This is a genomic window from Pseudomonas sp. 3A(2025) (assembly GCF_054589175.1).
Genome location: NZ_BAAILM010000017.1, coordinates 129,229 through 176,881 on the forward strand (window position 1 = coordinate 129,229; position 47,653 = coordinate 176,881).

At 59.8% G+C, this 47,653-nt stretch carries 44 protein-coding genes and 1 pseudogene (1 of these 45 cut by a window edge); 20 read left to right on the top strand and 25 right to left on the bottom strand.

Annotated elements, in window-relative coordinates:
* Both ACYP2A_RS06460 and ACYP2A_RS06465 read right to left on the bottom strand, forming a co-directional pair.
* Nucleotides 1–260: the 5' portion of an MOSC domain-containing protein gene (locus ACYP2A_RS06460; RefSeq protein ID WP_459743775.1), read on the bottom strand. It extends 241 nt beyond the left edge of the window; only the first 260 of its 501 coding nucleotides appear in the window; the start codon lies at nucleotides 258–260; its stop codon lies beyond the left edge, outside the window.
* Nucleotides 260–889 carry a DUF1780 domain-containing protein gene (locus ACYP2A_RS06465; RefSeq protein WP_459743777.1) on the bottom strand — a complete coding sequence of 210 codons (630 nt, stop codon included), beginning with the start codon at nucleotides 887–889 and terminating at the stop codon, nucleotides 260–262. Before ACYP2A_RS06465 ends, ACYP2A_RS06460 begins: the two co-directional genes overlap by 1 nt.
* 137 nt (nucleotides 890–1,026) lie before the next feature.
* Here ACYP2A_RS06465 and ACYP2A_RS06470 point away from each other — a divergent pair, with 137 nt between their 5' ends.
* Entirely contained in the window at nucleotides 1,027–1,491 is a 465-nt protein-coding gene (locus ACYP2A_RS06470; RefSeq protein WP_459743779.1) for a hypothetical protein, read from the top strand.
* 352 nt (nucleotides 1,492–1,843) lie between these two features.
* Here ACYP2A_RS06470 and yacG read toward each other — a convergent pair whose 3' ends face one another.
* Genes yacG through pilB form a run of 5 tightly spaced genes read right to left on the bottom strand, consistent with a single transcriptional unit; the run spans nucleotide 1,844 to nucleotide 6,461 of the window.
* On the bottom strand, nucleotides 1,844–2,053 hold the full coding sequence (yacG, locus tag ACYP2A_RS06475; protein WP_459743780.1) for a DNA gyrase inhibitor YacG: 210 nt from the start codon (nucleotides 2,051–2,053) through the stop codon (nucleotides 1,844–1,846).
* Complete coding sequence (gene coaE / locus ACYP2A_RS06480) at nucleotides 2,050–2,673, bottom strand: dephospho-CoA kinase (RefSeq protein ID WP_459743781.1); 624 nt, start codon at nucleotides 2,671–2,673, stop codon at nucleotides 2,050–2,052. The genes yacG and coaE overlap by 4 nt, the downstream gene beginning before the upstream one ends.
* Nucleotides 2,670–3,542: a prepilin peptidase gene (locus tag ACYP2A_RS06485; protein ID WP_459743783.1), complete on the bottom strand. Its 873-nt coding sequence runs from the start codon at nucleotides 3,540–3,542 to the stop codon at nucleotides 2,670–2,672. The genes coaE and ACYP2A_RS06485 overlap by 4 nt, the downstream gene beginning before the upstream one ends.
* A gap of 1 nt (nucleotide 3,543) precedes the next feature.
* Entirely contained in the window at nucleotides 3,544–4,761 is a 1,218-nt protein-coding gene (locus tag ACYP2A_RS06490) for a type II secretion system F family protein (protein WP_459743784.1), read from the bottom strand.
* Between the two features lie 2 nt (nucleotides 4,762–4,763).
* Nucleotides 4,764–6,461: a type IV-A pilus assembly ATPase PilB gene (gene pilB / locus ACYP2A_RS06495; RefSeq protein WP_459743849.1), complete on the bottom strand. Its 1,698-nt coding sequence runs from the start codon at nucleotides 6,459–6,461 to the stop codon at nucleotides 4,764–4,766.
* Between the two features lie 225 nt (nucleotides 6,462–6,686).
* Between pilB and ACYP2A_RS06500 the strand changes: the two genes are divergently transcribed.
* The 4 genes from ACYP2A_RS06500 (at nucleotide 6,687) to ACYP2A_RS06515 (ending at nucleotide 11,380) form a co-directional block, all read left to right on the top strand.
* Nucleotides 6,687–7,082 (top strand): pilin, encoded by a 396-nt coding sequence (locus ACYP2A_RS06500; protein WP_459743785.1) that lies wholly within the window; start codon nucleotides 6,687–6,689, stop codon nucleotides 7,080–7,082.
* Nucleotides 7,083–7,140: 58 nt separating this feature from the next.
* On the top strand, nucleotides 7,141–8,580 hold the full coding sequence (locus ACYP2A_RS06505) for an O-antigen ligase family protein (protein WP_459743786.1): 1,440 nt from the start codon (nucleotides 7,141–7,143) through the stop codon (nucleotides 8,578–8,580).
* Nucleotides 8,581–8,669: 89 nt separating this feature from the next.
* Entirely contained in the window at nucleotides 8,670–9,017 is a 348-nt protein-coding gene (locus tag ACYP2A_RS06510) for a cupin domain-containing protein (RefSeq protein WP_459743787.1), read from the top strand.
* A 962-nt stretch (nucleotides 9,018–9,979) separates the two neighbouring features.
* Nucleotides 9,980–11,380 carry an amino acid permease gene (locus tag ACYP2A_RS06515; RefSeq protein WP_459743789.1) on the top strand — a complete coding sequence of 467 codons (1,401 nt, stop codon included), beginning with the start codon at nucleotides 9,980–9,982 and terminating at the stop codon, nucleotides 11,378–11,380.
* A gap of 309 nt (nucleotides 11,381–11,689) precedes the next feature.
* Here the strand turns inward: ACYP2A_RS06515 and ACYP2A_RS06520 are convergent, their stop codons facing one another.
* From ACYP2A_RS06520 to dksA, 14 genes are all read right to left on the bottom strand, one after another.
* Nucleotides 11,690–12,289: a LysE family translocator gene (locus tag ACYP2A_RS06520; protein WP_459743790.1), complete on the bottom strand. Its 600-nt coding sequence runs from the start codon at nucleotides 12,287–12,289 to the stop codon at nucleotides 11,690–11,692.
* Between the two features lie 45 nt (nucleotides 12,290–12,334).
* Nucleotides 12,335–13,174 (bottom strand): AraC family transcriptional regulator, encoded by an 840-nt coding sequence (locus ACYP2A_RS06525; RefSeq protein WP_459743792.1) that lies wholly within the window; start codon nucleotides 13,172–13,174, stop codon nucleotides 12,335–12,337.
* Between the two features lie 169 nt (nucleotides 13,175–13,343).
* The gene (locus ACYP2A_RS06530) at nucleotides 13,344–14,213 is read right to left on the bottom strand and encodes an oxygenase MpaB family protein (protein ID WP_459743794.1); all 870 of its coding nucleotides are present in this window, start codon (nucleotides 14,211–14,213) and stop codon (nucleotides 13,344–13,346) included.
* Between the two features lie 201 nt (nucleotides 14,214–14,414).
* On the bottom strand, nucleotides 14,415–16,352 hold the full coding sequence (acs, locus tag ACYP2A_RS06535) for an acetate--CoA ligase (protein ID WP_459743796.1): 1,938 nt from the start codon (nucleotides 16,350–16,352) through the stop codon (nucleotides 14,415–14,417).
* Between the two features lie 110 nt (nucleotides 16,353–16,462).
* Complete coding sequence (gene pgi, locus ACYP2A_RS06540) at nucleotides 16,463–18,127, bottom strand: glucose-6-phosphate isomerase (protein WP_459743797.1); 1,665 nt, start codon at nucleotides 18,125–18,127, stop codon at nucleotides 16,463–16,465.
* Nucleotides 18,128–18,337: 210 nt separating this feature from the next.
* The gene (panC, locus tag ACYP2A_RS06545; protein WP_459743798.1) at nucleotides 18,338–19,189 is read right to left on the bottom strand and encodes a pantoate--beta-alanine ligase; all 852 of its coding nucleotides are present in this window, start codon (nucleotides 19,187–19,189) and stop codon (nucleotides 18,338–18,340) included.
* Complete coding sequence (gene panB, locus ACYP2A_RS06550) at nucleotides 19,186–19,986, bottom strand: 3-methyl-2-oxobutanoate hydroxymethyltransferase (protein WP_459743799.1); 801 nt, start codon at nucleotides 19,984–19,986, stop codon at nucleotides 19,186–19,188. Before panB ends, panC begins: the two co-directional genes overlap by 4 nt.
* 205 nt (nucleotides 19,987–20,191) lie before the next feature.
* Nucleotides 20,192–20,680, bottom strand: coding sequence for a 2-amino-4-hydroxy-6-hydroxymethyldihydropteridine diphosphokinase (folK, locus tag ACYP2A_RS06555; protein WP_459743801.1), 489 nt, complete (start codon nucleotides 20,678–20,680; stop codon nucleotides 20,192–20,194).
* A complete protein-coding gene (locus ACYP2A_RS06560) occupies nucleotides 20,673–22,073 on the bottom strand; it encodes a polynucleotide adenylyltransferase PcnB (RefSeq protein WP_459743802.1) in 1,401 nt (466 codons plus the stop codon). The genes folK and ACYP2A_RS06560 overlap by 8 nt, the downstream gene beginning before the upstream one ends.
* A 726-nt stretch (nucleotides 22,074–22,799) precedes the next feature.
* Nucleotides 22,800–24,242, bottom strand: coding sequence for a sigma-54-dependent transcriptional regulator (locus ACYP2A_RS06565; protein ID WP_459743804.1), 1,443 nt, complete (start codon nucleotides 24,240–24,242; stop codon nucleotides 22,800–22,802).
* Between the two features lie 4 nt (nucleotides 24,243–24,246).
* Nucleotides 24,247–27,219, bottom strand: a complete 2,973-nt coding sequence (locus tag ACYP2A_RS06570; protein WP_459743806.1) for a sensor histidine kinase — start codon at nucleotides 27,217–27,219, stop codon at nucleotides 24,247–24,249.
* On the bottom strand, nucleotides 27,203–27,379 hold the full coding sequence (locus tag ACYP2A_RS06575) for a hypothetical protein (RefSeq protein ID WP_002552060.1): 177 nt from the start codon (nucleotides 27,377–27,379) through the stop codon (nucleotides 27,203–27,205). The genes ACYP2A_RS06570 and ACYP2A_RS06575 overlap by 17 nt, the downstream gene beginning before the upstream one ends.
* 128 nt (nucleotides 27,380–27,507) lie before the next feature.
* On the bottom strand, nucleotides 27,508–28,404 hold the full coding sequence (gluQRS, locus tag ACYP2A_RS06580) for a tRNA glutamyl-Q(34) synthetase GluQRS (RefSeq protein WP_459743809.1): 897 nt from the start codon (nucleotides 28,402–28,404) through the stop codon (nucleotides 27,508–27,510).
* Nucleotides 28,405–28,476: 72 nt separating this feature from the next.
* Nucleotides 28,477–28,914: an RNA polymerase-binding protein DksA gene (dksA, locus tag ACYP2A_RS06585; RefSeq protein WP_459743811.1), complete on the bottom strand. Its 438-nt coding sequence runs from the start codon at nucleotides 28,912–28,914 to the stop codon at nucleotides 28,477–28,479.
* A 264-nt stretch (nucleotides 28,915–29,178) separates the two neighbouring features.
* On the opposite strand from dksA, the gene ACYP2A_RS06590 reads away from it, so the two are divergent.
* The 6 genes from ACYP2A_RS06590 (at nucleotide 29,179) to deoC (ending at nucleotide 34,732) form a co-directional block, all read left to right on the top strand.
* Nucleotides 29,179–30,351: a pyridoxal phosphate-dependent aminotransferase gene (locus ACYP2A_RS06590; RefSeq protein ID WP_459743813.1), complete on the top strand. Its 1,173-nt coding sequence runs from the start codon at nucleotides 29,179–29,181 to the stop codon at nucleotides 30,349–30,351.
* Nucleotides 30,351–31,076, top strand: coding sequence for a DNA/RNA nuclease SfsA (gene sfsA, locus ACYP2A_RS06595; RefSeq protein ID WP_459743814.1), 726 nt, complete (start codon nucleotides 30,351–30,353; stop codon nucleotides 31,074–31,076). The genes ACYP2A_RS06590 and sfsA overlap by 1 nt, the downstream gene beginning before the upstream one ends.
* Before the next feature lie 103 nt (nucleotides 31,077–31,179).
* Nucleotides 31,180–32,055: a heme/hemin ABC transporter substrate-binding protein gene (locus ACYP2A_RS06600; RefSeq protein WP_459743816.1), complete on the top strand. Its 876-nt coding sequence runs from the start codon at nucleotides 31,180–31,182 to the stop codon at nucleotides 32,053–32,055.
* Nucleotides 32,056–32,105: 50 nt separating this feature from the next.
* Complete coding sequence (locus ACYP2A_RS06605; protein WP_459743850.1) at nucleotides 32,106–33,077, top strand: FecCD family ABC transporter permease; 972 nt, start codon at nucleotides 32,106–32,108, stop codon at nucleotides 33,075–33,077.
* Nucleotides 33,077–33,844: a heme ABC transporter ATP-binding protein gene (locus ACYP2A_RS06610; RefSeq protein ID WP_459743818.1), complete on the top strand. Its 768-nt coding sequence runs from the start codon at nucleotides 33,077–33,079 to the stop codon at nucleotides 33,842–33,844. The genes ACYP2A_RS06605 and ACYP2A_RS06610 overlap by 1 nt, the downstream gene beginning before the upstream one ends.
* Nucleotides 33,845–33,967: 123 nt before the next feature.
* The gene (gene deoC, locus ACYP2A_RS06615) at nucleotides 33,968–34,732 is read left to right on the top strand and encodes a deoxyribose-phosphate aldolase (RefSeq protein WP_459743819.1); all 765 of its coding nucleotides are present in this window, start codon (nucleotides 33,968–33,970) and stop codon (nucleotides 34,730–34,732) included.
* Nucleotides 34,733–34,916: 184 nt separating this feature from the next.
* On the opposite strand, the gene ACYP2A_RS06620 is transcribed toward deoC, so the two are convergent.
* Both ACYP2A_RS06620 and ACYP2A_RS06625 read right to left on the bottom strand, forming a co-directional pair.
* On the bottom strand, nucleotides 34,917–35,261 hold the full coding sequence (locus ACYP2A_RS06620; RefSeq protein ID WP_459743821.1) for a pentapeptide repeat-containing protein: 345 nt from the start codon (nucleotides 35,259–35,261) through the stop codon (nucleotides 34,917–34,919).
* A gap of 92 nt (nucleotides 35,262–35,353) precedes the next feature.
* The gene (locus tag ACYP2A_RS06625) at nucleotides 35,354–36,895 is read right to left on the bottom strand and encodes a bifunctional aminoglycoside phosphotransferase/ATP-binding protein (protein WP_459743822.1); all 1,542 of its coding nucleotides are present in this window, start codon (nucleotides 36,893–36,895) and stop codon (nucleotides 35,354–35,356) included.
* A 129-nt stretch (nucleotides 36,896–37,024) separates the two neighbouring features.
* On the opposite strand from ACYP2A_RS06625, the gene mrcB reads away from it, so the two are divergent.
* The 3 genes from mrcB to ACYP2A_RS06640 are packed head-to-tail and all read left to right on the top strand — an operon-like array spanning nucleotide 37,025 to nucleotide 40,441.
* Nucleotides 37,025–39,343: a penicillin-binding protein 1B gene (mrcB, locus tag ACYP2A_RS06630; RefSeq protein ID WP_459743823.1), complete on the top strand. Its 2,319-nt coding sequence runs from the start codon at nucleotides 37,025–37,027 to the stop codon at nucleotides 39,341–39,343.
* A 16-nt stretch (nucleotides 39,344–39,359) separates the two neighbouring features.
* On the top strand, nucleotides 39,360–40,106 hold the full coding sequence (locus ACYP2A_RS06635) for a hypothetical protein (protein WP_459743825.1): 747 nt from the start codon (nucleotides 39,360–39,362) through the stop codon (nucleotides 40,104–40,106).
* Complete coding sequence (locus ACYP2A_RS06640) at nucleotides 40,106–40,441, top strand: YqcC family protein (protein ID WP_459743826.1); 336 nt, start codon at nucleotides 40,106–40,108, stop codon at nucleotides 40,439–40,441. The genes ACYP2A_RS06635 and ACYP2A_RS06640 overlap by 1 nt, the downstream gene beginning before the upstream one ends.
* On the opposite strand, the gene ACYP2A_RS06645 is transcribed toward ACYP2A_RS06640, so the two are convergent.
* Nucleotides 40,429–40,854: a DUF4124 domain-containing protein gene (locus ACYP2A_RS06645; protein WP_459743828.1), complete on the bottom strand. Its 426-nt coding sequence runs from the start codon at nucleotides 40,852–40,854 to the stop codon at nucleotides 40,429–40,431. The two genes, ACYP2A_RS06640 and ACYP2A_RS06645, sit on opposite strands and share 13 nt — an antisense overlap.
* A 399-nt stretch (nucleotides 40,855–41,253) precedes the next feature.
* On the opposite strand from ACYP2A_RS06645, the gene ACYP2A_RS06650 reads away from it, so the two are divergent.
* The 6 genes from ACYP2A_RS06650 to msrQ all read left to right on the top strand — a co-directional run bounded on the left by ACYP2A_RS06650 (nucleotide 41,254) and on the right by msrQ (nucleotide 47,263).
* Nucleotides 41,254–42,978 (top strand): acetolactate synthase 3 large subunit, encoded by a 1,725-nt coding sequence (locus ACYP2A_RS06650; RefSeq protein ID WP_459743830.1) that lies wholly within the window; start codon nucleotides 41,254–41,256, stop codon nucleotides 42,976–42,978.
* Between the two features lie 2 nt (nucleotides 42,979–42,980).
* The gene (gene ilvN, locus ACYP2A_RS06655; RefSeq protein WP_025258538.1) at nucleotides 42,981–43,472 is read left to right on the top strand and encodes an acetolactate synthase small subunit; all 492 of its coding nucleotides are present in this window, start codon (nucleotides 42,981–42,983) and stop codon (nucleotides 43,470–43,472) included.
* A 46-nt stretch (nucleotides 43,473–43,518) separates the two neighbouring features.
* A complete protein-coding gene (gene ilvC / locus ACYP2A_RS06660; RefSeq protein ID WP_459743832.1) occupies nucleotides 43,519–44,535 on the top strand; it encodes a ketol-acid reductoisomerase in 1,017 nt (338 codons plus the stop codon).
* A 200-nt stretch (nucleotides 44,536–44,735) separates the two neighbouring features.
* Nucleotides 44,736–45,584, top strand: a complete 849-nt coding sequence (gene pssA, locus ACYP2A_RS06665; RefSeq protein WP_459743833.1) for a CDP-diacylglycerol--serine O-phosphatidyltransferase — start codon at nucleotides 44,736–44,738, stop codon at nucleotides 45,582–45,584.
* Between the two features lie 63 nt (nucleotides 45,585–45,647).
* Nucleotides 45,648–46,661, top strand: coding sequence for a protein-methionine-sulfoxide reductase catalytic subunit MsrP (msrP, locus tag ACYP2A_RS06670; RefSeq protein WP_459743835.1), 1,014 nt, complete (start codon nucleotides 45,648–45,650; stop codon nucleotides 46,659–46,661).
* A complete protein-coding gene (msrQ, locus tag ACYP2A_RS06675) occupies nucleotides 46,661–47,263 on the top strand; it encodes a protein-methionine-sulfoxide reductase heme-binding subunit MsrQ (RefSeq protein ID WP_459743836.1) in 603 nt (200 codons plus the stop codon). The genes msrP and msrQ overlap by 1 nt, the downstream gene beginning before the upstream one ends.
* A gap of 104 nt (nucleotides 47,264–47,367) precedes the next feature.
* Here msrQ and ACYP2A_RS06680 read toward each other — a convergent pair.
* Nucleotides 47,368–47,653: pseudogene (locus tag ACYP2A_RS06680) on the bottom strand (hypothetical protein); the annotation flags it as partial.

Below are 47,653 nucleotides of genomic sequence, written 5' to 3' on the forward strand. Positions count from 1 at the left end.
AGATCCTGCGCCAGCACCGGGTTATCCACAGGGCGGCCCAGCAACGAACTGATCACCGCCAGATGCTCCCACTGAATCAGCGTCACCTGCCGGGCATTACGCGGGCCGGGGCGGGCATGATCACCCGTCAGACCGGCTTCGCGGCGTGCTTCCACCGCTTCCAGCTCGAGCATCGCCGCCCGTGATTGCGGACGCACACCGATCCAGCGCACTTGGCCCTGCTGCGGTACATCGGCAATCAACTGTTGCAGCGGACTCATCACAGGCTGATCCCCACATCGAACACCACGGTGCGGCCCAGGTTGGTCCGCAAGAAATCCGGTGCGCCGGGATGGGCAAACAACACCCGGGCAAAATTTGACCCCACCAGCGACAGCGAACGCCAGCCCTGACGCAAATATTCGGTAGGCGGCGGAAAGTGACTGTTGAGGTCCAGCGACTCACGCTTGAGGCTGGCAAAGGCGATGATGTCCAGCTCGCCCAGGTCCAGCCCGCGTTCGCGGTAATTACTGGCCTTTTTGCTCAGGGTCGGTGCCAGGCGCCGCAACAGCGCCGGTGCCGGCACCCGCTTGGGCTTGGCCTCGCGGCGGACCAACTGGCTGAGGTTATAGGCACTGCGGCGACGGGCGAGTTCTTCGCGCCATTCATCGTTCAGTCGGCGGCCTTCGTCGATGACGAAAAACACCTCGAAACGTGCGTCAAGAAACAGCACGTCTGGCGGCTCCTGACTGGCCGGCAGGAAATCCTCGTTGCTGTGCGGGATATTCAAGCCCTGCAACAGGCGCTGACACACCCAGCGCTCGCGTTCCCACTTTCGCGCATTGGAAAGAAAGGCATTGGCTTGTTCGGCCTGGTTGGTCAGCAGGCGCAGGTAGTCTGGATCATCCATTGGGCCGTCGCATCGCTGTAACTGAATATGTAAGTGCCTGTTCAGGCGGCGTGTGATGCCTGTAGCCTGCCACGCGGCAGACAGGCGCACAATCGCCGCTTGATTGCCCCCCTATAACGATACGCGAGGACAACGCATTGAAATTGCTGCCTATCCTGTTGCTGGCGCTACTGCCCCTGAGCGCCCAGGCCCTGCAAACCGGCGAACACCTGGCGCCCTGGACGTTGCTCGACCAGTACGACCAGCCGTATACCTTGAACGACAAGGCGCAAACCCTGCTGGTGGCCCGCAGCATGGACGCCGCCAAACTGCTCAAGACCGCCCTTGAAGGCAAGCCCAAAGGCTATCTGGACACGCGCAACACCGTGTTCGTCGCCGACATCCAGAAAATGCCCTCGATCATCGCCACGATGTTCGCCATCCCGAAAATGCGCGACTACAACTACCGCGTCATGCTCGACCGCGAATCACGCGTGGTACCGCAGTACCCGGGGGACGAGGATAAGATCTTGTGGCTGCAATTGCGTGACGGCAAGGTGGTCGAGCAACAGCAGTTCGGTGATACCCAGGCGCTGCGCACAGCACTGGAAAAGCCGCTCTAACGCAGACCGGTAGAAGATCACCCGCCGCCAGGGCGCCGCGCTGTCGCGCAGCAAACATCATCCTGTAGGAGGGAGCTCTGCTCGCGATCGGCTGCGCAGCAGTCGTAAATGTTCAGCGTTTCATAGATTTCTGTGAGCGCTTCGTGCTCAATCGCCAGCAGAGCTGCCTCCTACAAGTGGTGTTTTTAATTCAATAAAATCAATAAGTTATTTTATGTTTGATGAGGGCGTGCTGCCCGCGATTGGGCGCAAAGCGGCCATAAAAATTGATGAAACTCCACAAATTTACGACTGCTGCGCAGCCGGTCGCGGGCAAGCGCGCTCCTACACGGTGGTGCGGCCCATACCACTATCAATGCTCGCGATACGGCCTTTCCAGCTCTTCCGAAAACAGATCATCCTCAGCATCCGGGCTCACCGGAATCTTGTGCTCTTCCGACGCCCACGCGCCCAGATCAATCAATTTACAGCGGTCCGAACAAAACGGCCGGGTTGGCGTGGCAGCGCTCCATTCCACGGGTGCGCCGCAGGTTGGGCATTGGACGATAGTGGCTTGGCTCATGAAGGGCCTCCAGACAAAGACAGATAAAAATGGTGCAGCCGCTCGACTTCCTGTTTCAACCAGGCCGGGTCGCGATCATTCACCAACACATCGTCGGCATGACGCAAACGCTCTTCACGCGGCGCCTGCACCTTGAGAATGGCCTCGACCTGCGCCTGACTCACCCCATCACGCTGCACGGTGCGCGCCAGTTGCAGCTCGGGCGGAACATCGATCACCAGCACGCGTCGAGTCGTCTTGTATTGCCCCGACTCGATCAACAGCGGCGACACCAGAATCGCGTAAGGCGACGTCGCCTTGGCCAGATGATCGGCAATTTCCTGACGGATCAGCGGATGCAGCAACGCTTCCAGCCAGCGACGCTGCTCGGGATTGGCAAAGATCAGCGCGCGTAACGCCGCACGATCCAGCTCGCCATTGGCCTGCAACACACCAGGCCCGAAATGCCCGGCGATCTGCGCCAGCGCCGGCCGCCCAGGCTCCACCACCCAGCGCGCCGCATGATCGGCATCCACGGTGTGCACGCCCAGGTCGATAAAGCACTGCGCAGCGGCACTTTTGCCGCTGCCAATGCCGCCGGTCAGGCCAAGAATCCAGGGTTTTTCAACAGGGTGAGTCATTTAAAACCGGCAAACTGCAGATAAGAGTCGGTTATTTGACCACCCCACAGCAAAGCGATCCACCCCGCAATTGCCAGATAAGGACCAAAGGGCATCGGCGCACCGCCTTCAAGCCGGCGTACACGCAACAAAATCACGCCCAACACCGCACCGACCACCGACGACAACAGAATCGTCAACGGCAACACCTGCCAGCCGCCCCAGGCGCCGAGCATCGCCAACAGCTTGAAATCGCCATAGCCCATACCCTCCTTGCCGGTCACCAGCTTGAACAGCCAGAACACCGACCACAACGACAGATAACCCGCCACCGCACCCCACAACGCATCGGTAAGCGAAGTGAAGATGCCGAAACTGTTGACGATCAGGCCGAGCCATAACAGTGGCAAGACCAGCGAGTCGGGGAGAAGTTGGTGATCGACATCGATCATGCTCATCACCAGCAGGCCCCAGGTCAGGACCAGCATCGTTGCGGTTTGCCAGCCGAAGCCGAAATGCCAGGCGATGAAGGCTGAGAGCAGGCCGCAGGTGAGTTCGACCAGCGGGTAGCGTTTGCTGATCGGAGTCTTGCAAGCGGAGCAGCGGCCTTTTAGTAGTAGCCAGCTGAGGACCGGGAGGTTTTCCCAGGTGCGGATCTTGTGGTTGCAGCGTGGGCAGTGGGAGTGGGGGAGGATCAGGTTGTAGGGTTTTGATTTGGGTTCTGGTGGGAGTTCCAGGATTTCGCGGGACTGGGTTCGCCAGTCCGCGAGCATCATTTTGGGGAGGCGGTGGATGACTACGTTCAGGAAGCTGCCGATGAGGAGGCCGAGGATCAGGGTGGTGGTGATCAGGGCTGTTGGTGACGCTGCGAGGAAATCCAGGAACTGCATATCAGACGACGCTACCGAGTTTGAAGATGGGCATATACATGGCCAGAACAAGACCGCCAACAACAACGCCAAGCACGGCCATGATCATGGGTTCCATGAGGCTAGTCAGGCTGTCGACCATATTGTCGACCTCGTCCTCGTAGAAGGTTGCAACCTTATCGAGCATGCCGTCCAGCGCTCCGGACTCTTCGCCGATGGCGGTCATTTGTATGGCCAGGCTTGGGAAAACATCGGTGGTTCGCATAGAGAAGTTGAGCTGCATGCCCGTGGAAACGTCCTGCTTGACCTTATTCACGGCATTTCTGAAGATCACGTTGCCCGTGGCGCCAGCGACCGAGTCCAGCGCTTCGACTAAAGGCACGCCAGCAGCAAAGGTCGTGGCCAATGTTCGTGCATAGCGGGCCACCGAGGATTTGTAGATCAGGGCACCGATAAGTGGCAGTTTGAGCAGGAATCGATCAACGTTATCTCGAATTTTCTGTGATTGTTTGTAGGCACGCTTGAATAGAAAACCGCCGCCAACCATGAGCCCGAGAATTATGAGCCACCATTGCTGGACGATTTCAGACAGCCCGATCACAAATAGGGTAAAGGCAGGCAATTCCGCACCAAATCCGGCAAAAACGGACTGAAACTGCGGCACCACTTTGATCAGCAAAATACCTGTAACGATAAATGCCACGACCATGACCGCGATCGGGTAAGTCATCGCTTTCTTGATCTTGGCCTTGAGCGCTTCGGTCTTTTCCTTGTAGGTGGCTACCCGGTCCAGCAGCGTTTCAAGCGCGCCCGCTTGCTCACCGGCATCGACCAGGCTGCAGTACAAATCATCAAAGTATTCGGGCTTCTGACGCAGCGCTGTAGCAAGGCTGTTGCCAGCAGCCACTTCTTGTTTCAGGAAGTTGACCAGTACCTGCATGCTAGGTTTTTCTGCACCCTCAATGATGATATCGAAGGCCTGCAGCAGCGGCACCCCGGCTTTCAACATGGTCGCCATTTGCCGAGAGAAGAAGGCGATATCCAGCGGCTTGATCTTCTTGCCCATGCTGAAGATCGACACCGGTTTCTTGCGTACCTTGGTCGGGTTGATGCCTTGCTTGCGCAGTTGCGCCTTGACCAAGGCTATGTTATGACCGTCCAGTTCACCACGAGTTTTGGTGCCTTTGCGATCAATGCCTTCCCAGGTAAAGGTGACAAGTTTGACTGTTTTATTGGCCATCTTCAGTCCTTGGTCACCCGGTTGATTTCTTCCAGGCTGGTAATGCCCTGCATGACCTTATGCAAGCCCGAGGTTCGCAGGTCATTAAAACCGTCTTTGCGCATCTGTACGGAGATGTCCAGGGAATTGCCTTCTTCCATGATGATGCGCTCCAGTTCAGCGGTCTTCTTTACGACCTCGTAAATACCGACTCGCCCTTTGTACCCGCCGTTGCAATGGTCGCAGCCTACGGGTGCATAAAGTTTGAATGTGCCAAGGCGCGCTTCTGGAATGCCCTCCTTGAGCAGAGTTTCATTAGGAACATCGACTTCTTTCTTGCAGTGAGGGCAGAGTTTTCGCGCCAGACGCTGGGCGATGATCAGGTTGATGGCTGTCGCGATATTAAAAGCCGCCACGCCCATATGGTGCAGACGGGTCAGCGTCTCTGCCGCGCTATTGGTGTGTAGGGTCGACAGCACCAAGTGACCGGTTTGCGAAGCCTTGATGGCAATCTCGGCAGTTTCCAAGTCACGAATCTCGCCGACCATGATTACGTCAGGGTCTTGGCGCAGGAAGGCGCGCAGCGCCTGGGTAAAGTCCATGCCTTGGCGCGGATTGACGTTGACCTGGTTGATGCCTTCCAGGTTGATCTCTACCGGGTCTTCAGCGGTAGAAATATTGATATTCACCGTGTTGAGGATATTTAGGCCGGTATACAGCGAAACGGTCTTACCCGAGCCTGTGGGACCAGTAACAAGAATCATGCCTTGTGGCTGTCTCAGAGCTTCCAGATACAAGTCTTTTTGCTCTGGCTCATAGCCTAGAGCGTCGATACCCATTTGCGCACTGGTCGGGTCGAGAATCCGCATTACGATCTTCTCGCCCCAGAGCGTGGGCAAGGTGTTCATCCGGAAGTCGATGGCCTTGTTCTGGGAAATTCGGAGTTTGACCCGACCATCCTGAGGTTTGCGACGTTCGGAAATATCCAGGCTGGCCATGACCTTCAGGCGTGCGGCAATTCGGCCAGCCAAGTGAATTGGGGGTTTGGCGGCCTCATGCAAGATCCCATCGGTACGAAAACGCACCCGGAAAACTTTCTCGTAGGGCTCGAAGTGCAAGTCCGATGAGCCCATGCGGATGGCATCCAGCAGCATCTTGTTTACAAAACGCACCACCGGGGCGTCATCAGCATCGTTCTGGGTGCTTAGAGAGGTTTCCTTGGCGCTCTCAACTGGTTCTATATCAAGACCCAGATCAACATCGGCCATTTCGCCCAAGCCGTTGCCGGTATCGAACATTTTGTCGATGGCATCGGAAAGCTTGTCATCTTCAACCAAAATGGCCTCGGTGTTGAGGCCCGTGCTGAACTGAATATCCGTTACAGCTTGGTGATTGGTCGGGTCAGAGACCCCAATAAAAAGCTTGTTGCCGCGCCGCCAAAGTGGGAGTGCGTGATGCTGGCGTACCAGTTTTTCGCTGACCAGGCCTTTTGGCTGACTTTCCTTGTCAAGACTGCTGAGGTCGAAAAAAGGCACCCCAAACTGGTCGGAAGCGACCTCAGCTAGCGTCAGGCTTTTGACCAAGCGGTTCTGAACCAGATAGGTGACCAGCGAGATTTTGTCGCGTCGCGCTTGTTGGTGAGCCTGTTGGGCGGATTTCTCGGTTAACAGCTCGGCGACGACCAATTGCTTGGCCAGGCCGGTAAGGACGACATCGGACATAAAACCACCACATACAGACAGTGGGACGGTTATAGCGTAGTCGGGCTGTGCTGCCAAATGAGGATGATGTATGTGACAGAAAATGTCACTTTCTGCAAAAATAGGTTTTGTGTAAAGTGGTTTGATTGATTTGGGGCAGCTAAAAGGACTGCCGTCGGAATGTGGCATGACCTGTGCTTCGGCTACAATCAAGGAACTCAACCTTGACGTTTTGGAGAAGTACGCATGAGTGCACAAAAAGGTTTCACATTGATCGAGCTGATGATCGTTGTCGCAATTATCGGTATTCTAGCGGCGGTTGCTATTCCGTCTTACCAAAATTATACCTTGCGCGCGCAGGCCTCTGCTCTGCTCGTAAGCATGGAGTCTGCCAAGCTGGCGGTAGCAGAGAACTATAACAATGGATTGACCGGCGCTTCACTGTGCAATACTACAGGCACAACTACTACTCTTGCTGGATGCAGCTCAGGTACCCTTACAACCTCAAATACAGCTGCTGGTGTGACTGCGGTTATCCTTACGCCATCTTTTAGTAACGCAGATAAAGTAGGCGGTACTATTACTTGGGGCTGTACTGTTTCGCCAGCGAAGGCCGCGCCAAGTTCTTGCACTGGCTCATAAGGTTAGATATTTATAAAAAAGGCGCTTTTAGCGCCTTTTTCTTTGGAATTAAAGCTAAATGCTATATGCAGTAGGGAAAAAGTTTTTTTTCTTGTTTTTCGCTGTTGTGATGGTTGTGACTGTTTGCTCTATGGATTTTTCTGGTCATGATCAACAACGCTTAGCACAACTAATCATTGGTTGCTCATCCTTGGCGATTCTAGTGTTTTTTGCTATAAAAAAGCCATTGATTAGTGTTTTTGAAGTTCGTACTAAATTCCTGATTTTTCTGATTATATTAGGCGGTGTCATATCTAGCCTCAATGCACATCAGCCTGCTTGGGCCCTGGTCGAATTATCTGTGTTTTTGCTTTGTGGCGGTATTGCCCTATCCTTGACCCAGCAACGCCTGCATTACGGCGCCAAACTTGATGGGCTGCTTATCTGTTTCGTCGTGTTTATATGCGGCCTGAAAGCCTTTCAATTTTTTTCTTCAACTGTCGCTGCCTTCATGACGTCCGCTTCAGTAATCGATACGGACCTGCTGTTGGACGGTTTCTCCAACAAGCGTTTTTATGGGCAATTCCAGACTTTCACCTTGCCGCTTCTGGTATTACCGCTTTTATATCCGAATCGCTGGTCAAGCAAAGCTTTGCTGTTTGGTTTACTCAGCAGTTGGTGGCTGATTGCAGTGACCGGAGGTACGCGAGGTACATGGCTGGGTATGGGGGCAAGTCTCCTCATTGCGCTTAGTCTAGGGAGGGCCGGGCGTTACTGGGCGGCTTGGCAACTGGCCGCTGCAGCAGTAGGTGTGCTCCTATTCGTCGGTCTTTTTAGTGCTATGCCAGTCTGGTTAGGAATGAGCGTAGACAACTTTGCCGGCGACCGGCTCAGCACCTCGCTGTCAGCACGTGAAATTCTCTGGCAACAGGCTTGGAACATGATCAAGGAGCATCCGCTGCTGGGTTTTGGTCCAATGCACTTTGCTGATACTTGGAACGCTGTAGGGGCGCATCCACACCAAGCCATCCTACAATGGGCCAGCGAATGGGGCGTCCCCTCAACCTTGATAGTGATGGGGTTAGCCTTACATGGGCTAGTTGCCACATGGCGGCTACTGCGCAAACGAGCATTGTCCAACGAGCCTGTCGATTTACTGCGATTATGCTTGGCTACCAGCTTAGTCGGAGCGATGACCCAAGCGATGGTCGACGGGGTGATCGTCATGCCATATTCGCAATTGTGGTTGGCGCTGGTTGTTGGTTGGCTGCTAGCTTTGCACGAATGGCGAGAGCCGCTGTGCTCAACCAACTCACTTAGCAATGGGCTGTGGCTTGCATGTCTCACGCTGGCTTCCGGAATGTTGTTTTACACTGTTATTCGCGATTTTCCGCAGACTGAAAGGCGGGAGCAGCAGTTTGCCCAAGAGTTCGGTGGCCGCTATCTACCGCGCTTCTGGATGCAAGGCATAATTGCTCTGCCTGACAGAGCAGCCGGGCAAGTTTCACCCGTGCGCTAACAAGCAACCCAACGTCGACCCCAGACATCCCCACCACCCTCGAACCCCATACCCTGCGGTGACAATTCCCCACTACCCAGGCCCTTCCCATGAGCACCCCCCCAATCACCGTCCTGCGCGATACCACCCCACTACCCGTCGTCGACGCCTGCAAATGGGAACGCATCGAAGGCGAGCCGCACACCGTGAACCTCAACGCCTACACCTCCGAGGATGGCTCAAAAATCATGGGCACCTGGATCTGTACGCCGGGTAAATGGCGCGTCGAGTATGTGAAGTGGGAATACTGCGATTTCCAGGAAGGCTATTGCATCATCACCCCCGATGGTCAGGAGCCGATTCACTTGAAGGCGGGTGACAAGTTCATCGTCGAAGTGGGCATGAAAGGCACGTGGGAAGTGGTCGAGACCGTGCGCAAATATTTCGTATTTGCCTGACAGACTCTAGATTTTTCCATTCGGTTCTCCTCAACTTTAATGGCTGCGGCGTAAGCCCCGGCCATTTTTTCTCTGCTATAGAAGCTTGTGTGTTTAAAAAAACGCTCAAGTAACAAGAGGTTTTCTGGAGCGCCATTCACTATAGCTTTATGAGGTTTTGATGTTCAGGCGGTTTGTCATAATCGTTTGAGCTACGTGTGCAAATGGCGTTAAAGCATTAAACTATTGCCCATGGTTTTTTGCTAAATAGGCTAGGCCCAGCAAAAGAGTAATCATTATGGCTAAGCAGCCATATTTGAGTAAGCGAAAAGCAATGCTTACTGGCTCCCCGAGAAATTTTTTTCGATCCTCGTGTATTCGAACACATACAGCTATGCCAAAAAGAAAAGCTAAAAGAAGATCAAGCATGCTGAGTGTTCCTAGGTTGTGAATAAAAAATAACGCAGCCTTCATTGGCTTGATTTTCAGCCGTGGTAGTATCAGTCTGTTTTTTGAGATTTGCAATAATCGTTATCGCTTGATGAGTTAAGGGCTTTAATTAAGGGTGTGCCCATCATTCAATAGGATGGTGTTAAATTTTTTTGGGTCAGTCCTCATGTCTTCTGTTTGTCTTATGAGCAAAGATAACTGGCATTAAGGAAAGCGTTCATGCGAGCGGCATTGGATCGGGGCAAAGTATCCGACACACCCGCCTGCTTATGAGCCCAGTGGCTGCTATGCGAAAGCGTCGTATCAGGAAAAAACTCAGCCTTCACCGCAAGGCACACTTAAGCCCATGTCGCAATCGGCTCCAATGCGCGGCGTCCTCGTGTAATTAACCCTCTACGCCCCAACGGTAAGGTGGCGATGCGTTTTCATTGGCGTGCGCTGGCGTGGTGTGAGTTTGCAACAGCGTGTAAGGTGCGCCGCCTCCAGAGTGTGCAATCAGCACTCGTCGTCAGAACAAGAGAAGAACAAGCACCATGATCAGCCCCGATTCCAATGGTCAATTGGCGCAAGGCTTCAAGCCGCGTCATGTCACGATGCTTTCGATTGCCGGCATTATCGGCGCCGGTCTGTTTGTCGGCTCCGGGCATGCTATCGCCGCAGCAGGTCCCGCTACCATTCTTTCCTACGCCTGCTCCGGTTTGTTGGTGGTGCTGGTGATGCGCATGCTCGGGGAGATGGCGGTGGCCAATCCGGACATCGGGTCGTTTTCGACTTATGCCGATCAGGCGATCGGGCCGTGGGCGGGGTTTACCATTGGCTGGTTGTACTGGTGGTTCTGGGTGTTGGTGATTCCTATCGAGGCGCTGGCGGCGGGGCATGTGCTTAATCAATGGTTTCCGCAGGTTGATGCCTGGTTGTTTGCGTTGCTGTCGATCATTTTGCTGGCGGCGACCAATTTGTTCAGTGTCGCCAAGTACGGTGAGTTCGAGTTCTGGTTTGCGCTGTTCAAGGTCGCGGCGATCATTGGATTTATCAGTCTGGGCTTTGCGGTGTTGTTGGGCTGGTTGCCGGGGCGTGAAGTCAGTGGCTTGAGCAAGTTGATGGAGAACCATGGCGGCTTTGCACCGAATGGTTATTCGGCGGTGGTCGGTGCGTTTATCACGGTGATGTTCAGTTTTATCGGCACGGAAGCGGTGACTATTGCAGCGGCTGAGTCCAGTCATCCAGCGAAGAACATCGCCCGCGCCACCCGTTCTGTGATCTGGCGGATCGGTGTGTTTTATATCCTATCGGTGTTTGTGATTATCTCCGTGGTGCCGTGGAACGACCCGCAACTGGCGGTGGTGGGTTCTTATCAGCGGGCGCTGGAGATCATGAATATTCCGTTCGCCAAGTTCTTGGTCGATGTGGTGGTGCTGGTTGCGGTCGGCAGTTGCATGAACTCTTCGATCTATATTTCTTCACGCATGCTGTATTCGCTGGGCAAACGCGGTGAGGCGCCGGTTGCGGTGCGGGTGACGTCAAAGGTGGGTGTGCCGCGTACGGCGGTGTTTGCCAGTACGATTCTGGGGGCGGTGATTACAGTGGTGAGTTATTTCGCGCCTGCCGGGTTGTTTGAGTTTTTGCTGGCCAGTTCGGGGGCGATTGCGTTGCTGGTGTATCTGGTGATTGCGGTGTCGCAGTTGCGCATGCGCCGGATGCTGAGCCGGCAGAAGGCTGAAATCGCGCTGCCGATGTGGCTGTTTCCGTGGCTGACGTATGCGGTGATTATATTTATCTCGGCGGCATTGGTCGTGATGATGATTACGCCGGAGCATCGTGCCGAGATTACGTCGACGATTGGTTTGGCGCTGGTGATTTCGTTTATCGGGATTGTTATGGCGCGCCGGCATGGGCGGCGGGATGAAGAGGGTGAGGCGGTGGAGGGGGCTTGATCGGGATATTTGCTTTGAGACGGCGCTGAGATGTGGAGCTGCCACGAATCACCGCGACGCGATTGTGGGTGGCAGTCGTGCGCAGGTTCGCGGACCGGCAAGTTGGCTCCCGGCAGACCCGAAGGTCTCCCACGCACGACAACCATAAATCAACATTGCAGGCATAGAAAAAGCGCGAGCAATCGATATGGGGGCGCTTGTGCGCCAACTTGAATAGCGGGCCGCGACGCCCGGTCGCTGGATTCACAGCGACGGGTGAACCATAGCGGGCATCGTGATGATGTGCAATTTGTGGCGTGGCATTCGCGGTTACGCGGTTTGTAGGAAACTGGCCCACGCAGAAACCAGCAACAGCAGCGCCATTGCCCGGTTGAAACGCTGCATCGCCCGCGCCGAGGTCAGCAGCCGCACGGCGCCGCGACCTGCCAAGGCCCATACCGTCAGGCACGGGATGGCGACCAGAAAGAAAATCCCCGCGTGCAAACCGTACTCACTGGCACTGGCCTGCGCGCCGGCAAAGACGCTGATCACCGCTAGCGCCATGATCCAGGTCTTGGGGTTGATCGCTTGCAGGCTGGCGCCGCTCCAGGCGCCGATGGGCTGGCGGGTGGCTTCGGGCGTCAGGGAAGCGGCCGCGCTGCGCCACAGTTGCCAGGCCAGTCGGGTGATCCAGGCTACGCCCAGCCAGGCCATGGCGGTTTGTAGCCACGGCAGGCTTTGCAGGATTTCGCCCAGGCCCAGGCCGACCAGTAAAACGATCAGGGCGGCACCTGCGCAGGCGCCGAGGGTGATGCGCAGTGCGGCGTTCAGGCCGTGCAGGGCGCTGTGGCTGAGCACCAGAATGTTGGTCGGGCCGGGGGTGATCGAGGCGACGAAGGCAAAGGCGATAAAGGGCAGGTACTGAGACATCGGCAGGCTCCATGAAGGCTGGCTGCGATTGTCGGTGCCGGTGGCTCAGCGGTCTGGAAGGTTTGTGCAGTGGCTGCGGTAGCGCGCCGGGCTCAGGCCGTAGGCGCGGCGGAACCAGCGGCCCAGATGGCTCTGGTCGGCAAAGCCGAGGGCGGCGGCGACGTCGGCGGGCGTCAGGCCCTGGCGCAGCAGTTTGCGCGCCAGGCTCAGGCGCAGTTGCACCAGATAGGCGTGGGGCGCCAGGCCGTAGGCGGCCTTGAAGGCCCGCGACAGGCGAAAGCGGTCGACGCCGCAGGCAGTGGCCAGGTCGTCGAGGCCGATGTCTTGTTCGACATGCGCGTGCAGGTATTCACGGGCCTTGATCGCCACTGACGGCAAGCGCAGGGGCTCGTCGCTGAGCGGTCGCCAGTGCAATGTGGTGGCGAGGGTTTCCAGCAGCGCGTCGAGGGCGGCGTGGCGCACGATGCGCAGGTCTTGGTGATGCAAGGCGCTGAAGGCGTTGGCGATGCGCTGGACCAGTGCCGGTTCGCAGGCCAGGGTCTGGCTGAAACCGGGCAGGCCGTTGGCGGGGGCGTCTTCGAACAAGGTGCGCATTTGGGCGTCGAGCCAGTGCGGTTGCAGGTACAGCATCGAGTAGGTGAAGCCGCCGGGTGTAGGGGCGTGGCCGTCGTGGATTTCGCCGGGTTCGAGCATGAACGCTTGGCCGGGCGTGCTGCTGTGCAACTGGCGGCGGCAGTTGAATTGCTGCACGCCCTGTTCGGTGATGCCGATCAGGTAGCTGTCGTGCCAGTGCGGGTCGTAGGCATGGCCGGTGAAGTGCGCACGGATCGTCTCGATGCCGGTCTCAAGGTCCAGTTTGAGGGTGATCCAGTGGTCGGTGGCCATGTGCGTTTGCCTGTGGGTTGGGAGGGTATTGTTGTGTCAGCGTATGGCGCGGGGTCTAGAAGATTTGTGCGTAGGAGCGGCTTTAGCCGCGAAGGGCATCACCACGGATTTGTGGCGTCTGCTTCCCGACTGAAGTCGGTCCTACGTCGGTCCACGGTTCTACGCACGGTCACTCCACCCCCATGCGCCGCCGTGCCCGGTTGGCCGAGCCATTGCGCACGGCCCAGCGCAGTACCGGCGCAACGCGGTTGACCCCGGCACGGATCAAGGTGCGTTTGGTGCGGCCTTGTTCGATGGCCAGCATCTGGCTGGCCCAGTCGGGCAGCAGGTCGATGCCGGCTTGCATCATCAGGGCGCCGAAGGGTTTGACCAGGCGGTTGGGTGCCGGCTCTTCGAGTAGCAGGCGCACCACTTCATGGCTGCGTTCGGTGCACACCAGCTCGCCGCGAATGGCGTACAGGTAGTCGTCGATGGCTTGCGCGGTGTGCGGCACGTTGCTGGCGCCCAGTTGTTCGGCGACGTGGGCGGTTTCGGTGAAGTAGGCGTCTTGCTCGGCGCGTGGCAGGTGTGGGTTGACGTAGCGCAGGTGCGCGGCCATGAAGCTGCTGACTTCGGCGACGTGTACCCAGGTCAGCAGGGCCGGGTCGCTGGCGGCGTAAGGCCGGCCGTCGGGGGCGGTGCCGGTGACTTGCAGGTGGATGGTGCGCACCTTGTCGATCAGCCATTGCGCGTCGTGGGTCGAGCCGAAGGTGGTGCCGGAAATGAACTGCCCGGTGCGCCGCAGGCGGCCGAGCATGTCGTGGCGAAAGCTGGAATGGTCCCAGACCCCGGCCAGCGCCAGCGGGTGCAGGGTTTGCAGCATCAGGGCGCCGATGCCGCCGATCAGCATGCTGGTGAAGTCGCTGTTGACTCGCCAGCACACCGATTGCGGGCCAAACAGACCGGGATCGCCCTTGGGGTTTTCCAGGTCCAGTTGGCCCAGGGCCAGGCCGGTGAGGCTCAGCACCTGGGTTTCGATACGGCGACGAATGAATTCCATTGGGTTTTTATCAGGATCTGCGCGGGTCTGAAGCATACCTGTGAGCGCGCTCTGCCGGAATGCCGGAGCACCTCGATCGGCTGCGTTAGCAGTCGTAAATTTTCAGAGTTTCGCAGATTGTTGTGAGCGCTCTGCGCTCAATCGCGATGGTCCGGCATTCCGGCAGAGCTCCCTCCTACAAGTTCTGTGTAGTCCTCCAGCTCAGCGATTCAGGCGTTTATCGATCAGGTCGTCCACCACTGCCGGGTCTGCCAGGGTTGAGGTATCGCCCAGGCTGTCGAGTTCGTTGCAGGCGATCTTGCGCAGGATGCGGCGCATGATTTTGCCTGAGCGGGTCTTGGGCAACGCGGGCGCCCACTGAATCAGTTCGGGTTTGGCGAAGCTGCCGATTTCTGTGCTGACGTGGGCCAGCAGTTCTTTTTTCAACTCATCGCTGGGTTCGACGCCGTTGATGGGCGTGACGAAGGCGTAGATGCCCATGCCTTTGACGTCATGCGGATAACCGACCACGGCGGCTTCGGCGATGTTGTCGTGCAGCACCAGCGCGCTTTCGACTTCGGCGGTGCCGATGCGGTGGCCAGAGACGTTGATCACATCGTCGACCCGCCCGGTGATCCAGTAGTCGCCGTCTTCGTCGCGGCGTGCGCCGTCGCCGGTGAAATAGTAGCCGGCATAGGGTTTGAAGTAGGTGTCGATCATCCGTTGCGGGTCGCCGTACACGCTGCGAATCTGCCCCGGCCAACTGGCTTTGATCGCCAGCAGGCCGCTGCCGGGGCCTTCGATTTCCTTGCCGTGTTCATCGAGCAGCACCGGTTGCACGCCAAACAACGGGCGGGTGGCGCAGCCGGGTTTGATGCGGCTGTCGCCCACCAGCGGGCTGAGCATGATGCCGCCGGTTTCGGTCTGCCACCAGGTGTCGACGATCGGGCAACGTTGTTGGCCCACCTGGTTGAAATACCATTCCCAGGCTTCCGGGTTGATCGGCTCGCCAACGCTGCCGAGCACGCGCAGGCTGGCACGTGAGGTGCTTTGCAGCGGGCCTGCACCTTCGCGCATCAGGGCGCGCAGGGCGGTGGGGGCGGTGTAGAAGATGTTCACTTGATGCTTGTCGATCACCTGCCAGAAGCGCGAGCTGTCGGGGTAGTTGGGCACGCCTTCGAACACCAGCGTGGTCGCGCCGTTGGCCAGTGGCCCGTAGACAATGTAGCTGTGCCCGGTGACCCAGCCGACGTCGGCGGTGCACCAGTAGATTTCGCCGTCCTGATAATCGAAGACGTGATGGTGGGTCAGCGCCGCGTGCAGCAGATAGCCGCCTGTGGTGTGCATCACGCCCTTGGGTTTACCGGTGCTGCCGGAGGTGTAGAGGATGAACAGCGGGTCTTCGGCGTCCATCGGCTCGGGCGGGCAGTCGTCACTGATGCCGTGCACGGCTTCGTGGTACCAGAGGTCGCGGTCCTTGACCCAGTCGATCTCGCCCTGCGTGCGCTCGACCACCAGCACGGTGCTCACGTTCGGGCAGCTTTTCAGGGCCTTGTCGACGTTGCTCTTGAGCGGAATGTATTTGCCGCCGCGCACGCCTTCGTCGGCGGTGATCACGGTGTGGCAGTCGGCATCCAGAATCCGGTCGCGCAGGGCTTCGGGCGAGAAGCCACCGAACACCACCGAGTGCACGGCGCCAATGCGTGCACAGGCGAGCATGGCGTAGGCGGCTTCAGGCACCATCGGCATGTAGATGCACACCCGGTCGCCTTTTTTCACCCCGCGTTGCTTGAGCACGTTGGCTAGCCGCGCAACGTTGTGATGCAGTTTTTTGTAGGTGATTTCAGCCGATTCGGCAGGGTTGTCGCCCTCCCAGATAATCGCGACCTGATCGCCGCGCTTGGCGAGATGGCGGTCGATGCAGTTGTAGCTGACGTTGAGCTTGCCGCCCTTGAACCACTGGGCTTCGCCGGTGCGCAGGTCGCTTTGGCAAATATGGGTCCAGGGGGCGTCCCAATCGAGAAAGGCAGTGGCCTGTTCGGCCCAGAACTGTTCGGGTTGTTCGACCGATTGACGGTACAGGCGTTGGTAATCGTCAGGACTCAGGCGAGCGGCACGGCGCACGGCATCGGCTTTGGGGAATTCGCTGATATCGAACATGACGTTTTCCTTGTTCTTGAGGTGCGTACAAGAATAGGAGTTGAACGTCGGGGCGGGGGTTCAATCAATGGGCATTGCCGGGTAATCCGGCAATGCCCATCACCCTCCAATCAACCGCGATGACGGCCGCGGAAATAGTTGATCAGGCCTTGGGTCGAGGCGTCTTCGGCCTCTTCTTCAACGCCGCCGGTCAGGCGCTGGTACACGGCTTTGCCCAGCTCTTTGCCCAGCTCGACGCCCCACTGGTCAAAGGCATTGATGCCCCAGATCACGCTTTGCACGAAGACTTTGTGTTCGTACATGGCGACCAGTGCGCCGAGACGACGCGGGCTGATGCGTTCGACCACCAGGGTGTTGCTCGGGCGGTTGCCGGGGATGACTTTGTGCGGGGCCAGCTTTTGTACCTGATCTTCGTCCAGGCCATTGGCGCGCAACTCGGCTTCTGCCTCCGGGCGGGTCTTGCCGAGCATCAGTGCCTGGCTTTGCGACAGGCAGTTGGCGTACAGCCACTGGTGGTGGTCGGAGACCGGGTTGAAGCTGACGATCGGCACGATGAAGTCGGCCGGAATCAACTGGGTGCCCTGGTGCAGCAACTGGTGGTAAGCGTGCTGGCCGTTGCAGCCTACGCCGCCCCAGATGACCGGGCCGGTGTCGGTGGCCACTGGTGTGCCGTCCTGACGCACGCTCTTGCCGTTGGATTCCATGTCCAGCTGTTGCAGGTGTTTGGTGATGTTACGCAGGTAGTGGTCGTACGGCAGGATCGCGTGGCTTTGCGCGCCCCAGAAGTTGCCGTACCACACGCCCAGCAGGCCCAGCAGCACCGGCATGTTCTGCTCGAACGGTGCGTTGAGGAAATGCTGGTCCATGGTGTAGGCACCCGACAGCAGTTCCTTGAAGTTGGACATGCCGATGGCCAGGGCGATGGGCAGGCCGATGGCCGACCACAGCGAGTAACGCCCGCCGACCCAGTCCCACATCGGGAAGATGTTTTCTTCACGGATGCCGAAGGCCACGGCGGCGGCGTTGTTGCTCGACACGGCGATGAAGTGGCGATGCAGCTCGGCTTCCGAACCGCCCTGCGCCAGGTACCAGGCGCGGGCGGCCTGGGCGTTTTTCAGGGTTTCGAGGGTGTTGAACGACTTCGACGAAACGATGAACAACGTGGTTTCGGCACGAATGGTCTGCGACAGCTCGTGGAATTCGCTGCCGTCGATATTGGCCAGGTAATGGCAGCGCACGCCTTTGTGGGTGTAGGCCAGCAATGCTTCGGACACCAGCTCAGGGCCGAGGAACGAGCCACCGATGCCGATGTTGACCACGTCGGTGATCGGCTTTTCGGTGTAACCGCGCCACAGGCCGTCGTGAATGCGGCCGACCAGCTCGGTCATCTGGCTCAGCACCTTGTGCACGTCGGGCATGATGTTGGTGCCGTTGACCAGCAGCTTGTCGCCTACCGGCCGGCGCAGGGCGGTGTGCAGCGCCGGGCGGCCTTCGGAGGAGTTGACCAGCTCGCCTTCGAACTGCGCCTTGATCGCTTCTTTGAGGCCGGCGTCCTTGGCCAGCGTCACCAGCAGGTCGCGGGTTTCGTGGGTGATCAGGTTTTTGGAGTAGTCGAGGAACAGGCCGCAGCTGCTGAGGGTGAACTGGCTGAAGCGCTGCGGATCGGCCGTGAATGCCTCGCGCATGCTGAAATCCTGCATGGTCTGGCGGTGTTGGCTCAACGCCTGCCAAGCGGGCAGGGCGGTCACATCGGAAGGAGTGCGGTAGTACGCCATTGCTGGGGGATTCCTTTAACTTGAACGGCCGGTGGACATTTTAAAGCCGCGTACTGCGCGGCGGGTTCTGGGCTCGACATTCCTGTGTACATCGATGTCCGGGCTTGTCGCTCCATGGTCTCGCCGGTGTTTACCGGCGATTTGTATCGGTAAGGCAGTGCGGGGCGGGGTTTGGTTCATCGCAGGCCCGCGCTCAGGCATGAAACATTCTTAAACGTTGTTCAGGTGCAGGTTATCGATCAGCCGGGTCTTGCCCAGATACGCCGCCGCAATGACGACCAGGTCGCGATCGTCAAAGGTGGCCGGTCGCAGGCTGCCGGCCTGGCGCACCTCCAGATAATCGACGCGAAAGCCTGCGCTTTCAAGTGTCTGTTTACCCGTACTCAACAGGGGCGCGAAGGTTTTCTCGCCGCTGCGCAGTGCGTCACCAATCCGGGTAATGACTTGATACAGAACAGGCGCAACGGCGCGTTGTTCGTCGCTCAGGTAACCATTGCGCGACGACAGCGCCAGACCGTCGGCGGCGCGCACGGTCGCCTCGCCAATGATCTGGATCGGCATGTTCAGGTCGCGCACCAGCGCGCGGATGACCGCCAGTTGCTGAAAGTCTTTTTCACCGAACACGGCGACATCGGGCTGGACCATGTTGAACAGCTTGCTGACCACGGTCGCCACGCCTTCGAAATGCCCCGGACGGCTGGCGCCGCACAGGCCTTCGGACAGGTGCGGGACGCTGACGCGGGTCTGGTCGTCCATGCCGTTGGGGTACATGTCGGCCACGCCTGGGGTGAACAACAGGTCACAGCCGGCTTGCTGGAGCTTTTCCTGGTCGGCGGTCAGGGTGCGCGGGTAGGTTGCCAGGTCTTCGTTGGGGCCGAACTGCAGCGGGTTGACGAAAATGCTCGCCACCACGAAGTCGGCCTGTTCGCCAGCGCGTGTGACCAGCGTGGTGTGGCCGCTGTGCAGGTTGCCCATGGTCGGCACCAGCGCGATGCGCTTGCCGGCCTGACGCGCCTGGGCCACGGCGGCGCGCAGGTCGTGGACGGTGTGTACTGTGTTCATGCCGGGAATCCGTGTTCAGGAGCGGGAAAGCTTGAGTCTTTGACGGCGCTGACATACGCCTGGATGGCCGACGGGATATCCGGCTGGCCGATCATGAAGTTCCTGACGAACCTGGCCATGCGGCCGCTGATCGACAGGCCGAGCATGTCGTGCAGCACCAGCACCTGGCCGTCGGTGGCGTTACCGGCACCGATGCCGATCACCGGAATCTTCACGGCATGGGTGATTTCTTCGGCCAGTTCTGTGGGCACGCATTCAAGCAGAATCATGGCGGCGCCGGCCTGCTCCAGGGTAATGGCATCGGCGCGCATCTGCCGGGCCTGGGCTTCAAGCCGGCCCTGCACCTTATAGCCACCGAGCACGTTGACGGTCTGCGGGGTCAGGCCCATGTGCGCGCACACCGGAATGCCACGGTCGGTCAGTTGGCGAATGGAGTCGGCCAGCCAGGCAGCGCCTTCGACCTTGACCATGTGCGCACCGGCCTGCATCAGCGTAGCGCTGTTGAGCAACGTGTGTTCGACGGTGGCATTGGCCATGAACGGCAGGTCGGCAACGATCAACGAGCCCTGGTTGCCGCGTTTGACGCAGCTCACGTGGTACGCCATGTCGGCGGTAGTGACCGGCAGGGTGCTGTCATGCCCTTGCAGGACCATGCCCAGCGAGTCGCCGACCAGCAGCACCTCGACGCCCGCTGTGCTGGCGGTATGGGCGAAAGTTGCGTCATAGCAGGTCAGCATGGTGATCTTCTCACCCTTGAGCTTGAGAGCCTGCAGCGACGTAACGGTTGTAACCGGCATGTAATTTCCTCCATCACCAACGTTTAGCGAGCAACGCCCGAAAGCAGGCACACCGTCGTATCGCGGTGTTTCGCAAAGGCCTGTTTCGCGCCCATGCACCAACGGGGTTGGTGGCGGGAGGCCTATATTCGTGAGGGAGGGGCATGAAGTCAATTGCGGCTGTTACCCAGGCTCGATTGCCGGGGTAACGGGTGACACACGGCGGTTACAGTGCGGCTGGCAGGCGTTCAAGTCCGGCGAAGGGGCAGGCAGCCAGTAACTGGCTCAGCAGGCGCCCGTCGGGCAGTAGCAGGTCGGGTGCCAGTTCGGCCAGCGGGTAGAGCACGAAGGCGCGGGCGTGCATGTGGTAGTGCGGAATCTGCAGGCGCGGCACGTCGATCAGGTGCTCGCCGAACAGCAGGATATCCAGGTCCAGCGTGCGCGGTCCCCAGCGTTCCAGGCGCTCGCGGCCCTGGTCCAGCTCGATGGCTTGCAAGGCATCGAGCAGTGCCAGTGGCGCAAGGTCGGTGTCCAGCGCCGCCACGGCATTGGTGTAGCGCGGCTGGCCGGGCAGCAGCGAGTCGCTGACATAGAACGACGAGGCAGCGGCTAAACGGCTGCCGGGCAATTGTTGCAGGGCCGCCAGCGCGTTGCGCAACTGCGCGGCCGGCTCGGCGAGGTTACTGCCCAGGCCGATGTAGGCGCGCTCAGTCATCGAACACGCCTGCGGTGTCGCCACCGGTCTTGCGCTTGGAGTTGCTGCGGCGGCGCTTGCGCGGGCCGGTGCCGGTTTCTTCTTTATTGCCCAGGTCGCGAATCATGTCGCGGCGCTGGCTGTCGTTGCAGTCCTGGTAGCGGGTCCACCAGTCGCCAAGACCGTCGGTCTGCTCGCCGGCGCTTTCGCGCAGCAGCAGGAAGTCGTAGGCGGCGCGAAAGCGCGGATGGTCGAGCAACAGGTCGGCACGCTTGCCGGCACGGCGTGGCAGGCGTTCTTGCATGTCCCAGATTTCGCGGATCGGCAAGGTGAAGCGCTTGGGGATCGCAATGCTGCGGCACTGTTCGATGATCAGGTCGTGCGAGGCTTCGTTCATGGCCGCCAGCGGTGGCGCGCCACGCTCTTGCAGGCGCAGAACCTTGGCTGGCAACGCCGGCCACAGCAGGGCGGCGAACAGGAAGGCCGGGGTTACCGGTTTTTCCTGGCGCACGCGCAGGTCGGTGTTGGCCAGCGCCTGGCTGATCAGCGTATGAGTGTAGGTCGGGTTGTATTCCAGGGCCTTGGCAGTGGCCGGGAACAGCGAGTCGAACAGTTCGAGGTCGACCAGCATTTCGAAGGTGATCTCGGCGTGCCCGGACAGGAACAGCTTGAGGGTTTCTTCGAACAGGCGTGCCGCCGGAATGTCGCGCAGCATCGGCGCCAGCGGGCGGATCGGCAACACGGTCTGCTTCTCGATGCCAAAATTGAGCTTGGCCGCGAAGCGCACCGCACGCAGCATGCGCACCGGGTCTTCCTTGTAACGCTGCTGCGGATCGCCGATCAGGCGGATCAGCCGGTTACGGATGTCGTCCACGCCATTGGCGTAGTCGAGAATGCGCTCGGTGACCGGATCGTAATACAGGGCGTTGATGGTGAAGTCGCGGCGCTGGGCGTCCTCTTCGAGGGTGCCGTAGACGTTGTCGCGCAAAATCCGGCCACTGGCGTTATGAGAGGACTGGTTGCTGTCTTCTTCTTCGTCGTCTTGCGAGTGGTTGGCGCGGAAGGTCGCGACCTCAATGATTTCACGTCCGAAATGGATGTGAACCAGTTTGAAACGCCGGCCAATGATGCGCGCGTTGCGAAACTCGGCGCGGATCTGCTCGGGCGTGGCGCTGGTGGCGACGTCGAAGTCCTTGGGGTTGATCTGCAGCAGCATGTCGCGTACGCAGCCACCGACCAGGTAGGCCTGGTAACCCGCCGTTTGCAGGCGCTCGACGATGTTGACCGCATGGCGGCTGAATTGGGTACGTTGCAGCGAGTGCTGGTTGCTGTTGAGCACGATCGGCGTGGAACGTATGTTTTGCTGCGGTGTACGCAGCGGGGTACGGATTGACTGGAACAACTTCTTCAGCATGGGATGCACTGTTTGAAGGAATATTCGGCCAAAACAGGGAATGACCGCATGATGGGCGGGGATTCTAGCATTTGATCGTGCAATGGTGTAGGAAGCGTCGTCGCGGGGGAGAGTCTGGCAGGCATTTGCGCAGGAATTTGCGCGGAAAGGAAGGCATGCCGGCGAACGCCAGATGCTACTGGGGGAGCCGAAGCTCCCCCAAAGTGTGTGCTCTTTATTTTTATTATGAGTGCGGGCTCTTGTTTTTGTTGGGTGCCCAATCACAAGCGTTTTGCCTGTGAACCTCTCAACCGAGAGTAAAGAGCAAACGGATTGCTTTGGCCGCTGTAGTGCAATGATCAGTCGATCCAACCAGTTCAGGCGCTACCTTGGGGTAGTTTTTGTTGTTCTCGGCCTGGTTGCGGGGCAAGCCCCAAATACAACACCTCTCCAAAAGAATCAGTTAGCTGCGCCTCCGCCGTGTTGTTCTTGTTATGCGTGAGTCGATTCGTCTTGTTTTTATTGTGTGGGTGCATCGTGTTTTTATTTTTCTTGTACTAAGGATATAGCAGAACCTGTGCCAACTTTTGCAAAGCCCCGTAAACACTGGGGTTGGCGGCATCTGCTTTGTATGCGGGCGAAAAAAAGCCGGGGTTTCGTTACCGTAAACCCCGGCTTTTGTTACGTCTGGCAAAGCTTCGGTAACGTTTTTTTGTTCCGCCAAGGGAACTGTTACCGGAAAAACGGTCACGTCTCGTTCGCAACACCCTTGCGTCGCGGAATGCCCAGGCGCTGACGTCTCTCCCACAGGCATTTGCGGCTGACGCCCAGTTTGCGGGCCAGTTCGGTCTCGGTCATGTGGTCCTGATGCTCCAGCACGAAATGCTGGAAATAATCCTCAAGCGACAGGTCTTCGCTCGGTTCGTGGTTACTGCCGTTGACGCTGCTGGTCAGCGGCGCCAGGCCGACGAATTCTTCGTCTTCGAGCAGGGCCAGCTCGATGTCGATGCCCAGATAATCAGCGGAGATTTCTGCGCTCTCGCTGAGAATCACCGAGCGCTCAACGGCGTTTTCCAGTTCGCGCACGTTACCCGGCCAGCTGTATTGACGGATGGCCTGCTCGGCGTCGGCGCCGAACTTCATGTCCGGTCGGCCGGCCTTGACGCTCTGGCGGGTCAGGAATGCGCGGGCGATTTCCAGCACATCGCTGCCGCGTTCACGCAGGGCAGGCAGCTTGAGGGCGATCACGTGCAGACGGTAATAAAGGTCTTCGCGGAATTCGCCGTTCTTGGCCAGGGTCTTGAGGTCGCGGTGGGTCGCGGCGATCAAGCGCACGTCGACCTTTTGCGATTGCACCGAACCCACCCGGCGAATCTCGCCTTCCTGCAACACGCGCAGCAGCCGCGCCTGGGCTTCAAGCGGCAGCTCGCCGATTTCGTCGAGAAACAGGGTGCCGCCATCGGCCGCTTCGACCAGCCCTGCACGCCCGGCGCTGGCGCCGGTGAACGCGCCTTTTTCATGGCCGAACAGTTCGGACTCGATCAGACTTTCAGGAATGGCGGCGCAGTTGACCGAAATCATCGGCGCCTTGGCGCGGCGCGAAAGGTTGTGCAGGGCGCGGGCAACCAGTTCTTTACCGGTACCGGACTCGCCCTGCACCAAAACGTTGGAATCGGTGGGCGCGACCTTGCGGATCTTGCCGTACAGGTCCTGCATCGGTAGGCAGGAACCGATAATGCCGATTTCGCCGTTGGCGTTACCGGCGGCGGGCTTGTCGGCCGCGCCATTGGCCTTGCCGCTGCTGGCGCCGGGCTGCGGTTGTGCCTGGCCTTGGGACGTCTGGCGATCACGCAGAATGCGCGCCACGGCCTGGAGCATTTCATCGTGGTCGAAGGGCTTGGCGATGTAGTCGACCGCGCCCATTTTCATCGAGTCGACCGCCGAGCGCAGGCTGGCGTAACTGGTCATGATCAGCACCGGCTTGCCTTCACCGAGCCGGATCAGCTCGGTGCCGGGGGCGCCGGGCAGTCGCAGGTCGCTGACGATCAGGTCGAACGAGGGGATGCTGAAGCGTTCCTGAGCCTCCTGCACCGAGCCGGCTTCGCTGACTTGATACTGGTTGCGTTCAAGCAGGCGGCGCAGGGCCGAGCGGATGATGGTTTCGTCTTCGACGATCAGAATATGCGGCATTGATTCAGTTCTCTCGACGGTCTCGGTTCACGGCGGACGTCGCGTCGACATTACGCGGTAAGGTCACCCTTATGCGGGTACCGCGTTGCCGTTCGGGATCGGCCGGGCTGTCGATGGTGATTTGTCCATAATGCTCTTCAACGATGGAATAGACCAGAGCGAGGCCCAGTCCGGTTCCTTCACCTGGATCCTTGGTGGTGAAGAAAGGTTCGAACAATCGGTCCATGATTGCCTTTGGAATACCGCTGCCTTCATCTTCGACGATCAGGTCCACAGTATGTTCGGACGCCTCGCTCTTGACCCGCACGGCGCTGCCGGGTGTTGACGCATCGCGGGCGTTGGAAAGCAGGTTGATCAGCACCTGGGCCAGCCGTTGCGGGTCGCCGTCTACCCAGTGCGCGGGGTCACACAGATTATAGAACTGCACCTCGAAGTTGCGCCGGTTCAGGGCCAGCAGGCCGATGGCGTCCTGCGCCACCTCGGCCAGGCACACTGGCTCGTCGCTGTGCTGGTGGGCGCCGGCATGGGCAAAACTCATCAGCGATTGCACGATGCGCGACACACGCTTGGTCTGCTCGACGATCTGGCTGCTGATTTCGGCCAGCTCCGGGTCTTCTTCACGCTCTTCGCGCAGGTTTTGCGCCAGGCAGGCGATGCCGGTAATCGGGTTGCCGATCTCGTGGGCTACGCCGGCGGCCAGGCGACCGATACTCGCCAGCCGTTCGGAATGCACCAGCTTGTCTTCGAGCATCTGCGTTTCGGTCAGGTCTTCGACCAGCAGCACCAGGCCGCTGTTGCCTGGCGCCAGGGGCTCGTCGATGGCGGCCTTGTGCAGGTTGAGCCAGCGCGTCTGGCCATCCAGTTGCAGCTTCTGTTTGTGCAGGTGCTCGTCGGGCTCACGGATGAAGTCGCGCAGCAGGCTTTTCCACGGCTCGACGATGGTGCTCAGGCGCGAGCCGACCACGTGCTGGGCCGGAATGGCGGTCAGCTCTTCCATGGCGCGGTTCCACATCAGGATTTCCTGGTCCTTGGCCAGCGAGCACACGCCCATCGGCAGCTCTTGCAGGGTTTGCCGGTGATAGCGGCGCAGCGCATCGAGTTCGGCGGCCAGCCCGGTCAGGCGCGAGTGATAGTCCTCGAGCCGGCTTTCGATGAAGTGGATGTCTTCGGTAACGTATTTTTCGTTACCGGACTTGTAGGGCAGGAAGGTCTCGACCATGTCCTGCGCCACGCTGGGGCCCATCAGGCCTGACAGGTTGGCTTCTATGCGGTCGCGCAGGCGACGCAACGCGTAAGGGCGCCGTTCGTCGAACGGCAGGTAGAGGTCGCGCAGGGCCTGTTCGACTTCCTTCTGCGCGGCCTTGGCGCCCAGCGGCTTGGCCAGTTGCGTGGCGAATTCCTGCGGGGAGGCAGCAAACAGTTCGCGGCGCTGCGGGCGGCGCACGTTGTCCACTGCGCAGGCCTCGGCGGCGCTGACTTCTTCGGGGCTGGCATTGGTGAACAGCGACACCAGGGTAAACAGCAGCACGTTGGCCGCCAGCGAAGCGATGGCTGCCATGTGCCAGCTGGTGTCGTCCAGCACATAGATCATGTTCAGCATCGGAATATAGAAGCCTTCCATGTTACCGAGCAGCGGTAACAACATGCTGAAGACCCACACTGTGATGCCGGCCAGGATCCCGGCGATGAAGCCGCGCCGGTTGGCGGTCGGCCAGTACAGCACCGACAGCACCCCCGGCAAAAATTGCAGGGTGGCGACAAAGGCGACGATGCCCATGTTGGCCAGGTCTTGCTGGGCACCGAGCATCAGGTAGAAGCAGTAGCCGGCGGTGATGATGGCGATGATCAGGCCGCGGCGGGTCCATTTCAGCCAGCGGTAGATATTGCCTTCGGCCGGCGGCTGGTACAGCGGTAGTACCAGATGGTTAAGGGCCATGCCCGACAGCGCCAGGGTGGTGACGATGATCAGGCCGCTGGCCGCCGACAGGCCGCCGACGTAGGCCAGCAGGGCCAGGGATTTGCTTTGCACGGCCATGCCGATGCCCAGCGTGAAGTATTCCGGGCTGGTACGTGCACCGAGCTTGAGGCCGGCCCACAGAATCAGCGGCACCGCCAGGCTGAGCAGCAGCAGGTACAGCGGCAGGCCCCAACTGGCGCTGACCAGGGATCGCGGGTTGAGGTTTTCGGTAAAGGTCATGTGGTACATGTGCGGCATGACGATGGCCGAGGCGAAGAACACCAGCAGCAGCGTGCGCCACGGGCCTTCCTGCAGGGGCGTGTGCAGCGAGGCGAGGGCGGTCTGGTTTTGCAGCAGCCAGACTTCGAGCTGCGACGGGCCGCCAAACACGGTGTACAGGGCGTAGATGCCCAGGCCGCCGAGGGCGATCAGTTTAATGATCGACTCGAACGCGATGGCGAACACCAGGCCCTGGTGTTTTTCACGCGTAGCGATGTGCCGCGAGCCGAAGAAGATCGTGAACAGGCTGATCAGTGCACAGAACGCTATCGCCACCCGGTTGCGCACCGGCTCGCCGGTGAGGATGCCGATCGAGTCGGCCACCGCCTGGATTTGCAGGGCCAGCAACGGCAACACGCCGATCAGCATGAAGATGGTGGTCAGCGCGCCAGCCCAGGTGCTGCGAAAACGAAACGCGAACAGATCGGCCAGCGACGATAACTGGTAGGTGCGGGTGATCTTGAGGATCGGATAAAGCAGCACCGGCGCCAGCAAAAAGGCGCCCGACACCCCCAGGTAGCTGGACAGGAAGCCGTAGCCGTACTGATAGGCCAGGCCGATGGTGCCGTAGAACGCCCAGGAGCTGGCGTAAACCCCGAGCGACAAGGTGTAGGTCAGCGGGTGGCGAATGATCCAGCGCGGGATCAGGCCGCGTTCGCTGATCCAGGCCACGCCGAACAGCACCAACAGGTAGCCGGCGCTGACCAGCAGCAGGTAGGTCAGGCTAAAGCTCATCGGCATCTCGCTGGCTTTGCAGAATGAACGTCACCACGATCAGGATCAGCCACAGCATGTAGGGGCGGTACCAGGCGCCTGTCGCGTCGATCCACCAATCCATGATGGCCGGCGAGAACAGGTAGATGCCGACCACCAGGAGCAGGACCAGCCGATAGATGTACATGCTGCCTCCGTAATGTGCGCCGCAGGGCGGTGGATGGCCTGCCCTGTTGTGGGGCGGGTGAGGTGCGGCATGTTAACCAATGCCCGGCAACCTGCAAGCGGCGTTTTTCGCAGTATGCGGCAACCGCTCTAGTGCGGGTGTTCTACTTCACTGTCCGGGATGGCGAGCACCTTGGGAATCAGGTCGCTGTTCCACTGGCGGGTGGCCTGGGCGAGCAGCTCGTGTGGCGTGGCGTATTCAAGGTGGGCATCGAGTGGCTGCCCCAGTGCGCGCAAGGCCCGCAGCAATAGCGGCGTGGCCTGATCGGCGGGCAGCGGCGGCGAGCGGTAGGATTTGCCGAGCTTGTGGCCATCCGGTTGGGTGATCAGCGGTACGTGCAGGTAGCGCGGCTGTGGCACACCGAGCAGTTCTTGCAGATACAGTTGCCGCGGCGTGGAGTCGAGCAGGTCGGCACCGCGCACGATATCGGTAACGCCTTGCCAGGCGTCGTCGATGACCACCGCCAGTTGATAGGCATACAGCCCGTCGCGACGACGAATGACAAAGTCGCCGGCCTCGCGACCCAGGTGCTGGCGCAGCAGGCCCTGAACCCGGTCGGTAAAGTGGTATTCCACTTCCGGGACGCGCAGACGAATGGCGCCTTGTTCCGGGGCATGTCCAAGGTTGCGGCACAAGCCTGGGTAAATGCCGTTGAAGGGCTCCAGTTGCTTGCGCGAGCAGGTGCAGGTGTAAGCCAGGCCATGGCTGAACCAGCGTTGCAGCACCTGAGCGTAAGCTTCATGCCGGTCGCTTTGCCGAACGCAGTCGCCGTCCCATTCAAAGCCGTAGGTTTCCAGCGTCTGCAAAATGGCCGTCCGGGCGCCGGCAACTTCACGCGGCGGGTCGAGGTCTTCCATGCGCATCAGCCACAGGCCGCCTGCCGCACGGGCATCGAGATACGACGCGAGAGCGGCGACCAGTGAACCGAAATGCAGGTAACCGCTGGGCGTTGGCGCAAAGCGCCCGATATAAGAAGGGTTTTTCATGGGCCGATATTACTGGCTGGCCAATAGCCGGAAAACAAAAAAGACGCCGAAGCGTCTTTTAGGTCGTCAGCGTTACTTGCCGACTTGTTTTTCTTTGATTTCTGCCAAGGTCTTGCAGTCGATGCACAGGTCGGCCGTCGGGCGGGCTTCGAGGCGGCGGATACCGATCTCGACACCGCAGGATTCACACCAGCCGTATTCTTCGTCGAGGATCAGTTGCAGCGTCTTGTCGATCTTTTTGATCAACTTGCGTTCACGGTCGCGCGCGCGAAGTTCAAGGCTGAACTCTTCTTCCTGGCTGGCACGATCGGCGGGGTCAGGGAAGTTGGCCGCTTCGTCCTTCATGTGGTCTACCGTACGGTCGACCTCCACCATCAAATCCTGTTTCCACTTGTTCAGGATCTTGGTGAAGTGCGCACGCATGGGTTCGCCCATGTACTCTTCACCCGGTGTCGCCTTGTAGGGTTCGAGGCCGCTGATTAGATTTTGTTGCTTATCTTGGGTGGGCATGTATGGACCGCCTCTCACTCTTTTCTAATCTATTGCGCAGGATGTTCCATCACCGACACCCGTCGGCCCTGCAGGTGCAAGCCGGCGAACTTACCAGATCAAATCGGAGTTCGCCACTCCCGGTTGTCGAGCATGACGCCTGCTGTGAACAGCCCGTTGAAAGTCCACCTGCCATGGATGAACTCTAGTCATTGCAGGGCGTCGTAGTTTGTTTTTTGTTGTTTAATTAGCTCTTTTTGTCGCCTGCCCCCAGGAAGGAAAATCATGGTCCAGCCTTACAGTGAGCGCAGCCGCGCCATCGAACCGTTTCATGTCATGGCGCTGCTTGAGCGGGCCAATGAATTGCAGGCGGCGGGCCACGATGTCATCCATCTGGAGATCGGCGAGCCGGACTTCAGTACCGCCCAACCGATCGTCGAGGCCGGGCAAGCCGCCCTGGCGGCCGGCAAGACCCGCTATACCGCCGCCCGCGGCCTGCCAGAGCTGCGCCAGGCCATTGCGGGTTTTTACGCCACCCGCCACGGCCTGGACATCGACCCGCAGCGCATCATGGTCACACCGGGCGGCTCTGGTGCCTTGCTGCTGGCCAGCAGCTTGCTGGTCGACCCCGGCAAGCACTGGTTGCTGGCCGACCCTGGCTACCCGTGCAACCGGCACTTTTTGCGCCTGGTCGAAGGCGCAGCCCAACTGGTGCCGGTGGGCGTCGAGGAGCGTTACCAGTTGACCGCGCCACTGGTCGACCGCTACTGGAATCAGGACAGTGTTGGCGCCCTGGTCGCTTCGCCGGCCAACCCGACCGGCACATTGCTCAGCCGTGATGAGCTGCAATCCTTGTCGACCGCGCTTAAAGCGCACAACGGGCACTTGGTGGTGGACGAGATTTACCACGGCCTGACTTACGGCGTTGATGCCAGCAGCGTGCTGGAAGTCGACGACGAAGCTTTCGTCCTTAATAGTTTTTCCAAATATTTCGGCATGACGGGCTGGCGCCTGGGTTGGCTGGTAGCGCCACCAGCGGCCGTCGGTGAACTGGAAAAGCTGGCGCAAAATCTGTACATCAGCGCATCGAGCGTGGCGCAGTATGCCGCGCTGGCCTGTTTCGAGCCGCACACACTGGACATTCTCGAACAGCGCCGCGAAGCGTTCCGGCAGCGGCGTGACTATTTACTGCCGGCGCTGCGCGAGCTGGGCTTCGGTATTGCCGTAGAGCCTGAAGGGGCGTTTTACCTGTACGCCGATATCAGCGCGTTCGGCGACGATGCCTTCGCGTTCTGTCGTTATTTTCTAGAGCAGGAACACGTCGCCTTTACCCCAGGGCTGGACTTTGGCCGCCACAAGGCCGGTCACCATGTGCGTTTCTCTTACACCCAGAGCCTGCCGCGCCTGGAGCAGGCGGTCGAACGGATTGCCCGTGGCTTGCGGAGCTGGCAAGGCTGATGCGCTTTTCTCCCCCCCTTGAAACCGGACGGCTGTTGCAGCGTTACAAGCGCTTTCTGGCCGATATCGAAACCGACAGCGGCGAACGCTTGACCATTCACTGCCCCAATACCGGCTCGATGCTCAATTGCATGCTGCCGGGCGGGCGAGTGTGGTTCAGCCGCTCCAATGACCCCAAGCGCAAATTGCCCGGCACCTGGGAAATCAGCGAGACCCCCCAAGGGCGGCTGGCCTGTATCAATACCGGGCGGGCCAATACGCTGGTTGAAGAGGCATTGCGTGCCGGAGTGATCAGCGAGCTCAACGGCTTCACCGCGCTCAAGCGCGAAGTGCCTTACGGCGTGGAAAAAAGCCGGGTGGATTTTCGCCTGCAATACCCGCAAGGCGACCTGTACCTGGAGGTCAAGAGCGTCACGCTGGGCTTCGATGACTCGGCGGTGGCGGCGTTTCCGGATGCCGTGACCCAGCGTGGCGCGCGTCACTTGCGTGAACTGGCGGCGCTGGCCCGTGACGGCGTGCGTGCGGCCTTGCTGTATTGCGTGAACCTGTCAGGCATCGAGGCGGTGCGCCCGGCCGAAGAGATCGACCCCGCTTATGCGGCGGCCTTGCGCGATGCGAAGGCGGCAGGTGTGCAGATTCTGGCGTATGGCGTCGATATCAGCCCTGAAGAGGTACGTATCGTGCGCCGTTTGCAGGTGCAAGAGGGCATGCCGCCAGGCCTGTAACGCCATGGCGCTTGACCTGCAAATGCAAACAATTATCAAATGTCAGGGCTTCGCAGCCTGATAGCCATTGGCTGCACCGATTCTCCTGGACAGGAATTCCTGCATGCCTTTGCGTACGTTGTGGCTGGCGCTTTGCGCCAGTGTGTTGATCAGCCCCATGAGCCAGGCCGACGAGCCGCCCAAGCGTCTGGTCAGTGCCGGTGGCGCCCTGAGCGAGTGGGTTGTCGCGCTTGGCGCGCAACCGAGCCTGGTCGGGGTCGACACCACCAGCCAGAACCCTGAGTCGCTCAAGTCGCTGCCACGCATCGGCTATCAGCGTCAGCTCTCGGCCGAAGGCATTCTCAGCCTGCGCCCCGATGCTTTGGCGGGCACTGAAGAAATGGGCCCGCCCGCGGTGCTTGAGCAGCTTCGTGCTGCCGGCGTGCGGGTTGAAGTGCTGTCGGCAAAGGCTGACCTTGCCGATCTGCAAGACAACTTGCAACGCCTGGGCAAACTGCTGGGTGCATCCGCTCAGGCCGAGCGCCTGAATACTGAGTTTCGCCAGCGACTGGACACCCAGCAGCAGTGGGTGGCTCAGGCCCGTACCCAGCAAGCGATTCCCGATGTCCTGCTGCTGGTCGGCCAGGGTGGCGGCAAACCCATGGTGGCCGGCAAGGGCACGGCGGGCGACTGGCTGATCACCCGCGCCGGTGGGCGTAACCTGGCGACCCATGAAGGCTACAAGGTGTTTTCGACCGAGGTCATGGCCGCGCTCGACCCGCAGGTATTGATCGTGGCTGACCGTACCTTGCGTGGCACGGCGGTGCGTGAGGCATTGCTCAAGGAAAATCCGCTGCTGGCGGCGACCACGGCGGTGCGCAATAACCGGGTGTTCGACCTCGATCCAACCCTGTTGGTCGGCGGCCTGGGCCCGCGTTTGCCGGCGCAATTGCAGCGTGTGTCTGAGGTGTTGTACCCCGGCGCCTATCCGCTTCCATGAAGCGCGGGCTGCCACCGCAGGCGTTGTTTGCGCTATTGATCGGCCTGTGCCTGATCGCGACCTGGCTGTCGCTGGCGCTGGGGCCGGTCAGCCTGCCACTGGGCGATGTGCTGCGTGCCCTGAGCGGCTTGGTCACGCCGGGCGAGATGAGCCAGGCTGAGCTGATCATCGGCCAGATCCGCCTGCCTCGGACCTTGCTTGGCTTGACGGTGGGCGCCGTGCTGGCATTGTCCGGGGTGGCGATGCAGGGGCTGTTTCGCAATCCACTGGCAGACCCTGGCCTGATTGGCGTGTCCAGTGGCGCGGCGTTGGGGGCGGCGCTGGCGATTGTCGGCGCCGCGATGTGGGGCAATGTGCCGGCGCTGATTGCACCTTACCTGCTGTCGCTCTGTGCGGTGCTGGGTGGCCTGCTGGTGACGGCGGTGGTGTACCGGCTGGGCCGGCGCAACGGCCAGACCAGTGTGGCGACCATGCTGCTGGCGGGCATTGCCTTGACGGCGCTGTCGGCGTCGGTGATCGGGTTGCTGACGTATCTGGCGGATGATGCGACCTTGCGTGCCCTGACGTTCTGGAACCTGGGCAGCCTCAATGGCGCCAGCTATGCGCGGCTTTGGCCGTTGCTGCCGGTCTGTGCGCTGATCGTCTTGTGGTTGCCGCGCCGGGCCAGAGCGCTCAATGCCTTGCTGCTGGGCGAGTCCGAGGCTCGCCATCTGGGCGTGGACGTGCAGTCGCTCAAGCGCGAACTGATGTTCTGCACGGCGCTGGGGGTGGGCGCGGCGGTGGCGGCGGCCGGGTTGATCGGCTTTGTCGGGCTGATCGTGCCGCACCTTATCCGTCTGCTCAGTGGCCCCGATCACCGGGTGCTGTTGCCGGCTTCGGCCCTGGCGGGTGCCAGCCTGCTGCTGTTCGCCGATCTGTTTGCACGCATGGTGCTGGCGCCGGCCGAGTTGCCGATCGGCATTATCACGGCCTTGTTGGGCGGGCCGTTCTTTTTGTATCTGCTGGTGCGAGGAGCGCGTTGATGCTGCGTGCACAGAATCTTCAGGTGCGGCGCGGCGGGCGCAGTGTGCTGGCCGGTATCGACCTGAACGTACAGCCGGGCCAGGTGCTGGGTGTGCTGGGGCCCAATGGCGCTGGCAAGAGCACTTTGTTCGGCGCGCTGAGCGGTGAACTCAAGCTGTCGGCGGGCGAGGTCTGGCTGGCCGACAAACCCCTGGCGCAATGGCTGGGCAGCGAGCGGGCCCGACGGCTGGCCGTGTTACCGCAGCATTCGAGCCTGGACTTTGCCTTTCGGGTCGATGAAGTGGTCGGCATGGGCCGGCTGCCCCATGCCACCGGTCGTGAACACGATGCTGATGTAGTGCGGCAGGCCTTGCAGGCCGGCGATGCTCTGCACCTGGCTGAGCGGGCCTACACTGCGCTGTCGGGTGGCGAGCGCCAGCGTGTGCATCTGGCGCGGGTACTGGCGCAGCTCTGGCCGGGCGACAACGGTTGCACCCTGTTGCTCGATGAGCCCACCTCGATGCTCGACCCCCTGCACCAGCAGACAATTTTGCAGGCGGTGCGAGGGTTTGCCGGGCGCGGTGCTGCGGTCATGGTCATCCTGCATGATCTGAATCTGGCGGCGCGCTACTGCGACAGGTTGCTGTTGTTGCATGAAGGGCGGGTGCAGGTGGCGGGCACGGCGGCTGAGGTCTTGCAGCCGGCGGCGCTCAAGACGGTGTTTGGGCTGGATGTGCTGGTGCAACCGCATCCCGAATTGGGGCATCCGCTGGTGATCGCTCGTTAAAGCCCCTCGGATATCTCCTGAGATGCTGTAGGCCGATTCCCAAAATCCGGTCTGTCGGGTTCTGACGACAGCGACTGGTCTATTGTCGTGCCCGACTGATTTTCGCAGTGGAGTGCATGAGCAATGAGCGTCGATGACGAGCAATTGGCCCATCAGGCAATCGGCCTGCTGGAGCTGTTGGCCTTCAATCAGCAAGACACCGAGCAACGCATCGTCAGCCTGTGCCGCAGCGCACTGACGCCAGTCGGGCCGGTGGCGGGTGTATGCGTCTATCCGCATTTTGTATTTCTGGCGCGATCCACGCTCGATCGTTTGCAGGCGCACCAGGTGCGGGTGATTGGTCTGGTCAACTTCCCGGCGGGCCGGGCCGATGTCGAGATGGCGGTCCAGGAAACCCGGACAGTCCTGCTGTCGGGCGCCGATGAGGTGGATGTGGTGTATCCGTTTCGGGCGCTGTTGGGGGGCGACACACGGATCGGTGCTGAGTTGATCGCCGCGTGCAAGGCCGAATGCGGCAATCGGGCGCCGCTCACGGTCACTCTGGAAACCGGTGACCTGCGCGACCCGCAACTGATTCGCAATGCTTCACGGGCGGCGATTGCGTCGGGTGCCGACTTTATCAAGACCTGTACCGGCCGCTTGATAGCGCCAGCGACCCCGCAGGCGGCGCGGATCATGCTGGAGTCGATTGCCGAGGTTGGCGGGCAGGTGGGGTTCAAGGTGGCGGGTGGTCTGCGTACCGTGGCTGACGCGCAAGCGTTTCTGGCGTTGGCCAAAGGCCGTTTCGGGCCGAACTGGCTGTCGCCGCAACGGGTTCGCCTGGGGGCTTCGAGTCTGTTGAGCGATGCGTTGGCGCGCCTGGGATTGCTGGGCGCCGATGAATTTTGAGCAAAAAAAAGACCCGGCAAAGAGCCGGGTCAAAAACCGTGATTAGCCTGATGAGGAGATAATCTGAGAGTCCGAACCAAGGTCTTTCAGGTTACCGACCAGTCTCGCGACCAGTTGTGATAATCATAACGATTCTCATTTCGAAGTCAACACTTCTTTTTCAGGCATTTTGAAATAGCCGTTTTCAGCGCGTGCGGTAGCGCAGGCGGGTGCCGAAATTGACCGACATCAGAATCTCGTCTGCGCTCAGCTCTGGAGGGAAGTAGGTCCCCGAGATCTGCGCATGGGCAATGCTTGCCCCTTCGAGCGGATTGCTGCGCAGATCCAGGCCGCGCAGGTCGGCCGAGCGAAAATAGGCGTCGGTGAAGTCGATGCCGCTAGTGTCCAGGTTACGCAGGTCCAGACCCCGGAAGTCCCCGCCGCGCATGTCGAGGATGCCTTTGGAGGGGCGTTCCTGATTGAAGCCTTCGATATCATCCTTGCGCAGCAACACATACAGCGGCGAATCAATTTGTTTGGGCTGGCTCATGGCGATTCTCGGGGCTGTTGGATTTATGGCGCCATTATATCGCCACTATCTTGAGGCCGTGAAGCGTCGTCCGCTTAACGGCCGTATTACTTTCAGAGTCCCGGCAAGCGCTGGTGCAGGTTGTCTATCAGCGTGTCCAGGTCACCGCTGAAGTCGGTACGAATGTGCTTGCTGAGCAAGGTTTCTTCGGCGCTCAGTGGCTCGCGGCTGGCCTGCTGGGCGAGGACGACTTCAAGGGTGGCCTCGGACGGATCGTTGTTTTCAGCCTGGCGCTGTTGCAGCCAGCCTTCGATCACCGCCTGCGGTGCTTCGCAGTCCAGAATCAGGAACGGAACGCCGTAAGCCTGCGCAACGCTGGCTGCGGCCTGGCGCTGTGCGTGTTTGAGGTAGGTGGCGTCGAGCACTACCGAGAAGCCGGCGCGCAGCACAATACCGGCCAGTTCATGCAGGCGTGCATAGGTCGCTTCGTGGGCATCGGCACCATAACGCGCTTCGCTGCCGCTCTCGGCGAACAAGCGCTTGCGCTCGACGTCCGAGCGCAAGCGTATCGCGCCCAGCGATTGCACCAGGCGCTGGGCAACCTGGCTCTTGCCCACGGCCGATACGCCGTGGGTAATGGTCAGGAAAGGCGAGGGGATGGCGCTGTAGCTTTCGGCCAGGTTGGCGTAGTTGCGGTACTGACGCAGCGAGGTGGAGCGCTGAACGGCGTCCGCATCGGCGGGCATGCTGAACAGGGCAATCTTGGCCCGTACCATGGCCCGGTAAGCCTTGTAGAAGTTGAACAGTTCCAGGCCCTGGTAATCGCCGGTCAATTCCAGGTACCGGCTGATCAGTCGTCGCGACAGGGTCTTGAGGCCGCGGTCTTCAAGGTCCATGGCCAGAAAGCCGATGTCGGCGTAAACGTCGGTCATGCGGAAGGGTTCGTTGAATTCGATGCAGTCGAACAAGACGACTTTGCCATCGATCAGCGCAGCATTGCCCAAGTGAATGTCACCATGGCACTCGCGAATAAATCCTTCGGCCTTGCGTTGAACCAACAGTGGCTTGAGCCGCTCAAAGCTCGACTCGGCCCAGGCCTGCAGGGCATCGAGCTGCTGCAGGTCGGCTTTTTCGCTGAGGAAAGGACGAATTTGCTCAAAGTTTTGCGTGACCGGTGCCATGACGCTGTCAGGCGAACCCAATTCATTTTCAGCGCCGACTTTCGGTGCCGAAAGATGGAAGTGGGCGATCTGGCTGGCCAGTTCGTCGATATGGCCCAGGGTCAATTCGCCGTTGGCTTGCAGGGTGCTGAGCAGGCCGCTTTGCGGAAACTGGCGCATTTTCAGGGCGTATTCGATGGCCTCGCCATCGCCGCCCAGTTGTGGGGCTTCGGCCGAGCCGGTCAGCGGGATGACTTCCAGGTACAGGCCTTCGGTGAGGCGCTGGTTGAGGCGCAGCTCTTCATGACAGAAGTGCTTGCGCGCCGCCAGGGTGGTGAAGTCCAGGAAACCGAAATTCATCGGTTTCTTGATCTTGTAGACATAGGGGCCTGTGAGCAGCACCCACGAAATGTGTGTTTCGATAACCTGAAAATCCTCCACCGGATGAGGGAAAAGGCCAGGGTTTTGCAGGGCTGCGATCAGTGACTGGCTCACGGTCGATCCTTGATGAATGATTTGAAAATAAATGGCTCAGGCCGGCCATTATGGCTGCTCGGCGTAATGCTGCAAACCGCTCGCCTGAGCGTCTGTCGAACCTTCGCAAACTGCGTATAATCCGCGCCCATGACTCGATCCCGCACTTCCCGTACCCCCAAAAAGCCCTCTTCCGGCCGTCTTCGCACTTTGCTGGGCTGGGCGCTGAAGCTCAGTATCGTCGGCGTGGTGATCATCGCCGGCTTTGCCATTTACCTCGATGCCCAGGTCCAGGAAAAGTTTTCCGGCAAACGCTGGATGATTCCGGCCAAGGTCTATGCCAGGCCTCTGGAGTTGTTCGTTGGCCAGAAGCTCAGCCGCGACGACTTTCTGATCGAGCTCGATGCTCTGGGTTATCGCCGTGAGAGCGTGGCCAACGGGCCGGGCGCTGCTGCTGTTAATGGCAACACGGTCGACCTGAACACCCGTGGCTTTCAGTTTTATGAAGGCACTGATCCGGCGCAGCAGATCAAGGTGCGTTTCTCGGGCGATTTTGTGGCTGATCTGTCGTCGGCCAATGGCACCAAGCTGGCGGTGGCACGCCTTGAACCGTTGCTGGTCGGCGGGCTGTACCCAAAGAATCTCGAAGACCGGATTCTGATCAAGCTCGATCAGGCGCCGCCGTATCTGCTCGAAACGCTGATTGCCGTCGAAGACCGCGACTTCTATAGCCACTTTGGTGTTTCGCCCAAATCCATTGCCCGGGCTATCTGGGTCAACGCGTCATCCGGAAAGATGCGTCAGGGCGGCAGTACCCTGACCCAGCAGTTGGTAAAAAACTTTTTCCTGACGCCTGAGCGCAGCCTGTCGCGCAAACTGACCGAAGCGATGATGTCGCTGTTGCTGGAGCTGCATTACAGCAAGCAGGAAATTCTCGAGGCTTACCTCAACGAAGTGTTCGTCGGGCAGGACGGGCAGCGTGCGGTGCATGGTTTCGGTCTGGCCAGCCAGTATTTCTTCAGCCAGCCGTTGTCTGAACTCAAGCTGCATCAGGTGGCATTGCTGGTCGGGCTGGTCAATGGACCGTCGTACTACAACCCGCGCCGCAACCCGGAGCGTGCGCTGGAGCGGCGTAATCTGGTGCTCGACCAGTTGGTGCTGCAAGGCGTGGCGCCGGTCGATGTGGTTGAAGCAGCGAAGAAAATGCCGCTGGGTGTAAGCCGCACCGGTAGCCTGGCCGACAGCTCGTTTCCGGCCTTCATGGACCTGGTCAAGCGCCAGCTACGCGATGACTATCGCGATGAAGACTTGACCGAGGAGGGGCTGCGAATTTTTACCAGCTTCGACCCGATCCTGCAGATGAAATCCCAGGCGGCCATGGACGAAACGTTCAAGCGCCTGGCCGGGCGCAAGGGGGCCGATGAAGTCGAGGCTGCCATGGTCGTGACCAACCCGGAAACCGGCGAGGTCCAGGCGTTGCTCGGCAGTCGCAAGGCCGGTTTTGCAGGCTTTAACCGCGCCATCGATGCGGTGCGTCCGATCGGCTCGCTGGTCAAGCCGGCGATTTATCTGACCGCGCTGGAGCAACCGCAAAAGTACACGCTGACCAGTTGGGTGGCCGATGAGCCGTTCCAGGTCAAAGGTGCCGATGGGCAAGTCTGGAAGCCGCAGAACTACGACCGCAAGGCGCATGGCAATATCTTCCTGTACCAGGGGCTGGCGCATTCCTACAACCTGTCCACCGCCAAACTGGGTCTGGAACTGGGCGTGCCGACGGTGTTCAAGACCCTCAACAAGCTGGGTGTGACCCGTGAGTGGCCGGCGTATCCATCGATGCTGCTGGGTGCCGGCGGTCTGAGCCCGGTTGAAGTGGCAACCATGTACCAGACTATTGCCAGCGGTGGTTTCAACACGCCGATGCGCGGTATTCGCAGTGTGCTGACTGCCGAAGGCGAGCCGCTCAAGCGTTATCCGTTTCAGATTCAGCAGCGTTTCGATCCGGGCGCAATCTATCTGGTGCAGAACGCCATGCAGCGGGTGATGCGCGAAGGTACGGGCCAGTCGGTCTATAACGTGTTGCCTAAAACGCTGAATCTGGCGGGCAAGACCGGCACCAGTAACGACTCGCGCGACAGCTGGTTTGCAGGTTTCAGCCAGGACGTGCTGGCGGTGGTGTGGATGGGCCGTGACGATAATGGTCAGACGCCGTTTACCGGTGCCAGCGGCGCGTTGCAGGTCTGGACCAGCTTCATGCGCAAGGCCGAGCCGTTGCCGCTGAACATGACCATGCCGGACAACGTGGTGCAGGCCTGGGTCGATGCCGCTACCGGACAAGGCTCCGATGCCAGTTGCCCGAATGCTGTCCAGATGCCGTATATTCGCGGCAGTGAGCCGGTGCCGGGTGCAACCTGTGGTAGCCCCGCCGCTGATGAGCCGGTCATGGACTGGATCAAGGGCTGGTTGAATTAAGTGAAGAGGGTTTGATGTGAATAAGTGGTGGATTCCAGCTGTAACCGCCCTGGCTGTGCTCAGCGGGTGCGCCAGTGTGCAGCAAGGCGCGATCCCGGTCGTCGACTCGGGCTCCAGGGTGTCCAGCAGCGAGCGCGTGAGCGCTCCGCGCAATACGGGCTACCGTGCCAATACCGCGCCAGTGCAACAGGCCCAGGCCATGCCCGACGATTCCGGGGTGACGGTGATGGTGCCTGGCGGCGGTGGCAATATCCAGACTTACTCGGCACCGGCGGCGCAAGTGCCTTTCAGTGTCGACTCGGCACCGGTCAACAGTGCGCCGGTGTATCAGCCGCCGGTCGATACGGCGCCGTTGAACACCAGCAGCTACAGTTTGCCTTCGGCGCCTACCGGCATTCCGTCCAACGCCAACCGCGGCGCCTTGTCGGCAGACGAGCAGCTTGATGGTCCGGTGCTGGCGTTGCTCACCACCGCGCAGCAACAGCAAAGCGGTGGCGACCTGAACGGCGCCTCGTCCAGTCTGGAGCGCGCCCAGCGCGTGGCCCCGCGTGAGCCGCAGGTACTGTACCGTCTGGCTCAGGTGCGTCTGGCCCAGGGAGATGCCGCCCAGGCCGAGCAACTGTCGCGTCGTGCGCTGACCTACGCCAACGGCCGTGCCAGCCTGCAGGCCAGCCTGTGGGAATTGATCGCCCAGTCTCGCGAGAAGCAGGGCGATGCTGCCGGTGCCGCGCAGGCACGCCAGAAAGCCCGGGTTAACCTGTAATGGATGCACGTATGCCGGCGCTGGCTGATCACCTGTTGTTGATCGAACGAGAGCTACGTGAACGGGGGTGGTGGCAAAGCACCGCGCCCGACGCCAAGGCCCTGTCCAGCCAGGAGCCGTTCAGCGTCGATACCCTGTCTTTCGAGCAGTGGCTGCAATGGATCTTTCTGCCGAAGATGAAAATCATCATCGAGCAGGATCAGCCACTGCCCCGGGTGTCCGGCATCCGGGAAATGGCCGAGATGGTCTATGTCGATCGTCCGGAGCAGGCGCGCACTCTGCTGAGCCTGCTGGAGCAATTCGATCAGTTGATCGGCAAGGCTCAGTCGCAATAATCGGTAATCGCTTTTTGGCTTTCTGCGATCCGCGCCTGGCGCTCTTCTTCGTTCAGGCGTTTGAAGCCACCTTCTGCAGGCACACGTACGCGGGGGTTGTTCTTCAGTTGCGCGAGGTTGGTGCGCATGACCTCGCACATCGCGTTGCGCTTGCCTTCGGCGGCGCTGACTTGCTGCTTGACCTTGTCGTCGATGGCCCGCTGCCGTGCATCGGGCTCTGGCGCCGGCTGGATGGCGACAGAACCTGACAACGGTGGCCGCTGAATATCGACAGGGGCTATCTGCTGGCCAGCCGGGGGCGTGGCATCGAAATGCGTCACCCCTTGGGCGTCGACCCATTTGTAGATTTGTGCGGCCTGGGCGCTCAGGCCTATCGCCATCGACAAAGTGGCCGAAAGGATCATCCTGCGCATGCGGCTTCCTTGAAATAACAGTGCTGGGCGAAAGCTATCACATCGTTGTCCGGACGTGCGCGTGACGACCGGGTGATAGCGAAACATGCAAGAAAGCTTACGGACAGCTTGACTTGAGAGGGACGAATCACAACAATTCAAAGTTCGCTGTAGGGGGACTGCCAGAAGCAGACCGTCTCGGTAGATCATGAGGCGCACATCCGCGTCGACCTGTAACACCCGCAACGCGTTACCTCGCGCTGGGTGGGACCGTTCCGCAACACTCAGGGACATCCCAATACTTGCTCAGTCAGTGCTGACGTAGTCGGCGACCACCGTCGCTCATGCTCTGCTTGGCAGTAAACCTATTAAGACCCGTCCACCGATGGACGGTATTCTGGCGTTTTAGAGGTGAACAACGTGGAGCTTTTATCTGGCGCTGAAATGGTCGTCCGCTTCCTGCGTGACGAAGGCGTTAAGCATATTTATGGATACCCCGGCGGCGCGCTCCTGCACGTGTACGATGCGTTGTTCCAGGAACCGGCGGTCAGCCACATTCTGGTCCGTCACGAACAGGCTGCAACGCACATGGCCGATGGCTATGCACGTGCAACCGGCAAGGCCGGCGTGGTGTTGGTCACTTCCGGTCCCGGCGCAACCAATGCCATTACCGGCATTGCCACGGCCTACATGGACTCGATCCCGATGGTGGTCATTTCCGGTCAGGTGCCTAGCACGCTGGTCGGTACCGATGCTTTCCAGGAAACCGACATGATCGGTATCTCCCGGCCGATCGTGAAGCACAGCTTCATGATCAAGCACCCGAGCGAGATCCCGGAAGTCCTGAAAAAGGCCTTCTACCTGGCACAGTCCGGTCGTCCGGGCCCTGTGGTCGTCGACCTGCCAAAGGACATGACCAACCCGGCCGAGAAGTTCGAATACGTTTATCCCAAAAAGGTCAAACTGCGCTCCTACAGCCCGGCCGTTCGTGGTCATTCCGGCCAGATCCGCAAGGCCGTCGAGATGTTGCTGGCCGCCAAACGCCCGGTGATCTACGCCGGCGGCGGTGTGGTCATCGGCAACGGCTCGGCACCGCTGACCGAACTGGCCCAATTGCTCAATGCACCGGTCACCAATACCCTGATGGGCCTGGGCTGCTACCCGGGTACCGACCGCCAGTTCGTTGGCATGCTGGGCATGCACGGCAGCTACACCGCCAACGTGGTGATGCACCACACCGACGTGATCCTGGCTGTCGGCGCGCGTTTCGATGACCGCGTCATCAACGGCGCTGCCAAGTTCTGCCCAAGTGCCAAGATCATTCATATCGACATCGACCCCGCATCGATTTCCAAGACCATCAAGGCCGATGTGCCGATCGTGGGCCCTGTCGAAAGCGTGCTGACCGACATGGTCGCCACGTACAAGGAAATCGGTCAGGCGCCGGACAAAGAGGCGGTTGCCGCCTGGTGGAAGCAGATCGAAGAGTGGCGTGCCGGTGGCGACCTGTTCCCGTACGACCGTGGCGATGGCACCATCATCAAGCCGCAGAAAGTCATCGAGACCCTGCACGAAGTGACCAAGGGCGATGCCTACGTCACCTCCGATGTGGGTCAGCACCAGATGTTCGCTGCCCAGTACTATCGCTTCGACAAGCCTAACCGCTGGATCAACTCCGGCGGCCTGGGCACCATGGGCTTCGGCTTCCCGGCGGCCATGGGCGTCAAGCTGAACTTCCCGGATGCCGATGTGGCCTGTGTCACCGGCGAAGGCAGTATCCAGATGAACATCCAGGAACTGTCCACCTGCCTGCAATACGGCTTGCCGGTGAAGATCATTCTGCTCAACAACGGTGTGCTGGGCATGGTTCGCCAGTGGCAGGACATGAGCTACGGCGGTCGTCACTCGCATTCCTACGTCGAATCGCTGCCTGATTTCGTCAAGCTGGTCGAAGCCTATGGTCACGTCGGCATTCGTGTCACCGACCTCAAGGACCTCAAGCCCAAGCTCGAAGAAGCCTTCGCCATGAAGGATCGCCTGGTATTCGTCGACATCCAGGTCGATGTGAGCGAGCACGTCTATCCGATGCAGATCAAGGATGGCTCGATGCGCGATATGTGGTTGAGCAAGACGGAGCGGACATAATCATGCGGCACATCATTTCGCTACTGCTGGAAAACGAACCGGGCGCACTGTCGCGTGTCGTCGGCCTGTTTTCGCAGCGTAACTACAACATCGAAAGCCTGACCGTGGCCCCGACCGAAGACCCGACCCTGTCGCGTCTGACGCTGACCACCGTGGGGCACGATGAGGTGATCGAGCAGATCACCAAGAACCTCAATAAGCTGGTTGAAGTGGTCAAGCTGGTCGACCTGTCAGAGAGCGCGCACATCGAGCGCGAACTCATGCTGGTCAAGGTCAAGGCCACGGGTGCACAGCGGGCCGAGATCAAACGCACCACGGATATCTTCCGCGGGCAGATCGTCGACGTCACGGCCAGCGTCTATACCGTGCAGTTGAGTGGTACCAGCGACAAGCTGGACAGCTTCATTCAGGCCATCGGCACCGCCGCTATCCTGGAAACAGTTCGCAGTGGCGTAACGGGTATTGCCCGCGGCGACAAAGTGCTGAGCATCTGATCAATTTGCAATTTGGCCTGAACGGCCAAGATAACAGGGGATTTACATGAAAGTTTTCTACGACAAAGACTGTGACCTTTCGATCATCCAGGGCAAGAAAGTCGCGATCATCGGCTACGGTTCCCAGGGCCACGCTCAAGCGTGCAACCTGAAAGACTCCGGCGTTGACGTCACTATCGGCCTGCGCAAAGGTTCGGCCACTGTCGCCAAGGCTGAAGCCCACGGCCTGAAAGTGACTGACGTTGCTTCGGCTGTTGCTGCTGCCGATGTCGTCATGATCCTGACCCCGGACGAGTTCCAGGGCCAGCTGTACAAGCAGGAAGTCGAGCCAAACCTGAAGCAGGGCGCAACCCTGGCTTTCTCGCACGGTTTTGCAATCCACTACAACCAGGTCGTGCCGCGCGCTGACCTGGACGTGATCATGATCGCACCGAAGGCCCCAGGCCACACCGTGCGTACCGAGTTCGTCAAGGGCGGCGGTATTCCTGACCTGATCGCGATCTACCAGGACGCTTCGGGCAACGCCAAGAACGTCGCGCTGTCGTACGCTTCGGGCGTTGGCGGTGGCCGTACCGGTATCATCGAAACCACGTTCAAGGACGAGACTGAAACCGACCTGTTCGGCGAACAAGCCGTTCTGTGCGGCGGTACCGTCGAGCTGGTCAAAGCCGGTTTCGAAACCCTGGTTGAAGCGGGCTACGCGCCAGAAATGGCCTACTTCGAGTGCTTGCACGAACTGAAGCTGATCGTTGACCTCATGTACGAAGGCGGTATCGCCAACATGAACTACTCGATCTCCAACAACGCCGAATACGGCGAGTACGTGACCGGTCCTGAAGTCATCAACGAAGAATCCCGCAAGGCCATGCGCAACGCTCTGAAGCGCATCCAGGACGGCGAGTACGCGAAGATGTTCATCAGCGAAGGCGCTACCAACTACCCGTCGATGACCGCCAAGCGTCGTAACAACGCTGCCCACGGCATCGAAATCATCGGCGAGCAACTGCGCTCGATGATGCCTTGGATCTCGGCGAACAAGATCGTCGACAAGTCCAAGAACTAAGTTCTCGGTGCTTTGAAAGAACGCGGCCAACTGGCCGCGTTTTTTCGTTATAGGAGGTAAGAAACGTCTGCCGTTCGGCCATACGGCCTGTGCTGGAAGGTCAATGGTCCAAGGTTCTGGTATAAAGCTGCATCGTTTGCCGGCGAACCCTCGTGGCAGACACCTGTCCAATTTTTTCAAACTGCTGCAAGGTAATTTTCATGAGCGAACGTCCTGAGGAAGCCCGCAAGGGTTCCGACGCCGAAAGCCTGCTACCGATCGATGAGCACGTGGAAGAGGGGCATGATGCCGAAGGGCGCAAAGTCCGCCACCGTGGCATCTATCTGTTGCCGAACCTGTTCACCACGGCCAATCTGTTCGCAGGTTTTTATTCCATTATCAGCTCCATGAGCGCCCAGAGTGCTTTGAGCGCAGGCGATGCGGCGGGGGCGAGCAAGTATTTTGCATTCGCGGCCATCGCCATTTTTGTCGCCATGGTACTCGACGGTCTCGACGGGCGTGTGGCGCGCATGACCAACACCCAGAGCGCATTCGGTGCCGAGTACGACTCGCTGTCTGACATGGTGGCCTTCGGTGTTGCGCCTGCCTTGCTGGCATTTGGCTGGGCCTTGGGCGACATGGGCAAGGTGGGCTGGATGGTCGCGTTCATCTATGTAGCGGGTGCGGCATTGCGTCTGGCGCGCTTCAATACTCAGGTCGGCAAGGCCGACAAGCGCTACTTCATTGGTCTGGCCAGCCCGGCAGCGGCGGGTGTGGTAGCAGGGACGGTCTGGGCCTTCAGCGATTTCGGCATCCAGGGCTCCAAGCTGTCTTTCCTGGTGGCGTTGCTGGTCGCTGCGGCGGGCATGCTGATGGTGAGCAACATCAAGTACAACAGCTTCAAGGAACTGGATCTCAGAGGGCGCGTGCCATTTGTTGCCATTCTTGTCGTGGTTCTGGTATTTGCCGTGGTGTTCAGTGACCCGCCGCGTATCCTGCTGCTGATTTTCCTGGGCTACGCGCTTTCAGGTCCTGTTCAGTATCTGTTACGTCTGCGCCGTCGCAAGTGAGCTGATTTTCTGCATACTCCAGAGGTCTATTGGTGAACCTGTCACCGAAGCCGTGGAGTCATCATGCTGATCAAGCTTCCCTCGACCTCCGACTCTCGCGAGTCGGAGGTCACACCTGAATCCCTCTATCTTTCCCGTCGTTCATTGCTGGGCGGCTCGCTGACTGCCGGAGCGATCGCTGCTCTTCCGCGGTGGGCGAGTGCGGCAGATCCTTCCTTGTATCCTGATGTCGAGCCTGGCAAGGCGCCGGCCTGGCTTGCCGACAAGCTGGGTGCGACCCGCTGGCAGGCGGTGACGGTCAAGGGCGAGGCGATCACGCCTTATAAGGATGCGACCCACTACAACAACTTCTACGAGTTCGGCACCGACAAGGGCGACCCTGCAAAAAATGCAGGCTCGCTGAAAACCGAACCCTGGAGCGTGGTTATCGATGGCGAGGTCGGCAAGCCCGGTCGCTATGCGCTGGAAGACTTCGTCAAACCCTATCAGCTAGAAGAACGCATCTATCGGCTGCGCTGTGTCGAAGCCTGGTCGATGGTCATTCCCTGGATCGGCTTTCCGCTGGCCGATTTGCTCAAGCAAGTCGAGCCGACCTCCAAAGCCCGCTATATCCGTTTCGAAACCCTCCAGGATCCACAGTCCATGCCGGGTCAGCGCTCCGGCTTTGCGCTGATTGACTGGCCTTATGTAGAGGGCTTGCGTCTGGATGAGGCGATGCATCCGCTGACGATTCTTGCCGTTGGCATGTATGGCCGCGAGCTGCCGAATCAGAACGGTGCCCCGCTGCGGCTTGTGGTGCCGTGGAAGTACGGCTTCAAGGGCGTGAAGTCCATTGTGCGCATCAGTCTGGTCAGCGAGCAGCCGAAAACCACCTGGCAGAGTATCGCGGCCAGCGAGTATGGCTTCTATGCCAACGTCAATCCGCAAGTCGATCACCCGCGCTGGAGCCAGGCGCGCGAGCGGCGTTTGCCCAGCGGGTTGTTCAGCCCCAATGTGCGGCAGACCGATATGTTCAATGGCTATGCAGACGAAGTGGCTTCTTTATATAGCGGCATGGATCTGCGCAAGGATTACTGATGCGTTACGGACTATGGCGGGTGAGCGTTTTTCTGGCCGCGTTGGCGTTTCCGGTGTTCTGGCTTTATCAGGCCTGGATTTTTGCCTTGGGGCCGGACCCCGGAAAGGTGTTGGTGGACAGGTTGGGGCTGGGCACGCTGATTCTGTTGTTGATCACCTTGAGCGTCACACCGCTGCAGCGTTTGACCGGGTGGGCGGGCTGCATGGCGGTGCGCCGGCAATTGGGGTTGTGGTGTTTCGCTTATGCGCTGTTGCACCTGGGTTTGTATGCATTGTTCATTCTGGGGCTGGACTGGGGGCAGCTGGGTGTGGAACTGGTCAAGCGTCCGTACATTATTGTCGGGGCGCTGGCGTTGCTGGGGCTGCTGGCGTTGGCAGTGACCTCCAACCGTTATAGTCAGCGTCGTCTCGGGCGTCGCTGGCGCAGGCTTCATCAGTTGATCTATGTGATTCTGATCCTTGGCCTGGTGCATATGCTGTGGATTGTTCGCGCCGATCTTGAGGAGTGGGCTGTCTATGCAAGTCTGGGGGCGTTCTTGTTGCTGCTACGTATTCCTTTTATTGCCCGGAAAATCCCGCGTTTATTGAAGGTTCAGAGATAAGTGACAGTATTTTGAAATTAAGTGTTGACGCCCCGTCTCAGCGCTCTATAATGCGCACCATTCCCGCCGCGGAAGAAACTGAAAACTTCTTGAAGATCAACGAGTTAGAAGCGAAAACGGCGAGGGAATGGTGCAGGCCTCCGGGCCCGGCGGTGAAAAAAGGCAGTTGACAGTAACTTCGGTTGCTGTATTATTCGCCTCCCGCTGACGAGTTGATCGAAAGATCGCTCGGCACGCAAGTGATCGAAGTTTGGATGTGTTGAAAACTTCTGAAAATAATCACTTGACAAGTTACTGAGGCGCTGTAGAATGCGCGCCTCGGTTGAGACGAAAGGCTCAACCAACCGCTCTTTAACAATTGAATCAAGCAATTCGTGTGGGTGCTTGCGG

Bases quoted from the DNA above. Each gene is read 5' to 3' on its own strand.
- sfsA (WP_459743814.1), top strand. From the start codon at position 30,351: ATGCGCTTTTCTCCCCCCCTTGAAACCGGACGGCTGTTGCAGCGTTAC.
- ilvC (WP_459743832.1), top strand. From the start codon at position 43,519: ATGAAAGTTTTCTACGACAAAGACTGTGACCTTTCGATCATCCAGGGC.
- ACYP2A_RS06575 (WP_002552060.1), bottom strand. From the start codon at position 27,379: ATGTACATCTATCGGCTGGTCCTGCTCCTGGTGGTCGGCATCTACCTG.
- ACYP2A_RS06600 (WP_459743816.1), top strand. From the start codon at position 31,180: ATGCCTTTGCGTACGTTGTGGCTGGCGCTTTGCGCCAGTGTGTTGATC.
- ACYP2A_RS06515 (WP_459743789.1), top strand. From the start codon at position 9,980: ATGATCAGCCCCGATTCCAATGGTCAATTGGCGCAAGGCTTCAAGCCG.
- msrQ (WP_459743836.1), top strand. From the start codon at position 46,661: ATGCGTTACGGACTATGGCGGGTGAGCGTTTTTCTGGCCGCGTTGGCG.
- dksA (WP_459743811.1), bottom strand. From the start codon at position 28,914: ATGCCCACCCAAGATAAGCAACAAAATCTAATCAGCGGCCTCGAACCC.
- folK (WP_459743801.1), bottom strand. From the start codon at position 20,680: ATGACTGAGCGCGCCTACATCGGCCTGGGCAGTAACCTCGCCGAGCCG.
- ACYP2A_RS06520 (WP_459743790.1), bottom strand. From the start codon at position 12,289: ATGTCTCAGTACCTGCCCTTTATCGCCTTTGCCTTCGTCGCCTCGATC.
- gluQRS (WP_459743809.1), bottom strand. From the start codon at position 28,404: ATGAAAAACCCTTCTTATATCGGGCGCTTTGCGCCAACGCCCAGCGGT.
- ACYP2A_RS06560 (WP_459743802.1), bottom strand. From the start codon at position 22,073: ATGCTGAAGAAGTTGTTCCAGTCAATCCGTACCCCGCTGCGTACACCG.
- ACYP2A_RS06620 (WP_459743821.1), bottom strand. From the start codon at position 35,261: ATGAGCCAGCCCAAACAAATTGATTCGCCGCTGTATGTGTTGCTGCGC.
- panB (WP_459743799.1), bottom strand. From the start codon at position 19,986: ATGCCGGTTACAACCGTTACGTCGCTGCAGGCTCTCAAGCTCAAGGGT.
- pgi (WP_459743797.1), bottom strand. From the start codon at position 18,127: ATGGCGTACTACCGCACTCCTTCCGATGTGACCGCCCTGCCCGCTTGG.
- ACYP2A_RS06570 (WP_459743806.1), bottom strand. From the start codon at position 27,219: ATGCCGATGAGCTTTAGCCTGACCTACCTGCTGCTGGTCAGCGCCGGC.
- ACYP2A_RS06525 (WP_459743792.1), bottom strand. From the start codon at position 13,174: ATGGCCACCGACCACTGGATCACCCTCAAACTGGACCTTGAGACCGGC.
- ACYP2A_RS06640 (WP_459743826.1), top strand. From the start codon at position 40,106: ATGGATGCACGTATGCCGGCGCTGGCTGATCACCTGTTGTTGATCGAA.
- pilB (WP_459743849.1), bottom strand. From the start codon at position 6,461: ATGTCCGATGTCGTCCTTACCGGCCTGGCCAAGCAATTGGTCGTCGCC.
- ACYP2A_RS06500 (WP_459743785.1), top strand. From the start codon at position 6,687: ATGAGTGCACAAAAAGGTTTCACATTGATCGAGCTGATGATCGTTGTC.
- ilvN (WP_025258538.1), top strand. From the start codon at position 42,981: ATGCGGCACATCATTTCGCTACTGCTGGAAAACGAACCGGGCGCACTG.
- ACYP2A_RS06490 (WP_459743784.1), bottom strand. From the start codon at position 4,761: ATGGCCAATAAAACAGTCAAACTTGTCACCTTTACCTGGGAAGGCATT.
- ACYP2A_RS06565 (WP_459743804.1), bottom strand. From the start codon at position 24,242: ATGCCGCATATTCTGATCGTCGAAGACGAAACCATCATCCGCTCGGCC.
- ACYP2A_RS06510 (WP_459743787.1), top strand. From the start codon at position 8,670: ATGAGCACCCCCCCAATCACCGTCCTGCGCGATACCACCCCACTACCC.
- panC (WP_459743798.1), bottom strand. From the start codon at position 19,189: ATGAACACAGTACACACCGTCCACGACCTGCGCGCCGCCGTGGCCCAG.
- ACYP2A_RS06465 (WP_459743777.1), bottom strand. From the start codon at position 889: ATGGATGATCCAGACTACCTGCGCCTGCTGACCAACCAGGCCGAACAA.
- acs (WP_459743796.1), bottom strand. From the start codon at position 16,352: ATGTTCGATATCAGCGAATTCCCCAAAGCCGATGCCGTGCGCCGTGCC.
- pssA (WP_459743833.1), top strand. From the start codon at position 44,736: ATGAGCGAACGTCCTGAGGAAGCCCGCAAGGGTTCCGACGCCGAAAGC.
- coaE (WP_459743781.1), bottom strand. From the start codon at position 2,673: ATGACTCACCCTGTTGAAAAACCCTGGATTCTTGGCCTGACCGGCGGC.
- deoC (WP_459743819.1), top strand. From the start codon at position 33,968: ATGAGCGTCGATGACGAGCAATTGGCCCATCAGGCAATCGGCCTGCTG.
- yacG (WP_459743780.1), bottom strand. From the start codon at position 2,053: ATGAGCCAAGCCACTATCGTCCAATGCCCAACCTGCGGCGCACCCGTG.
- ACYP2A_RS06590 (WP_459743813.1), top strand. From the start codon at position 29,179: ATGGTCCAGCCTTACAGTGAGCGCAGCCGCGCCATCGAACCGTTTCAT.
- ACYP2A_RS06530 (WP_459743794.1), bottom strand. From the start codon at position 14,213: ATGGAATTCATTCGTCGCCGTATCGAAACCCAGGTGCTGAGCCTCACC.
- ACYP2A_RS06485 (WP_459743783.1), bottom strand. From the start codon at position 3,542: ATGCAGTTCCTGGATTTCCTCGCAGCGTCACCAACAGCCCTGATCACC.
- mrcB (WP_459743823.1), top strand. From the start codon at position 37,025: ATGACTCGATCCCGCACTTCCCGTACCCCCAAAAAGCCCTCTTCCGGC.
- msrP (WP_459743835.1), top strand. From the start codon at position 45,648: ATGCTGATCAAGCTTCCCTCGACCTCCGACTCTCGCGAGTCGGAGGTC.
- ACYP2A_RS06645 (WP_459743828.1), bottom strand. From the start codon at position 40,854: ATGCGCAGGATGATCCTTTCGGCCACTTTGTCGATGGCGATAGGCCTG.
- ACYP2A_RS06610 (WP_459743818.1), top strand. From the start codon at position 33,077: ATGCTGCGTGCACAGAATCTTCAGGTGCGGCGCGGCGGGCGCAGTGTG.
- ACYP2A_RS06505 (WP_459743786.1), top strand. From the start codon at position 7,141: ATGCTATATGCAGTAGGGAAAAAGTTTTTTTTCTTGTTTTTCGCTGTT.